This window comes from Mesorhizobium sp. M4B.F.Ca.ET.203.01.1.1 (assembly GCF_004791025.1).
GTDB classification, from domain to species: domain Bacteria; phylum Pseudomonadota; class Alphaproteobacteria; order Rhizobiales; family Rhizobiaceae; genus Mesorhizobium; species Mesorhizobium abyssinicae.
Window position 1 is genome coordinate 56,932 of sequence record NZ_SRUO01000016.1, and the last position, 57,671, is coordinate 114,602.

General features: G+C 64.4%; 43 protein-coding genes and 1 tRNA gene (2 of these 44 only partly in view). 14 read left to right on the forward strand and 30 right to left on the reverse strand.

Translation table 11 applies throughout. The features are described 5' to 3' along the window. The 7 genes from EN846_RS26755 to EN846_RS26785 form a co-directional block, all read right to left on the reverse strand. Window positions 1-124 carry the 5' portion of an ABC transporter ATP-binding protein gene (locus EN846_RS26755; protein ID WP_127392468.1) on the reverse strand. It extends 1,400 nt beyond the left edge of the window, so only the first 124 of its 1,524 coding nucleotides appear in the window; the start codon lies at window positions 122-124; the stop codon falls past the left edge of the window. 2 nt (window positions 125-126) lie between these two features. Further along, complete coding sequence (locus EN846_RS26760; protein ID WP_189379655.1) at window positions 127-1,221, reverse strand: BMP family ABC transporter substrate-binding protein; 1,095 nt, start codon at window positions 1,219-1,221, stop codon at window positions 127-129. A gap of 26 nt (window positions 1,222-1,247) precedes the next feature. Next, window positions 1,248-2,627 carry an amidohydrolase gene (locus EN846_RS26765; RefSeq protein ID WP_127392470.1) on the reverse strand — a complete coding sequence of 460 codons (1,380 nt, stop codon included), beginning with the start codon at window positions 2,625-2,627 and terminating at the stop codon, window positions 1,248-1,250. A 1-nt stretch (window position 2,628) separates the two neighbouring features. Beyond that, window positions 2,629-3,288, reverse strand: coding sequence for a glutathione S-transferase family protein (locus EN846_RS26770; RefSeq protein ID WP_127392471.1), 660 nt, complete (start codon window positions 3,286-3,288; stop codon window positions 2,629-2,631). Beyond that, window positions 3,285-4,130: an aromatic ring-hydroxylating dioxygenase subunit alpha gene (locus tag EN846_RS26775; RefSeq protein ID WP_127285431.1), complete on the reverse strand. Its 846-nt coding sequence runs from the start codon at window positions 4,128-4,130 to the stop codon at window positions 3,285-3,287. The genes EN846_RS26770 and EN846_RS26775 overlap by 4 nt, the downstream gene beginning before the upstream one ends. Beyond that, on the reverse strand, window positions 4,127-4,777 hold the full coding sequence (locus tag EN846_RS26780; protein ID WP_127392472.1) for a Rieske 2Fe-2S domain-containing protein: 651 nt from the start codon (window positions 4,775-4,777) through the stop codon (window positions 4,127-4,129). The genes EN846_RS26775 and EN846_RS26780 overlap by 4 nt, the downstream gene beginning before the upstream one ends. A 149-nt stretch (window positions 4,778-4,926) precedes the next feature. Beyond that, window positions 4,927-5,160 (reverse strand): acylphosphatase, encoded by a 234-nt coding sequence (locus EN846_RS26785; protein ID WP_245509035.1) that lies wholly within the window; start codon window positions 5,158-5,160, stop codon window positions 4,927-4,929. A gap of 364 nt (window positions 5,161-5,524) precedes the next feature. Between EN846_RS26785 and EN846_RS26790 the strand changes: the two genes are divergently transcribed. Then, window positions 5,525-5,749: a hypothetical protein gene (locus EN846_RS26790; protein WP_127285434.1), complete on the forward strand. Its 225-nt coding sequence runs from the start codon at window positions 5,525-5,527 to the stop codon at window positions 5,747-5,749. Window positions 5,750-6,069: 320 nt separating this feature from the next. Here the strand turns inward: EN846_RS26790 and EN846_RS26795 are convergent, their stop codons facing one another. The 5 genes from EN846_RS26795 to EN846_RS26815 all read right to left on the reverse strand — a co-directional run bounded on the left by EN846_RS26795 (window position 6,070) and on the right by EN846_RS26815 (window position 16,437). Then, window positions 6,070-7,080 (reverse strand): GlxA family transcriptional regulator, encoded by a 1,011-nt coding sequence (locus EN846_RS26795; protein WP_127392473.1) that lies wholly within the window; start codon window positions 7,078-7,080, stop codon window positions 6,070-6,072. A 199-nt stretch (window positions 7,081-7,279) separates the two neighbouring features. Then, window positions 7,280-9,340 carry a response regulator gene (locus tag EN846_RS26800; RefSeq protein WP_128346480.1) on the reverse strand — a complete coding sequence of 687 codons (2,061 nt, stop codon included), beginning with the start codon at window positions 9,338-9,340 and terminating at the stop codon, window positions 7,280-7,282. Between the two features lie 10 nt (window positions 9,341-9,350). Next, window positions 9,351-15,065: a HAMP domain-containing protein gene (locus EN846_RS26805; protein ID WP_127309773.1), complete on the reverse strand. Its 5,715-nt coding sequence runs from the start codon at window positions 15,063-15,065 to the stop codon at window positions 9,351-9,353. Between the two features lie 489 nt (window positions 15,066-15,554). Beyond that, window positions 15,555-15,631: transfer RNA gene (locus EN846_RS26810), tRNA-His, on the reverse strand. A 347-nt stretch (window positions 15,632-15,978) separates the two neighbouring features. Continuing rightward, window positions 15,979-16,437 carry a phasin gene (locus EN846_RS26815; RefSeq protein ID WP_127286863.1) on the reverse strand — a complete coding sequence of 153 codons (459 nt, stop codon included), beginning with the start codon at window positions 16,435-16,437 and terminating at the stop codon, window positions 15,979-15,981. A gap of 247 nt (window positions 16,438-16,684) precedes the next feature. Between EN846_RS26815 and EN846_RS26820 the strand changes: the two genes are divergently transcribed. After that, window positions 16,685-20,497 carry a PAS domain S-box protein gene (locus EN846_RS26820; RefSeq protein ID WP_135859198.1) on the forward strand — a complete coding sequence of 1,271 codons (3,813 nt, stop codon included), beginning with the start codon at window positions 16,685-16,687 and terminating at the stop codon, window positions 20,495-20,497. A gap of 248 nt (window positions 20,498-20,745) precedes the next feature. Here the strand turns inward: EN846_RS26820 and EN846_RS26825 are convergent, their stop codons facing one another. Then, the gene (locus tag EN846_RS26825; protein ID WP_127284453.1) at window positions 20,746-22,704 is read right to left on the reverse strand and encodes an acetoacetate--CoA ligase; all 1,959 of its coding nucleotides are present in this window, start codon (window positions 22,702-22,704) and stop codon (window positions 20,746-20,748) included. Window positions 22,705-22,967: 263 nt separating this feature from the next. On the opposite strand from EN846_RS26825, the gene EN846_RS26830 reads away from it, so the two are divergent. Beyond that, window positions 22,968-24,842, forward strand: a complete 1,875-nt coding sequence (locus EN846_RS26830) for an AsmA family protein (protein ID WP_127284454.1) — start codon at window positions 22,968-22,970, stop codon at window positions 24,840-24,842. Window positions 24,843-24,866: 24 nt separating this feature from the next. Here the strand turns inward: EN846_RS26830 and EN846_RS26835 are convergent, their stop codons facing one another. From EN846_RS26835 to EN846_RS26865, 7 genes are all read right to left on the reverse strand, one after another. Next, a complete protein-coding gene (locus EN846_RS26835) occupies window positions 24,867-25,685 on the reverse strand; it encodes an ABC transporter permease subunit (protein WP_127284455.1) in 819 nt (272 codons plus the stop codon). Then, a complete protein-coding gene (locus EN846_RS26840) occupies window positions 25,682-26,653 on the reverse strand; it encodes an ABC transporter permease subunit (protein WP_127309771.1) in 972 nt (323 codons plus the stop codon). The genes EN846_RS26835 and EN846_RS26840 overlap by 4 nt, the downstream gene beginning before the upstream one ends. An 8-nt stretch (window positions 26,654-26,661) precedes the next feature. After that, a complete protein-coding gene (locus EN846_RS26845) occupies window positions 26,662-27,801 on the reverse strand; it encodes an ABC transporter ATP-binding protein (RefSeq protein WP_127392521.1) in 1,140 nt (379 codons plus the stop codon). Window positions 27,802-27,879: 78 nt separating this feature from the next. Then, window positions 27,880-28,977, reverse strand: coding sequence for a polyamine ABC transporter substrate-binding protein (locus EN846_RS26850; protein WP_127392522.1), 1,098 nt, complete (start codon window positions 28,975-28,977; stop codon window positions 27,880-27,882). A gap of 360 nt (window positions 28,978-29,337) precedes the next feature. Further along, window positions 29,338-30,300 (reverse strand): DMT family transporter, encoded by a 963-nt coding sequence (locus EN846_RS26855; RefSeq protein WP_128346428.1) that lies wholly within the window; start codon window positions 30,298-30,300, stop codon window positions 29,338-29,340. A 173-nt stretch (window positions 30,301-30,473) separates the two neighbouring features. Then, the gene (locus EN846_RS26860) at window positions 30,474-31,376 is read right to left on the reverse strand and encodes a DUF2167 domain-containing protein (protein ID WP_127392904.1); all 903 of its coding nucleotides are present in this window, start codon (window positions 31,374-31,376) and stop codon (window positions 30,474-30,476) included. 151 nt (window positions 31,377-31,527) lie between these two features. Beyond that, window positions 31,528-32,973 (reverse strand): helix-turn-helix domain-containing protein, encoded by a 1,446-nt coding sequence (locus EN846_RS26865; protein ID WP_127309632.1) that lies wholly within the window; start codon window positions 32,971-32,973, stop codon window positions 31,528-31,530. Window positions 32,974-33,220: 247 nt separating this feature from the next. On the opposite strand from EN846_RS26865, the gene aceA reads away from it, so the two are divergent. The 3 genes from aceA (at window position 33,221) to EN846_RS26880 (ending at window position 35,555) form a co-directional block, all read left to right on the forward strand. Beyond that, window positions 33,221-34,510 (forward strand): isocitrate lyase, encoded by a 1,290-nt coding sequence (gene aceA / locus EN846_RS26870; protein ID WP_127309631.1) that lies wholly within the window; start codon window positions 33,221-33,223, stop codon window positions 34,508-34,510. A 61-nt stretch (window positions 34,511-34,571) separates the two neighbouring features. Continuing rightward, the gene (locus EN846_RS26875; protein ID WP_127287374.1) at window positions 34,572-34,814 is read left to right on the forward strand and encodes a hypothetical protein; all 243 of its coding nucleotides are present in this window, start codon (window positions 34,572-34,574) and stop codon (window positions 34,812-34,814) included. A 279-nt stretch (window positions 34,815-35,093) separates the two neighbouring features. Continuing rightward, window positions 35,094-35,555 (forward strand): response regulator, encoded by a 462-nt coding sequence (locus EN846_RS26880; RefSeq protein WP_127285062.1) that lies wholly within the window; start codon window positions 35,094-35,096, stop codon window positions 35,553-35,555. 39 nt (window positions 35,556-35,594) lie between these two features. Here the strand turns inward: EN846_RS26880 and EN846_RS26885 are convergent, their stop codons facing one another. Then, window positions 35,595-36,308: an HAD family hydrolase gene (locus EN846_RS26885; protein WP_127285061.1), complete on the reverse strand. Its 714-nt coding sequence runs from the start codon at window positions 36,306-36,308 to the stop codon at window positions 35,595-35,597. A 163-nt stretch (window positions 36,309-36,471) separates the two neighbouring features. Here EN846_RS26885 and EN846_RS26890 point away from each other — a divergent pair, with 163 nt between their 5' ends. The 4 genes from EN846_RS26890 to EN846_RS26905 all read left to right on the forward strand — a co-directional run bounded on the left by EN846_RS26890 (window position 36,472) and on the right by EN846_RS26905 (window position 40,808). Then, window positions 36,472-37,905, forward strand: coding sequence for a glutamine synthetase family protein (locus EN846_RS26890; RefSeq protein WP_127285060.1), 1,434 nt, complete (start codon window positions 36,472-36,474; stop codon window positions 37,903-37,905). Between the two features lie 29 nt (window positions 37,906-37,934). Then, the gene (locus tag EN846_RS26895) at window positions 37,935-38,303 is read left to right on the forward strand and encodes a four helix bundle protein (protein ID WP_127392905.1); all 369 of its coding nucleotides are present in this window, start codon (window positions 37,935-37,937) and stop codon (window positions 38,301-38,303) included. 68 nt (window positions 38,304-38,371) lie between these two features. Continuing rightward, complete coding sequence (locus EN846_RS26900) at window positions 38,372-39,658, forward strand: FAD-binding oxidoreductase (protein WP_127392749.1); 1,287 nt, start codon at window positions 38,372-38,374, stop codon at window positions 39,656-39,658. A gap of 283 nt (window positions 39,659-39,941) precedes the next feature. Then, window positions 39,942-40,808, forward strand: coding sequence for an SH3 domain-containing protein (locus tag EN846_RS26905; RefSeq protein WP_127392748.1), 867 nt, complete (start codon window positions 39,942-39,944; stop codon window positions 40,806-40,808). Here the strand turns inward: EN846_RS26905 and EN846_RS26910 are convergent. Beyond that, the gene (locus EN846_RS26910) at window positions 40,792-42,096 is read right to left on the reverse strand and encodes a Mur ligase family protein (RefSeq protein ID WP_245493446.1); all 1,305 of its coding nucleotides are present in this window, start codon (window positions 42,094-42,096) and stop codon (window positions 40,792-40,794) included. The genes EN846_RS26905 and EN846_RS26910 overlap by 17 nt on opposite strands. An 83-nt stretch (window positions 42,097-42,179) precedes the next feature. After that, a complete protein-coding gene (locus EN846_RS26915; RefSeq protein ID WP_127392747.1) occupies window positions 42,180-42,941 on the reverse strand; it encodes an SDR family oxidoreductase in 762 nt (253 codons plus the stop codon). Window positions 42,942-43,195: 254 nt separating this feature from the next. Between EN846_RS26915 and zwf the strand changes: the two genes are divergently transcribed. The 3 genes from zwf to edd all read left to right on the forward strand — a co-directional run bounded on the left by zwf (window position 43,196) and on the right by edd (window position 47,250). Further along, the gene (gene zwf, locus EN846_RS26920; protein WP_127285055.1) at window positions 43,196-44,665 is read left to right on the forward strand and encodes a glucose-6-phosphate dehydrogenase; all 1,470 of its coding nucleotides are present in this window, start codon (window positions 43,196-43,198) and stop codon (window positions 44,663-44,665) included. After that, window positions 44,647-45,360, forward strand: coding sequence for a 6-phosphogluconolactonase (gene pgl, locus EN846_RS26925; RefSeq protein WP_127285054.1), 714 nt, complete (start codon window positions 44,647-44,649; stop codon window positions 45,358-45,360). The genes zwf and pgl overlap by 19 nt, the downstream gene beginning before the upstream one ends. 66 nt (window positions 45,361-45,426) lie before the next feature. Then, complete coding sequence (gene edd / locus EN846_RS26930; protein ID WP_127285053.1) at window positions 45,427-47,250, forward strand: phosphogluconate dehydratase; 1,824 nt, start codon at window positions 45,427-45,429, stop codon at window positions 47,248-47,250. A 73-nt stretch (window positions 47,251-47,323) separates the two neighbouring features. Here edd and EN846_RS26935 read toward each other — a convergent pair whose 3' ends face one another. From EN846_RS26935 to EN846_RS26950, 4 genes are all read right to left on the reverse strand, one after another. Then, on the reverse strand, window positions 47,324-48,988 hold the full coding sequence (locus EN846_RS26935; RefSeq protein WP_128347089.1) for a VWA domain-containing protein: 1,665 nt from the start codon (window positions 48,986-48,988) through the stop codon (window positions 47,324-47,326). Between the two features lie 114 nt (window positions 48,989-49,102). Next, complete coding sequence (locus tag EN846_RS26940) at window positions 49,103-50,101, reverse strand: GlxA family transcriptional regulator (protein ID WP_126056467.1); 999 nt, start codon at window positions 50,099-50,101, stop codon at window positions 49,103-49,105. Between the two features lie 16 nt (window positions 50,102-50,117). Beyond that, window positions 50,118-51,017, reverse strand: a complete 900-nt coding sequence (gene folD / locus EN846_RS26945) for a bifunctional methylenetetrahydrofolate dehydrogenase/methenyltetrahydrofolate cyclohydrolase FolD (RefSeq protein WP_128346721.1) — start codon at window positions 51,015-51,017, stop codon at window positions 50,118-50,120. A 209-nt stretch (window positions 51,018-51,226) separates the two neighbouring features. Then, the gene (locus EN846_RS26950) at window positions 51,227-53,593 is read right to left on the reverse strand and encodes a GumC family protein (protein ID WP_127311379.1); all 2,367 of its coding nucleotides are present in this window, start codon (window positions 53,591-53,593) and stop codon (window positions 51,227-51,229) included. Between the two features lie 203 nt (window positions 53,594-53,796). Between EN846_RS26950 and EN846_RS26955 the strand changes: the two genes are divergently transcribed. Next, entirely contained in the window at window positions 53,797-55,092 is a 1,296-nt protein-coding gene (locus EN846_RS26955) for a lipopolysaccharide biosynthesis protein (protein WP_127393559.1), read from the forward strand. 12 nt (window positions 55,093-55,104) lie between these two features. Here EN846_RS26955 and EN846_RS26960 read toward each other — a convergent pair whose 3' ends face one another. The 3 genes in view from EN846_RS26960 to EN846_RS26970 are tightly spaced (each overlapping or abutting the next) and all read right to left on the reverse strand, a layout consistent with a single transcriptional unit that may run on beyond the window. Further along, window positions 55,105-56,028 (reverse strand): DUF6492 family protein, encoded by a 924-nt coding sequence (locus tag EN846_RS26960; RefSeq protein ID WP_127311380.1) that lies wholly within the window; start codon window positions 56,026-56,028, stop codon window positions 55,105-55,107. After that, window positions 56,025-56,807 carry a WecB/TagA/CpsF family glycosyltransferase gene (locus EN846_RS26965; RefSeq protein ID WP_128346720.1) on the reverse strand — a complete coding sequence of 261 codons (783 nt, stop codon included), beginning with the start codon at window positions 56,805-56,807 and terminating at the stop codon, window positions 56,025-56,027. Before EN846_RS26965 ends, EN846_RS26960 begins: the two co-directional genes overlap by 4 nt. Continuing rightward, on the reverse strand, window positions 56,804-57,671 hold the 3' portion of the coding sequence (locus EN846_RS26970; RefSeq protein WP_127392856.1) for a glycosyltransferase family 4 protein. The gene runs 305 nt beyond the window's last position; only the last 868 of its 1,173 coding nucleotides appear in the window; its start codon lies off the right edge, out of view; it ends in the stop codon at window positions 56,804-56,806. Before EN846_RS26970 ends, EN846_RS26965 begins: the two co-directional genes overlap by 4 nt.

The following is a 57,671-nucleotide window of genomic DNA, read 5'->3' on the forward strand; positions in this document are numbered from 1 at the left end:
CTCCGTTTTCGCCAAGGATCGCGTGGATCGAGCGCGGAGCCACGTCCAGATCGATGTCTCGATTGGCATGGATCTGGCCGTAGCTCTTGGAGATGCCGCGCAGCGACAGGAGCGGGACGGTCATGGTCACTTGGGCAGCGGCGTGGTGACACCCTTGACGTGCCAGTCCATGGCCACGATCTCGGCCTCGGTCATCGTCTTGCCGGCGGGGACGCCCTCGCTGCCATCGGCCTTGGCGATCGGACCGGCAAAGGGCGAGAAGCTGCCGGCGGCGATCTTGGCTTCGACCTCCTTGATCCTGGTCATCATGTCGGCCGGGATGCCCGGGTTCCAGTCGACGACCTCGACAACCTTGTCGCCGACACCCAGGAAAGCGTTGGCGCCCTTGAAGTTGCCGGCGATGTGGGCGTCGACGGAGGCCTTGAAGAAGGGCGACCAGTCGGTCGCAACACAGCCGAGATAGGTTTTTGGCGCGTATTTCTTCATCGACGAGTTGAGATTGAAGGCGGGGACGCCGGCCTCCTCGCAGGCCGAAATGACCGAGGGCGTGTCCTGCGCGTTGGAGAAGATCACGTCGCATTTCTGCGCCAGCAGCGCCTTGGCGGCCTCCTGCTCCTTGGCCGGATCGAACCAGGAGTTCACCCATACGACCGAAACCTCGACATCGGGCTTCACCGCCTGCGCTCCGAGCGTGAACGCGTTGATCGAAGTGATCAGCTCGGGAATGGCGAAGGCGGAAACCGAGCCGAGCTTGCCGGTCTTCGAAAGCGCGGCCGCCGCCATGCCCATCAGGTAGGTGCCCTGGGAATATTGGGCCGCGAAGGGCGAGAAGTTCGGCGCCACCTGGAAACCGGAGGCATGCAGAACGGTGACGTCCGGATTGCGGCGCGCGATCTGCAGGGCGCCGTTCTGGTAGCCGAAGGAGCCGGCGATCAGGAACTTGTTCCCGTCGGCGACCGCCTTGTTCATGATCCGGTCGGCGTCGGGTCCTTCCTGTATGTTCTCGATGATGGTCACCTTCACCTTGTCGCCATAGGCCGCCTTCACCGGCTCGAGCCCGTCGGCAAGTGCCCGGCCCCAGCCGACATCGCCGACCGGCGACGGGACCACCAGCACGATGCCCAGAGGTTCGTCGGCTGCAAGCGCGCGGCCGCCCAGCGTTGCGGCCAGCCCGGTGGCGGCCGCGCCCTTCATCAATGTTCTGCGGGTAAGATTTGTCAGCATGTCGGTTCCCCTTGTTTTGGTTGCTAGAATTCCACCGTGGCGAGCGCCGCCTCGGCTTGCGCGAAGAGCCGGGCCTCGTCGAGCCCCGGGAATTCGCCCTTGGCCCAGACGATGCGGCCGTTGATCATGGTCATGTCGGTGGGCGCGCCGATGCCGACCTTGGCCAGCAGGCTCAGCGGATCGTGCCTGGTGCCGACATAGTCCATGCGCCGCGTGTCGATGGCGAAAAGGTCGGCGGCCATGCCGGGCGCCAGCCTGCCGATGTCGCGGCGCCCGAGCAGCGCCGCGCCCCCGGTCGTCGCATAGCCAAGAAAATCGGCCGGCGGCGGAACCGGATGGCCGCGTGTCGATGCCGCCAGGCATTGCAGCATGTAGGCGGAATGGATGCAGTGCATCAGGTTGGAATTGTCGTTCGATGCGGCACCGTCGCAGCCCAGCCCCACATTGAGCCCGAAGGCCGACATCGCCGGGATGTCGGTAATCTCGGCGCCGACGAGATAGACCGGCTCCGGGCAGTGCGCGACGCCGGTGCCGCTCGCGGCCATCTTGCGCAGCTCGTCGTGGGTCAGTTCCCAGCAATGGGCATAGAAGGCATCCGGCCCGCAGAAGCCGATCTCGGCGCAATAGTCCACCGTGCGCATGCCGTGACGGGCTTCGATGACCGGGCTTTCGCCCTCGCCGACATGGGTATGCATGCGCACCCCGCGGTCGCGCGCCAGCGCCACCGATTCCACGAAGGTCTCGCGATAACAGTTGACCGGCTGGCAGGGCGCGACGACGAGCTGGCGCATGCTGAAAGGACCGGCGTCATGATAGGCGTCGATCAGCCGGGCACAGTCGGCGATGAACTCGTCCGTCGTTTCCAGCATGGCGTCGGGGATGGTCGAGCCTTGCGATTTCGGCAGCGTGTTGCCGCCGCGTCCGGCATGGAAGCGCATGCCGAGGAGTTCGGCGGCCTCGAACTGCCGGTCGATCAGCCGTTTGCCGGCATGCCGCGGAAAACAATACTGATGGTCGAATGCCGTCGTGCAGCCGTGCTTTATCAACTCGGCCATCGCGGTCACCGATGCGTGGTAGAAGCATTCCTCGGTCAGCCGCGAGAAAACGGGGTAGATGCGGTCGAGCCATTCAATGACCGACAGCTTCGTCCAGTCCAGATCGGCGCGGTTGCGGACGAAACACTGGAAGAAGTGGTGATGGGTGTTCACGAGGCCGGGATAGACGAACCAGCCGGCGGCGTCGCGCGCGACGGTCCGGGCGGGCAGCTCCGCCTTGTCGAGGCCCTCGCCGATGGCCCGTATCGCCGGGCCATCGGTCAGGACATCGACATTGCGCCGGACGTCAGGGCCGTTGCCCTCGTCGACGATGACCGCAGCGCAGTTCTTCAGCAAATAGCCCGCCACGTCAGGCCTCGCCGACTTCTGGGACGGGCTCGGGTTTCAACTCGTGCAGCCGGTGGATGCCCGGCATCTCGATGAAGCCATCGATGGCGCGGATCGCCCGCGACCAGAGCCGGATCGCGGGATAGGGATCGAGCGAAACGCCGCCGTCCGGCGCGAGCGCGACATAAGGAAAGCAGGCGACGTCGGCGATCGTCGGCCGGTCCGACGCAAGGAAGCGCTGGCCGCGGATCTGCTGTTCGACAAGGCCAGCCTCCAGCTCCCGCAGGGCCGCTGTCCCCTGCCCTTGGAGGACAGCGATATTGCCCGGACGCAGCAGCATCTCGTGCAGGCGCGCGGCTCCCAGGCTGGCGGTCAGCCGGTGCGAGAAGGAAAGCCATTGCTGGACGCGTGCCGCCTGCCCGGCTGTATCGTTGCCCAGCCATTGCGGTGCCGCCTTGGCGGCGAGATAGACCAGCATGGCCGAGGATTCGGTCAGGACGAGATCGCCATCTTCCAGGATCGGGATCGAACCCGCCGGGTTCAGAGCCATGAGCTCAGGACCGCGATGCTCGACACCGGGATGGAAGTCGACAGGGCGGATGTCGAGCGTCACCCCGGTCAGCGCAGCCATGAGGCGCACCTTGTAGCAACTCGGCGAAAGCACGTAGTCGTAGAGCTTCATTGCGCCACCAGTTGCGCGCCGTAGGTGTAGCCATGGCGTTTCAGCCAGCGCCGGTAGGCAACCGAGGTGAGGTCCGCTCGCGTCGGGATCTCCATGCCGGGATCCAGCGGCAACAGCCCCGGAATCTGGTTTTCGAGGATCGACCGGTCCTGGACGAAGATCGTCTGCTGGAAATGGATCAGGTCCGTCATCGGCGTTTCGTCGTCGAACAGCGCCATCCATGGCCAGACGTCGCACAGGTCCTCGGCAAGCGGCTGCACGAAAAGCGTGATGACGTCCCATTCACCCGGGCGCGGCGGGCATGTCTTGTAGAGGATCGAGCAGGTCGGCGCGGGCACGCGATACATGTATTCGGTGGTTATGCCGCCTTCCGCCGACTTGGCGGCCTGCGGCTGATAGAACTTCACCTGGGTCGCCCAAACCTCGTCTTCGTCCTCCCGGATCTCGACCTTGTAGTTCTGCACCTCGGTGTGCGGTTCGGCCCCCAATATGTCGGTGTGCACGAAAGGAAAATGCGCGATGTCGAGGAAGTTCTCGACCGCGCGCAGCGGCGAGCAGCGCACACGCACCACCCCGACATCGACGAGCCGGCGGCCGGGCTGATCGGCCTCGGGGATCGCAAACAGCGGCTTTTGCGGGTCGCCGAGCGACGACCAGACATGGCCATAGCGGATGCAGGCCGGCAGGGCACGTCCGTTGGCGCCGGTGACCTTCGCGTTCCCATCTTCGCCGCGCCCCACCTCGATCGGCTCGCCCATGAGGGCCGTCTTGCGCCCGTGCGCATCAAGCTGGCCGGCAATGCCGACCGGATACCATTCGTCGATCATCGCGTTGCGGGTCATCGGGCGATCCCACCGTGCGCAATATCTTCGGCCGCCCGCCGCAGCGCCTCGGCGGCTCTCGATGCGGCGATACGCTCGGCCTGACTGCTGCCCTCGGCCACCAGAACATGCACCAGCGTGCGCGCTTGCCCTTGCGGAGCAAGCAGCAGGCGGATGGTCGGGGCATTCCCGGTGTAGTCGAGCAGGTCTCCGTCGGCCTTGGTGCCCGCGACCGCCTCCAGCGCCGCGATGTCCGCTTCCACCATCATCGAGCGCAGCGGAGCAAGGCCCTCGAACCGGGGCGGCCCGGCGGCGGGCTCGCCAACGGAAATCCATATGATGCCGCCGCCATCCTCGACGGGCTGCGTCGCGACACGGATCGTGTCCGGCGGCGTCAGTGCCGGATGGGCCGGAATGCGCAGGCAGTTTCCCGCCTGGGCATAGCCCCAGCCGTGGTAGATGCAGGACAGGGTCTCACCGCGCACGAAGCCATGGGAAAGCCGCATGCCGCGATGCGGGCATCTGTCGGCGAAGGCCGCCGCACGGCCAGAACGGCTTCGCCAAAGGGCAACCGGCCCGGCTGGGGATTGCGCCGGCATTACGGTTCCCGCCGGCAGGTCCGCGGAGAGGGCAACAGGCATCCATGAGCCGGTCGGATAGGGCGGCATGCATCAACTTTCAAACGACACCAGCATCTTCCCGAGCGCGGCTTCGCGGTCAAGGACATGCTAATAAGCCCGGTTACGTTTGCACAACATTTCCTCACTGGCAATAATGCCTAAAAAAGGTGCACGCCGCTTCGCAAGCGGCTGCAAACCTAGCCCGATTCGCTCTCGATCCGCGCCCGGCGGATGGCCTCGACCCAGACATCGATTGGTCCAAGGGAGCACCCCATCTCCATCATGTCGATGAGTTCGGCCGGACCGGCAATGTCGAGTTCGATCCGGCCGGGACCGGCAGCGCATATTGCCTGCGCGAGCCCGAGCTTGGCGGCATGACGCTCGATCCACGGAACAAAGGATGCCGCCTCGACATCGCCGAGGATCGTCATGCGCTCCCGCGAAGAACGTGGATTTTGCTCGCCCATCGAGACCTTCATGCTTCGTCCGCGACCGTCGCGGCGGGACAGGATACGACTGTTTCGACTGCTGCACAAAAGATACCGGAAGAAGGTGCCGAGAGAACGGGTTCGCAGAAGCGTTGCCAGGCAATTTGCGGCTGCAGGGGGCTTCCAGGCGGGAAAGCTAGTGCTCCTGCCGGGCGCCCATCAAACGACCTGACGATCCTAGCCAACGGTACCACTGGCTTGTCGGTTAAACCCGCCCCGCATTGTGACAAGCTGTCGCGCGCCGTGTCGGAACCAATCCAATCGGCACTGGTTTCGATCTTGAAGGGACCGCAACGCGAGCGGAAAGATGGTTGAAATTTACAGCTTGGAAATGGACAAGGCGAGGCAGCGTGCCGGCCGAGCGGAACTGGCCTTGGAACGGGCGGAAGAACTGCTGGATGGTGACGGCAACGTCGCCGTCAATTTGGCCCTGTGCTGCAGGATCAGAGGCGCGCAGCGGCGCGTGAGCGAGGCCAAGGCACGGCTGAGGAAGATTGAGTCCGCCAGAACGGAAAGACTTCGCACCGGTTGACCCTATCCTCCCTGGATTAGCAAATGTAACTGCGTGCGCGGCGGCGGGCGTGGTAGAGTGGGATGTGCTGGAGTTCTCCTGGGAGGAGTCGTCCTTGAGTATCGCATCCAAGCTCGCCGCAATGTCGGCGGGGCTGCTCGCCAGGCGTGTAGCCGCCGCTCAACCCACTGCTGCCGTCAAACCCATCCGGTCGTCGCTCGCCGACGTTCCCCTCCGGCGCCAGCCTCTTCCGTTCAAGCCACGACCGCCGATCCGACCTTGCAGCAACATGTGACCTGAAGCCGTCACTCGCCGCACTGCTGCGCCTGATGGCATTGAGTCTATCTATCGACAAGGCTCGTGCCGCCGGCAACTGCCGATCTCAATTTGCTCGGCGGCATTCCAAATGTCTCCCGGAAAACCCTGGAGAAATGCGACGCGTTCTCGAAGCCGACTTCGATGGCGATGTCGAGCATCGGCACGCTGGTCTCGAGGAGAAGCTGCTTTGCCCGCTCGAGGCGCACCTTCTTGTAGACGAGCGCCGGGGAGGTTTTCGTCTTCTCCATGAACAAGCGTTCCAGCTGCCTTCGCGACAATCCAACCGATGCCGCGATCTCGGATATCGAGATTGTATTCTCGATATGGTTTTCCATCGCAATCAGCGCCGCCTGAAGCCGCGGATCGTTGCATTCGATCGAGAGCGGCCGGCGCGGCTGGATGTGCAAGGCCGGGCGCGCCTTGTCGATCTGCAGGACCTCGAGCGCGTTTCTCTCGGCGCGTTCGCTGATGTGACGCCTCACGATCGATGCGGCCATGTCCGCCGCGCTGCTGCCGCCGGCGCACGATCCCCTGGTCCGATCGAGGTTGAAGATGCGGTCCGACCTGACTTCGTGATCCGGGAAACGCTGGCGGAATGCCTGGTAGTGCAGCCAGCTGACGCAGGTCCGGTGGAACTTCATCAGGCCGGCGTCCGCAAGCACGAAGGTCCCCGTGCAGACGCCGATCAACGGCACTTTGCTGGCGGCTGCCTTCTTGAGATAGCGGACCGTCTCATCGTCGACCGGGAACTCGGTGTTCAACAGCCCGCCGACGACGACGATATAGTCGAACAGATTGGGGTCCACGAGATCCGATGTCGGCGCGACCTGCACGCCGCAGCTGGAGGTGATCAGGTGCCGAGTGCTGGCCAGAACCTGCCAATCGGCAAAGATGCGGCCCGACCGGTCCGCCTCGTCACTGGCCAGACGCAGCGTATCGACGAACAGGGCGAAGGCTGAAAGGGTGAACGAACGCGCGAGCACAAAGCCGATTTTCAGTCGGCTCACCTCGGCAATTCCGTTCGCGGATTTCATCGATCGTTTCCTTCGCTTCGGCCAGTTGCGGCTTCGAGCCTCGTCGCCAGCGTTGCTATCCTACCTGCAAAACTGTGGCCATGATGCTGGCGGAAAAGTCGCACTGATGCTCCATGAACGACATGACGACCTCAGGCTGAAGCGAGCGGACCCCAACCGGTGTGGTGCACGCACCATAGCTGTGGACGCTGGCTTGCTATCAGCTGATCGCGTAGGCAGCGTTGACGCGCAGGATGTTCTCTATGAGGTCCTTTTCGCGAAAGGGCTTGTTGACCAATGGAACATCCGGAGGACGGTTTGCGATGGCGTCGGCGTCGGCGTATCCCGTTATCATCACCGCTGGCCAATTCGAGCGCAGGTTGCGCGCAAAGCGAATTACCTCGACGCCCGACACGAGAGGCATGGCGAAATCCGTGACAATGACGTCGAAGTCGTGGGGTGTCCGTTCGATAATCGCCAGTGCTTCGGCACCACCTGCAGCACAGGTGACTGCGAAGCCGCGTTGCCGAAGGGACTCTGCTGTCAGTTGCCGCAGGCTGCTGCTGTCGTCGATCAAAAGCAGGGACGGAAGCGCCTTTTCAGCCTCGCCCATCACCGGCTCCGCGTCGAACTCGGCCGCATTATCTGCCGGCAACTCTGCCGAACGAGGCAACCAAAGCTCCATTGATGTCCCGCGGCCGACGGCGCTGATAATGCGGAGTGCACCACCGGATTGCTTCATGAAGCCGTCGACGGTGCTGAGGCCCAAGCCGGTCCCCTTGCCGAGCGGTTTTGTGGTGAAAAAGGGTTCGACGACCCTTGCCAGAACATCCGGGGGGATGCCTGCGCCGGTGTCCTTGACGGTGAGGACGACGTAGTCTCCCGTTGTCAAATCTTCCGATGCTGCTGTGATCGTCCGGTTCTGTGCGTGCACTGTAATTGTTCCCCCGGAGGCCATGGCATCGCGCGCATTGAAAACCAGGTTCATCAAAGCCAGCTCCAGTTGGCCGACGTCGACATGAGCGGGCCAAACAGAGTTGTCGACCATCCATTCAAACCGGATCAAGCCTCCCAGTACCGGTGCCACCAGCCCGTTCATCGTGTCCCCCAGCGCCGCAAGACGGACCGCGGCAGGCTTCAGGTTCTGTCGCCGAGAAAAGGCGAGCATGCGCGTGACAAGCTCAGCGCCTTGTTTGGCGGAGCGGCGGGTCAATTCAACGATCTGCTTCCCCTGATTGTCGAGCGTGGCATGCCGCTCGAGCAGACCTAGCCCGCTTAGAATCGCAGCGAGCAGGTTGTTGAAGTCGTGGGCCAGCCCTCCGGTGAGTTTTCCGATCGCGTCCAGGCGCTGAGTTTTGAGGAGCTGATTTTCGAGCTCACGGCGTTCTGTTATGTCGAGCAAGGTGCCAAGGATTTCGGGACGGCGCCCGTCGGCACCTTTCGACACGACGCCCTGGTCCAGAAAGATGCGATATTTGCCGTCGGCGCACTGCCAGCGGAACTCGCATGTGTAGGAGCCTGTTGCTTTTGCCGCCAGCAATGCTTCCCGCACTTTGGGCAAATCGTCCGGGTGCACCCGGCTCAGGCCAAAACGTGGATCGGATGTCAGTCGCTCGGGAGGAAATCCCGTCAGACGTTCGACACCTTTGGTGACAAAACGAGCTGCAAAAGGCGGCTCGGCGGCCCTCGCGTGAAAGCAGACGGGCAATGATCCAAGAATGGCTTCCTGTCGCTCCTCCGCGGTGCGGAGCGATCGCTCGGCTTCAAGCTTCTGTTTTTCGGCCTGCAGGGCCTTCGCCAGCAGCGCCTGCTCGGCAATGGCATTTCGCTGGATTTCGAGCGTCTTCTCGTGAAGCTCGACAAATACGGCCACTTTGGATCGCAGCATGACCGGGTCGAATGGCTTGAACACATAGTCTACCGCGCCGGCGTCGTAACCGCGCAGCATATGAGCGTCTTCCTTGTTGATGGCCGTGAGGAAGATGAGAGGCGTTCGCTTGGACTGCTCGCGTTGGCGGATCAGCGCGGCTGTTTCATAACCGTCGAGACCCGGCATCAGAACGTCCAGCAGGATGACGGCGAAATCCTCCTTCAACAGGCAGCGCAGCGCCTCTTCACCGGATTGCACCGTGACGACCTCCGCCAGCGGAGAGAGGAGTTCGTCAATCGCCAACAGATTTCGTTCGTCATCGTCGACGGCGAGGATGCGTGCTTTGGCAGGGCTGTCGGTCGGCTGCACGATTTCCATTTTTTTCGAACGGATAGGCGACAGCTTTTGCATCGGGCACCTGTCAGTTCACGGACATGAGCAGATTTTGCGAGGTCTCGACCCTCGCTCTGGAACGACCGATCCAGACCCGGAGCAACGCCATGAGAAGGTCGAGATCGACGGGCTTTGCTATATAGTCGGACGCGCCGGCTTCCAGGCACTTCTGCCGATCGCCTTTCATTGCCTTTGCCGTCACCGATATCAGTGGAATGTGAGCTATGGCGGGCGTATTGCGGATTCTCCTCATCGTCTCGTAGCCGTCCATCTCGGGCATCATGATATCGATCAAGGCTGCGTCGACGTCGGAGTTCTCCTCCAGCAACGCTATCCCGTCGCGGCCCCGCTCGGCGTGGAGAACTTCGATGTCGTAGGTCTCGAGAACGCTCGTCAGCGAGTAGATGTTTCGGATATCGTCATCGACGATCAGCACTTTTGCGCCAGCGATGTTTGACCTGTTCTCAGCTTGCCCGGGCCCTGCCCCATTGTCCTCGCGCAATCCTCCTGGGAGTGTTGCCGATATGTGGAGAGCCAACTGAGCAAAATTCTCGGCCCGCGGGACATCGATCCAGGCCGGATTGAGCGCCAGCACCTGTTCGATGGCGTCGGAGTGAGGGGCAAAGAACAGAAGCGGCGGCAGCCCGTCTGAAAGCTGGTTGGTAAGCTCATCGAGCGCCTGGGCGTTGTCCTTGGCAGACCTTCCAAGACCGAGAACCACGGCATCGTACGCGGCCAGGTCAATGTCATCTGCAGTCGCCGCGCGACCGATTGCAGTGACCGAGGTGACCCCATCCCGGATGGTTTCGACCAGCGAAAGGCGACGCTCCGGATCGGCGTCTGCGACAAGCACCCGGCGCTGGACACGAAGCTTTCTCGAATGAATATCCTGAAACACCTTCATCAGTTCGTCGGACGACACGGGCTTGGTGGAAATGCTCGATGCGCCCTTGGTGGCCAGGCCTTCGATGTCGTCCGCGCCAGAGATCACATGGATAGGAATGCCGGTGGTCTTCGGATCATGGCGCAGCAGGTCAAAGAGCACCCATCCATCGATGTCCGCCAGCCCGAGATCCAGCGTGATCGCGTCCGGAACCAGCTTGCGGGCCAAGGCCAAGGTTCCGGACCCGGCAGTCGACAGGACACCTTTCAGCCCGGCCGATCGTGCCAGGCCCAGCAGCAGGCCGCCGAAGGTCGGATCATCCTCAACGATCAAAACCACCCTGTCTTCCGCCGAAATGGCGTCGCGGTCGTCCATCAATTCCGCAGACGGCAGACCGGTGGGCGCTGCGGTCGTGGCAATCGCTTCGGTGGCCGGAAGCAATTCCGGCTGCGTCGCGGCCGTAGTCCTTGGACCGTCGATCGGAATGACGAGCGTGAAGGTCGATCCTTTGCCCGGAGTGCTTTCAACCCTGAGTTCACCGCCAAGCAGACGGGCGATCTCACGGCTGATCGAGAGCCCCAGACCGGTTCCTCCGTACTTGCGGCTGGTCGTACCGTCCGCCTGCTGGAAAGCCTCGAAAATCAGTTTCTGCTTGTCTTCCGGAATGCCGATGCCGGTGTCGGTCACCGCAATGGCCAGGGCCCTGGCGGACTGTCTGGCGCCGTTGCGGCGTGCAGTTTTCTCGAGCCGGAAATTCAGGCTGACTTGACCTCCGGACGTGAACTTGAAGGCATTTGACAGCAGGTTGAGGACGATCTGCTGCAGGCGTTTTTCGTCGGTACGCACGGTCTCGGGAAGAGCCGGGTCGACCTTTATGGCAAAGCCAAGTCCCTTGTCGGCGGCGAGCTGGCGGAACGTGCGTTCCATATGCTGGCGCAGATGCGCGACCGGCATGTCATTGATGTCGATCGAGACCGTACCCGACTCGATCTTCGACAAATCGAGGATATCGTTGATGAGACTGAGAAGGTCCGTGCCGGCCGAATTTATGGTGCGCGCAAACTCCACCTGCTTGTCGTTGAGGTTGCCTTGCTGGTTGGTGGCGAGCAGGTTGGAAAGGATCAGCAGCGAATTGAGCGGCGTTCTGAGCTCATGGCTCATGTTGGCAAGGAACTCGGACTTGTACTTTGAAGTGAGCGCAAGCTGCTCAGCCTTCTCCTCAAGCGCCCGCCGTGCCATCTCGATCTCGAGATTCTTGTTTTCGACCTGCTTCTTCTCGTTCTCCAGAAGCTGAGCCTTTTCCTGAAGCTCCTCGTTCGTGGCGTGCAGTTCCTCCTGCTTTTTAGTCAGTTCGGTCTGGCGGGCCTGCAATTCGGACGTCAGCAGCTGCGATTGCTTGAGCAGGCCCTCGGTCCGCATCGTCGCCGCTATGGTGTTGAGAACGATGCCGACGGACTCCATCAGCTGATTGAGAAACGATTGGTGCGTGTCGCGGAACTCGCCGAATGATGCGAGTTCGATGACGGCCTTGACCTCGTCTTCGAACAGAGCCGGCAGAATGATGACGTTGGCCGGCGAGGAGCTGCCCAGTCCGGAGGTGACCCGCAGAAAGTCCGGCGGCACATTGTCGAGCATGATCGCACGCTTGTCTGCGGCACTTTGGCCGACGAGCCCTTCCCGAAGATCGAGCCGTTGCTTGATGGCTGCCTTGCTCTCGGCGCCGTACGACGCCGCCAGCTCCAGATAGGACTCATCTTCGTCGCGGTTGGTCACATAGAACACGCCGTATTGAGCGTTCACCAGCGGGGCGAGTTCGGACATGATCAATCGCGAAACCGTGGCGAGGTCGCGCTCGCCCTGGAGCATCCGGGAGAAGCGAGCCAGATTGGTCTTCAGCCAGTCCTGCTCTGCGTTCTTCAGCGTCTGATCCTTGAGGTTGCGGATCATCTCATTGATGTTGTCCTTGAGCGCCGCGACTTCGCCCGAGGCCTCGACACTGATCGAGCGGGTCAGATCGCCCTTTGTCACGGCGGTCGAGACTTCTGCGATGGCGCGCACCTGGGTGGTCAGATTGGCGGCCAGCTGATTGACATTGTCCGTCAGGTCGCGCCAGAGACCGGCTGCACCAGGCACCCGCGCCTGCCCTCCGAGCTTGCCCTCGATGCCCACTTCGCGCGCGACGTTGGTCACCTGGTCGGCGAAGGTGGCGAGGGTCTCGATCATGCCGTTGATGGTGTCCGCGAGGGAGGCGATTTCGCCCTTCGCATCGACCGTCAGCTTGCGCTTTAGATTGCCCTGAGCCACTGCCGTCACGACGTCGGCGATGCCACGCACCTGGTTTGTCAGATTGGTCGCCATCAGGTTGACGTTGTCGGTCAGATCCTTCCAGGTGCCTGCTACGCCTCGCACCTCGGCCTGGCCGCCGAGCTTGCCTTCCGTGCCGACCTCGCGCGCGACGCGCGTCACCTCGCCTGCGAAAGAGTTCAATTGGTCGACCATGGTGTTGATGGTCGACTTGAGCTCGAGGATTTCGCCCTTCACGTCGACGGTGATCTTCTTGGAGAGGTCGCCTCGCGCGACCGCCGTCGTCACCTCGGCGATGTTGCGCACCTGGCCGGTAAGGTTCTCGGCCATCGAGTTCACATTGTCGGTGAGATCCTTCCACGTTCCGGCGACCCCTCGCACCTGAGCCTGACCACCGAGCTTTCCTTCGGTGCCGACTTCGCGCGCCACGCGCGTCACCTCGCCTGCGAAGGAATTCAGCTGGTCGACCATGGTGTTGATGGTCGACTTGAGTTCGAGGATTTCACCCTTCACGTCGACGGTGATCTTCTTGGAAAGGTCGCCCAGCGCCACGGCCGTCGTCACGTCGGCGATGTTGCGCACCTGGCCGGTCAGATTGGCAGCCATGGCGTTCACATTGTCGGTCAAGTCTTTCCAGGTGCCGGCCACGCCTCGAACCTGCGCCTGGCCGCCGAGCTTGCCGTCCGAACCGACCTCGCGCGCCACGCGCGTCACTTCCGAGGCGAACGAGTTCAGCTGATCAACCATGGTGTTGATCACGTCCTTGATCTGCAGAATTTCTCCCAATGCATCGACGGTGATCTTCTGCGTCAGGTCGCCGGTGGCGATTGCGGTTGCCACCTTGGAAACGTCGCGCAATTGCACGGTCAGATTTCCGGCCATGGCGTTGACGTTGTCTGTCAGGTCTTTCCACGTGCCGCCGACGCCTTCCACGTGGGCCTGGCCGCCAAGCTTGCCTTCCGATCCCACCTCGCGAGCCACGCGTGTCACCTCGGACGCAAAGGAATTCAGCTGGTCGACCATCGTATTGACGGTATCCTTGAGCTCGAGGATTTCGCCCTTGACGTCGACGGTGATCTTTTTGGAAAGGTCGCCTCGGGCGACGGCCGTGGTCACCTCTGCGATGTTTCGAACCTGGCCCGTCAGGTTGGCCGCCATCAGGTTGACGTTGTCAGTCAGGTCCTTCCAGGTGCCGGCGACGCCTTTCACCTCGGCCTGGCCGCCGAGCTTGCCTTCCGTGCCGACCTCGCGCGCCACGCGCGTCACTTCCGACGCGAACGAATTCAGCTGATCGACCATCGTGTTGATGGTGTCCTTGAGTTCGAGAATCTCGCCCTGCACGGCGACAGTGATCTTTTTCGACAGATCGCCAGAGGCAACCGCAGTCGTGACTTCCGCGATATTGCGCACCTGACCGGTCAAGTTCTCGGCCATCGAGTTGACATTGTCGGTCAGATCTTTCCACGTGCCGGCAACGCCGCGCACTTGGGCCTGGCCGCCGAGCTTGCCCTCAGTGCCGACTTCACGCGCGACACGCGTGACCTCCGAAGCAAAGGAGTTCAACTGATCGACCATCGTGTTGATGGTGTTCTTGAGCTCGAGGATTTCGCCCTTCACGTCGACGGTGATCTTCTTCGAGAGATCCCCCAGAGCCACTGCCGTGGTCACTTCGGCGATGTTGCGGACCTGGCCGGTCAGGTTTTCCGCCATGGAGTTGACGTTGTCCGTCAGGTCCTTCCAGGTGCCGCCGACGCCTTCGACACGGGCCTGGCCTCCGAGCTTGCCTTCGGTGCCGACCTCGCGCGCCACGCGCGTCACTTCCGATGCGAAGGAATTAAGCTGATCGACCATCGTGTTGATGGTGTTCTTGAGCTCGAGGATCTCGCCCTTCACGTCGACGGTGATCTTCTTCGACAAGTCGCCTGAAGCAACCGCGGTGGTCACTTCGGCGATGTTGCGCACCTGACCCGTGAGGTTGGTGGCCATGGCGTTGACGTTGTCGGTCAGATCCTTCCACGTGCCGGCAACGCCCTTCACCCGCGCCTGTCCGCCAAGCTTTCCCTCCGTGCCAACCTCTCGCGCGACGCGGGTCACCTCGGAGGCAAAGGAAGCCAGCTGTCCCACCATTGTGTTGACGATCTTGCCTATGCGCAGGAACTCGCCGCGCAGCGGTCGGCCATCGATTTCGACCATCATCGTTTGGGACAGATCGCCTTTTGCCACCGCGCCAATGACGCGAGCCACTTCCGCGGTCGGTTGGACCATGTCTTCGATGAGGTCGTTGACCGACCTGACACTCGATTCCCAGCTACCGGTGGCATTGCGGACGTGGCCCCGCTCGCCGATCCTTCCGTCCTTGCCGACGACCCTGCTCAGTCGCTCAAATTCCTTCGTGACCTGATCGTTCAGTTCAACGATCTGGTTGAAGGCATCGGCGATATCGGAATCGATACCTTCATAGACGTTGTCGATCCGGACGGAAAAGTCGCCTCGCCTGAAGGCTTTTAACGAATTGAGAATTTGACGACGGTCGAGTTGCGCTCTTGATGCCTGCACGCTCACAGTGCCACTCCCAGCCCAGCGGTTTTGTGAAGGAACTTATGCCGATGAAATCCCCACCCCTTGCGGCGACGTACAATCCACCGCAAGGCTAAAAACGTGGAATAAGACAATTGGTTCCGAGGAGAATTTCGCGCAGATGCCGCGGCGTTCGACAGGTCGGCGCAGATGGTTCGACAGATGCCTGCTTGGGCCGAACAGTCGCTGATCGAATGAGGGAAGGCAGAGCGGTCAGCTCAGTCTGGACGGTTCGGGCGAAGCGCAAGCCATCCCCCTGGCGCGTCTTCGCCGCCGATCTCCGCACGGATTTCTGAGCGGCCTTTCGCCAGAACGGATGATCTGCACCAGGTGTGAACGTGTCTTCGATAGGGGAGAGCGGAGGCTTAGGAGGGCCAGAAGGATTCTTCCTTCGAATGCCATAAGTCGGCGTGGCCAGGTTCTCGCTTGGCCTAAGAAATTATCAGCAATAACAGATACTTAAGCCGATGGTACCGTTGGCTGGGATCGAACCAGCGACCTCCGGATCCACAATCCGGCGCTCTAACCAGCTGAGCTACAACGGCACGTCTGCCTGAGCGGGATCGAGGTGAAGCTCTGCTCCCCGGATCCGCTCTGTCGTTCGGCGATGCGTCCAATACGGGCTATCGGAGTCTAATTCAAGGCCTTTGATGAGGCAAAGGCCGGTTCTTCAAACCGACGCTGGGTATCGCCAGGCAAAAGAAAAGGCCGGCGGGAGGAGGTGCCGGCCTTTTCCTGTTACGAGCCAGCGGGAGGAGGTGCTGGCTGGTCACCCCGGGGAGCAGAGGGAGGAGGTTCCGCCCACCGGGTATTCGCTTGGACAACTCTATCGCACATCTATTTGTCTGACGAAATGCGACGTTTTGATGCATCGATGAGTCGTGCGTCTTTATCAGGCGGCCTTGATGTCCTTCAGGGCCTTCTCGAAAGCGGTCTTGATCGGCTTGGCGACGTCCTCGGCAGCCTTGGACGCGACGGCCTGGAATTCCTTGGCCTGCTCGACGGCCAGCTCGGCACGCTTGCGCAGGAAGGAGGTCTGCAGCTCGACGACTTCCGACAGCGACTTGGCGCCGATCAGGGCTTCGAGATGCGAGAAGCCGGCGTCGGCATTGGCGCGCAGCGCGGCAATGGTCTTGAGCGACAGGTCGCCGGAAACGGTCTTGGCGGTCTCGAAGGTCGACTCCAGAACCTTCTGGGTCTCCTCGGCGCCGGTCTTCAGCTTGGTGTAGGCTTCCTTCGACTGCTCGACGCCCTTCTCGGCGAAAGCGCGGATCTGGTCGGTGGCCTTGGAAGCGTCAAAGCTCGGGAATTCGATGTTTTCGATCGTCTCTGAAGTTTTGGTCTTGGACATTTTCCATCCTTTTCGCGGGTAGCGGCTTTGACAGAAAGCCGTCTCGTTCATGTATAATGGCAATATAGAGGTTTTTTTGTGCGATGCAACATCTTTGTTGCAGTGCACCATAAAAATCTTCCCCGCCGTTAACCAAGCGCCCAGAGATTTCGACCGCTGCACCCCTTGGCTTGTGGACCTTCGCCGCGTCCGCTTTTATTAACAAAGCGTTAACTGAAATTGCCCGCTGGAGGGATTCGCCAAGCGCATGCCGCCTGAAAATTACTCCTTCCTCGACGTTGCCGTGCTCGATGCGGTCCGCCAGCGCTTCGCCGCCGGCGACGCGATCGCCATATTGTCGGCCGACCTCGAACAGGTGATCTGGGCCAACGGGCCTGGCGCCGCGGTGTTCGGCCATGACGACATCGAAGGCATCATCGGCGCCTCGGCGCGGCTGCCGCTGATCGCCAGGCGCCAGATCATGGCGACCAGCGGTTTTCCGCAGATCGGCAGCGACCGGGCCATTACGCTCCGGCTGGCGACGGGCTTGAGCAGTCGCGCCGTCGGCTTCCTGGCCAGCGCGGTGACGATGCCGGATGGCGAGAAGGCGATCATGCTGGCGCTGCCCGCGGCGCAGACCGGCTCGCGCGGCGCCGCAGAGATCGCCAGCCGCGCCATTGGCGGCTTCACCGAGGACGGCCATTTCATCGCCTTCATCGACGCCGCCGGCAAGGTGGAGGCCGCATCCGACGGCTTTGCGGCGCTTGGCATCCTGCCCGAGACGCTCGCAGCACTTGTCGCCGACGTGGCCGATGACAGCGACCGCATCGTCAAGCGCCTGGTTCCGGGCGGCGCCAACTCCTATCCTGCCGGCCTGGCACGGCTGACCGACACGCGCCACCTCCTGGTGGTCATTGACGAAGCGCAGCTCGACGACGAGTTGCCGGGTGAGCCGCAGACCGACGGTCCGGCAGCCGAAGCATTGCCGGTCGAAGTGCCTTCCGTCGCCCCGGAGGCAAGCCAGGAACCTGCGCCCGCGAAGCCGGACGCGACGGCCGCGCCCGAGGTGGCCAAGGACGTTGCCATCGCTCACGGCGACAAGGCCGCCGACCCGGCCGCACAACGCCCGAAAGCGGTGGCCGGCGAAACGCAGCCGCAGCACGATCATTGGTATTTCAATGCCGGCGGCGACGAGGCACGGCATCGGGAGCCCGCATCCGGCAAGGCCGAGGCTCCAGCCGAAACGCCTAAACAGGATGGCGCCGCTGCCGCGCCAGCGGCGGAGCCGGCCGCCGACCGGACGATCGATCGTTCGGCGCCGCCGCTGCGCTTCGTCTGGCGCACCGACGCCGACGGCAAATTCAGCGCGCTGTCGCCCGAATTCGCCGACATCGTCGGCAAGCCGGCCGCCGACGTCATCGGACGCCGCTTCAAGGACGTCGCCACCACCTTCGGCCTCGATGCCACTGGCGAGATCGCCGGCCTGCTCGAACGCCGCGACACCTGGTCCGGCCGCTCGGTGCTATGGCCGGTCGCCGGCACCGATCTCAAGATACCGGTCGATCTGGCGGCGCTGCCGGTCTACGGCCGCAGCCGCGCCTTCGAGGGTTTTCGCGGCTTCGGCGTTGCCCGCGCCGGCGACGCGGTCGTCGATCCGGAAGCCATCGGCATGGCGCTTGTTCCCAATGGCGGGGCGCCGGCGGCGAGCGAGCCGGCCGTCAAGGAACCCGTTGCGGAGGCGCCGAAGCCAGCCGACCCGTTCAAGGGCGAGGTGCCGGCGCTGACCATCGTGCCGAAGCCGGAGCGGCGTTTTGCAGACAAGGTGATCCGGCTGGCCGAGCACCGGCAGCCGGCCAACGACAAGGGTCTGTCGACGCTGGAGCGCAGCGCTTTCCGCGAGATCGGCGAGCGGCTGAAGAAGGACAGTTCCGGCCCATCCGAGCCACCGCCTGCCCCCCGGGAAGCGAACCCGCCCGCCGCAAGCTCGGTCGAGACCGCGCAGGCTGAGCAGCCTGTCGCGCATGAGGCTTCGGTTGATGCCGATGCGACAACGCCAGTCAATGCAGCCGACGAAACCCGGGACCAGGCGAACGCCGCGGATGACGAGCCGGTGAGCGCGGAAGCGCCGGCCGAATTGGCGGAACCGCCGGAAGATGACGCCGAGGACGAGAAGGATCTGGCGCGCCTCGACGGCGAGCCGGGCGAAGCCGCCGAAGAGCCTGCCGCCGGTCAGGTCACGCCGCCCCCCGTCTCGGGCTCGCTGCTCGACTATGCCGGCCGCGAAGACCAGACCGACCAGCTTGCCGGTGGCGCCCCGGCTGTCGAGCCTGAAGCGGCCAGGGCCGCCGAAGCTCCGCCGGCTTCGGCGCCGCAAGATGCCGACGACAGCATGACAGCAGACGACTTCCGCGACGCGCAAGACAGCGAGGAATGGGCGCGATCCGACGAGGATGCCACCGCCCACGTCGATGCCGATGCGAAGACGCCGGCGATCGAGCGGCCGCGCCTCCTTGCTCCGCCGCTCAAGCTCGACGGCTTCGTGCCGTCGGCTTTCTCGACCGGCGAGGAGACCAGGGCGCCGGATACGTCCATCCTCGGCAAGCTGCCGGTGCCGCTCATCATCCACTCCGGCGACGCGCTTCACTATGCCAATGACGAGTTCCTGCATCTGACCGGCTATGACACGCTCGACGAGCTGACCGACGCCGGCGGGCTCGGCGCCCTGTTTGCCGATCCCTATGCGCAGTCCGAGGATGGCACCGCAGACGAAAGCGATCGCGCCCTCAGGCTGAAGACGCGCGACGGGCAGGAATTCCCGATCGATGCCATCCTGCGCGCGGTGCCGTGGCGCGCCGGCAAGGCGCTGATGCTAGTGGTGCGCCGCTCCGGCGAAGAGGACGCAGCACCCGCGCATTTCAGTGCCGCCAATGACGAGCCCACCCAACAGCCGGACGTTTCGGAGCTGAAGAGCCGCATCGCCGAAATGCGCACCATCATCGACACCGCCACCGACGGCGTGGTGCTGATCGGCCGCGACGGCAACATCCGTTCGATCAGCCGCCCGGCGGAGGCGCTGTTCGGCTTCGACAGCGACGAGGTCGCCGGCAAGCCTTTCGCCTCGCTGTTCGCCATCGAGAGCCAGCGCGCGGCGCGCGATTATCTCAGCGGGCTTTCCGAACCCGGCGTGGCGAGCGTGCTGAATGACGGCCGCGAGGTGATCGGGCGGGAGTCGCAGGGACGCTTCATTCCGCTGTTCATGACCATCGGCCGGCTGCCCAGCGACAGCGGCTTCTGCGCCGTCGTGCGCGACATCACGCAATGGAAGCGGGCCGAAGAGGACTTGACCCAGGCGCGCGCCGTGGCCGAGCGCGCCTCCTCGCAAAAGACGGATTTCCTGGCCCGTATCAGCCACGAGATCCGCACGCCGCTGAATGCCATCATCGGCTTTTCGGAGCTGATGGTGGACGAGAAGTTCGGCCCCGTCGCCAATGACCGCTATCGCGACTATCTGCGCGACATCAACCGCTCGGGCAATCATGTGCTCGACCTGGTCAACGACCTGCTCGACATCTCGAAGATCGAGGCCGGCCAGCAAGAGATGGACTACGAGGCGGTGTCGCTCAACGACACGCTGGCCGAGACGGTGGCGATGATGCAGCCGCAGGCCAACCGCGAGCGCGTCATCATCCGCTCCAGCTTCGCCTCGCGGCTGCCGGAAGTGGTGGCCGACCTCAGGAGCGTGCGCCAGATCGCCCTCAACATCCTGTCGAACGCCATCCGCTACACGCAGGCCGGCGGCCAGGTGATCGTGTCCACCGCCTACGAGACCTCCGGCGACGTCGTCATGCGGGTGCGCGACACCGGCATCGGCATGAGCCAGGCCGAAATCGAGCAGGCGCTGAAGCCGTTCAAGCAGATCAATGCGTTGAAGCGCGGACGCGGCGACGGCACCGGCCTTGGGCTGCCGCTGACCAAGGCGATGGTGGAGGCGAACCGCGCGCGGTTCAGCATCACCTCGACACCCGGCGAAGGCACGCTGGTGGAAGTCGCCTTCCCCTCGACGCGGGTGCTGGCCGAATAACGCGCTGCCGGAAAAAGAAAAGGCGTCCACCGGACGCCTTAAGGATGGGATTGCTGTCACAACGGGGGCTTGAGCGAATCTGAACCTCAGGGGACGAGGAACGGGATTTCTCCCTCAAGTTACATGCGACTATCGGCGCCGGCCCTTAACAAATCCTTACCCGCCGGGCGGAAAATTTACGAATGTGTACCACTCATGAAATCTAGGTAAATTCGGCCGACATATTTTGTTTACCATTGCGGAGATGGTTAGTCGGCAAGCTGCGGCAGATTGCGGAACAGTTCCAGCGCCTCCGGATTGGCAAGCGCCTCCTTGTTCTTGATGGCGCGGCCATGCACCACGTCGCGCACCGCAAGCTCGGTAATCTTGCCAGATTTGGTGCGCGGAATGTCGGTGACGGCGACGATCCTGGCCGGCACATGGCGCGGGCTTGCGCCAGTGCGGATCTTGGCGCGGATGCGCTTTTCCAGATCCTCGTCGAGCTTCACGCCGGCGGCCAGCCGCACGAACAGCACGACGCGCACGTCATTGTCGAAATCCTGGCCGATGCACAGCGCCTCGAGGATCTCCGGCATCTGCTCGACCTGATTGTAGATCTCGGCCGTGCCGATCCTGACCCCACCCGGATTGAGCGTCGCGTCGGAGCGGCCATGGATGATCATGCCGCCATGCGCCGTCCATTCGGCGAAATCGCCATGGCACCAGACATTGTCGAAGCGCTCGAAATAGGCGGCCCGGTACTTCTTGTCCTCGGGGTCGTTCCAGAAGCCGATCGGCATTGCCGGAAAGGCTTTGGCGCAGACCAGCTCGCCCTTTTCCTGCCTGACCGGCCTGCCGTCGTCGTTCCAGACATCGACGGCAAGGCCGAGGCCGGCTCCCTGGATCTCGCCGGTCCATACCGGCTCGATCGGCACGCCGAGCACGAAGCAGGAGACGATGTCGGTGCCGCCGGAGATCGAGGCCAGATGCACGTCCTTCTTGATGCCGTCATAGACGAAGCGGAAATCCTCCGGCGACAGCGGCGAGCCGGTCGACGAGATGGTGCGCACCGTCGAAAGATCATGCGTTTTGATCGGCTCGAGGCCGGCCTTGCGCACCGAATCGATGAATTTCGCCGAGGTGCCGAAATAGGTCATCTTCTCGGCGTCGGCGAAATCGAACAGCGCATTGCCATCCGGGTAGAAGGGCGAACCGTCGTAGAGCAGCAAGGTCGCGCCCGAGGCGAGGCCGGAGACCAGCCAGTTCCACATCATCCAGCCGCAGGTGGTGAAGTAGAAGAAGCGGTCGCCGTCGAGCAGACCGGCATGAAGCCGCTCTTCCTTGACATGCTGGATCAGCGTGCCGCCGGCCGAATGGACGATGCATTTCGGAATGCCGGTGGTTCCGGAGGAAAACAGGATGTAGAGCGGGTGCGAGAACGGCAGTCCTTCGAACGCCACGGGCTTGACGGCGAAGGAAGACAAGGCCGCCTCCAGGGCATCCGCCTTGTCGATGGTCGCGGCGACGTCGGTCGAGGTGCCGAGGTAATCGACGATCAGCACCTTGCGCACGGTCGCAAGCTTGGCCGCCACCGCCTTGACCTTGTCGGCGACCTCGATCGCCTTGCCATTGTACCAGTAGCCGTCGGGCGCGATGAAGACCACCGGCTCGATCTGGCCGAAACGGTCGAGAACGCCCTGCTCGCCGAAATCCGGGGAGCAGGACGACCACACGGCGCCGATCGAGGCGGCGGCGAGCATGGCGGCGACGGTCTCCGGCATGTTGGGCATCATCGCGGCGATGCGGTCGCCCTTCTTCACCTTCAGCGACAGGAAGAGCTGCTGCAGGCGCGACGTCAGCGCATTGAGTTCGTTCCAGGACAGCCGCCGCTCCACCTTGTCCTCGCCGCGAAAGACGATCGCATCGCCGGAGCCGGTTTTCTTCAGCAGGTTCTCGGCGAAGTTCAGCCTGGCGTCGGGAAAGAAGGCGGCGCCCGGCATCCTGTCGCCGTCGACCAGCACGCGTTCCCCCTTGTCGCCGACGATGCCGCAGAAATCCCAGACAAGGTCCCAGAACGCCTCGCGATCGTCGATCGACCAGCGGTGAAGCTCGGCATAGGAGGAAAATGCGGTGCCCGTTTTCGCCGCCGCGGCCTTCATGAAGGCGGTCATGGGCGCCGCGTCGATCCGGTCCTGCGTCGGCGTCCACAAGGGGGTGTCGGCGGCCATGGTCGTTCCTCCCAAGAACGCGTCGCGTTTGCGGCAGTTAAGCTCAATGCCGCGACCGTCGTTGTCCCAAAACCGGCGCATAATTTCGGCGACGGTCGGTGGCAGGCTTATGCATACCGCAGCGCAGCAGAGCAAGATTTTGTTCGGCCAGCACCTCCAGAGTGTGCGCAAATGCCATCGCCGGGCCATAAAGACTTGAAATGCGTCGGCGCTGGGTTACACCCGTCGGGCGATTTGTCGGCAATGGAAGCATATAGGGCGATATGCCATCATCTTTGATCCGTCGCGGAGTATGGGCGGTCGGCGTTGCCGTGCTCGTCATCGCGCTGGTCGTCGCCGCGCTGCCGCTGATAGCCTCGACCCGCATCGTGCGCGACCGCATCGCCTGGGAGATGAGCGCCTGGAGCGGTTTCAGGGTCACCATCGACGGCTCGCCGCGCATCGAGGTGTGGCCGACCTTCCGCGCCATCCTGACCGACGTGACGCTTTCGCAATGGACCGAGACCGACGCGCCGCCGGTGATCGAGGCCGAACGGGTCGAGGTCGATCTTTCCGCCATGGCGGCCCTGCAAGGCGACGTCGTGTTCTCGACGGCCAGGCTGGTGCGGCCGACGATCAGGGTCCAGCGCACCGCCAAGGGCCTCTTCCTGCCAGCCATCCCGACCGGCGGCCGCATCACGCGCTCGATCGACACAGCGCGAGGCCTCGTCACCGCCAACCCGCAAAAACCCGATCTCGGCAAATTGCCCTCCGACCCGTTCGGCACCGTCGAATTCCGCGACGGCCGGGTGGTGGCCTCTATCGGCGGCAAGGAGCAGGAGATCCTCAGCAGCCTGTCCGGCCAGGCGAACTGGGCGGCGATGAACAGCAATGCGACACTGACGGCGACGGGGATCTGGCGCGGCGAAAGCGTCGCCGTCGACTTCGCATCGGCCAAGCCGCTGGTGTTTTTCGCCGGGGGCGCAGCCCCGATCACACTGTCCTTCAAGGCTGCGCCAGCAAGCTTCTCCTTCGATGGCATCGCTTCGATGTCGGACAACGCCTATTTCGACGGCCAGGCAAAGTTCGCGGCGCCCTCGCTGCGGCGCGTGCTTGAGTGGTCGCAGGCCGGCATCGCGCCCGGCGCGGCGATCGGAGCGGTCTCGGTCGCTAGCAAGGTGACGGCGGCGGCCGGCCGGGTGAAGTTCGAAAACACCACGGTGGCGCTCGACAACAATCCGGGAATGGGGGCGCTGGACTTCTCCTTCAGCGAAGCGCTCCCGGTTATCTCCGGCACGCTGGCCTTCGACACGCTCGACCTCAGGTCGTTCCTCTCCGCCTTCACCCCGATCACGCCGACCGGTGAAGCCGGCCCCGGCGAGATCGACACCAGCTTCGCCGACAAGATCAATCTCGACCTTCGCCTGTCGGCGGCGCACGCCACCGCCGGGCCGGTCCAGCTTGCCGACGTTGCCGCCACGGCGCAGGTCAAGAACGGGCTCGCCGTCTTCGACATTTCCGACGCCTCCGCCTTCGGCGGCAATATCCAAAGCAGCCTGCGCTTCGACCGCAAGCCCGAGGGCACGCAGGTCGAGATCCGGCTTCTGGCTTCCGACGTCGATGGCGGCGCGTTCGCCACCGCGGCGGGAATGACACGATTGGTGCCTGTCGGGACGGCAACCGTTTCGGTCATCCTCAAGGGGCCGGGCAGATCCTGGAATTCCATCTTCGAAAATGCCGACGGATCGGTCTCAGCGACCGTCGGACCGGGCGCCCTCACCAGGCTCAACCTGCCGGCCTTCCTCAAACATACCGAGCAGGGCGGTTTCTTCGCGCTTGACGACGTTGCCGACGGCACGCTGCCGATCGATGGCGCCGAGATCAAGGCCAGCATCTCCAAGGGCGTGGCGCGGCTCGACAAGGCCGAAGCCAATTCGGCGAAATCCAAGATCTGGCTGTCCGGCATCGCCTCCTATGCCGGACGCGGGCTGGCGCTGTCGGGCGGTGTCACCCCGAGCGGACAGCCGGCGCAGCAGCAGCCTAGCGGCCAGCCGACCAGTCAGCCTCCCCAGGCTCCCAACCAGTCGCTGTTCTTCGTCGGCGGCACCTGGAGCACGCCATTCATCTCGCCGATCAGCCGCGGCGTTTCCGGCGAGTAAGTTCGCGCCTGACCCCGACGCCCCCTACCCGCGCTGCGCAGCCTGCTCGTCGCGCTGACGCTGGACCTCGCGCCGCTTGTTGGCGACAGAGGCGATGATGACGCCGACGGCGACGACCGCGATCAGGATGGTGCAGGCGGCGTTGATTTCGGGCGTCACGCCGAGACGGACCTGGCTGTAAATCTTCATCGGCAGCGTGGTGGCGCCCGGCCCTGAGGTGAAGGAGGCAATGACCAGATCGTCGAGCGACAGCGTGAAGGCCAGCATCCAGCCGGAGATGATCGCCGGCAGGATGACCGGCAGTGTGATGTGGAAGAATGTCTTCACCGGCGGCGCGCCGAGATCCATCGCCGCCTCTTCAAGCGACCGGTCGAAGGAAACCAGGCGCGACTGCACGACGACGGCCACGAAGCACATGGTGAAGGTGATGTGGGCGAGCGTCACGGTCAGGAAGCCGCGGTCGAGGCCGACGGCGACGAAGAGCAGGAGCAGCGACAGGCCGGTGATGACTTCCGGCATGACCAGCGGCGCAAAGACCATGCCGGAAAACAGGATGCGCCCCCTGAAGCGCGTGTAGCGCGTCAAGGTGATGGCCGCCAGCGTGCCAAGCACGGTGGCCACGGTGGCCGAGATGACGCCGACGCGCGCCGTCACCCATGTGGCGTCCATCAGGCCCTGATTGTGGAACAGCGATACGTACCATTTGGTCGAGAAGCCGCCCCAGACGGTGACCAGCTTCGATTCGTTGAAGGAAAAGACGATGAGCAGCACGATCGGCAGATAGAGGAAGGCAAAGCCGAGCACGACCGAGGTGATGTTGAAGCGGCTCCAGGTGGCGTTCATCTGCCCTGCTCCTGCGCGCGCGCCTGGGCCTGCTGGAAGAGCATGATCGGCACGATCAGCAGCAGCAGCAGGATGACGGCGACGGCCGACGAAACCGGCCAGTCGCGATTGGCGAAGAACTCGTTCCACAAGGTCTTGCCGATCATCAGAGTCTGCGAACCGCCGAGCAGGTCGGGAATGACGAACTCGCCGACCGCCGGGATGAAGACCAGCAGGCAGCCGGCGATGACGCCGGGCAGCGACAGCGGGAAGGTGATCTTCCAGAAGGCGCTGGTCGGCGGGCAGCCGAGGTCCTTGGCGGCCTCGATCAGCGAATAGTCCATCTTCTCCAACGACGAATAGAGCGGCAGCACCATGAACGGCAGGTAGGAATAGACGATGCCGATGAAGATCGCCGTGTAGGTGTTGAGGATGATCAGCGGCTGGCTGATGACGCCGGTGGCGAGCAGCAGCTGATTGAGCAGGCCCTCCGGCTTGAGGATACCGATCCAGGCGTAGACGCGGATCAGGAACGAGGTCCAGAACGGCAGGATCACCAGCATCAGCAAGGTCGGCCGGATCGTCGCCGGCGCACGCGCCATGCCGTAGGCGATCGGATAGCCGACGATCAGCGTCAGCACCGTCGAGATCGCGGCGATGATCAGGCTGGTCACATAGGCGTTGAAGTAGAGCGCGTCCTCGGTCAGCCAGGTGTAGTTGTCGACGCCGAGCTGCTTCAGTTGGCCGAAGAAGCCGGAAATGCCGCCGCTGAAGTCGAGCACCGGCGTGTAGGGCGGCATCGCGATCGCCGTCGTCGATAGCGAGATCTTGAAGACGATGACGAACGGGATGAGGAAGAAAAACAGCAGCCAGAGATAGGGGACGATGATGACCAGGCGGTTGACGAAGGCCGAACCCAGTCTGGCCAGCGGGGATTTGGCGGCATCGGCTGCCGGTGAGGTTGTTTCAGCGGTGGCGGCGCTCGACATGATCGCCTCTACCGTGCCAGCACGACGCCGGCGTCGGGCCGGAAGGAGACCCAGGCGCGATCGTTCCAGGTCAGCGGATCCTCGCTGACGCGCGAGGCGTTCATGGCGCTCGCGCGCACCATCTGTCCGTCGTCGAGCCGGATGTGATAGACGGTCATGTCGCCGAGATAGGCGACGTCATAGACCTCGCCTTCAAGCGCGTTGACCGCATCGGCCGGCTTCTTCGATGAAACCTTGATCTTCTCCGGCCTGATGGCGAAGACGATGTCGGCGCCGGCGGCGGTATTGCCGCCATTCTCGACGACGATCTGGGCTCCGGTCGCCCCGGTGATGCGCGTCGTGTTCGCCGCCCGCTCGGCGACCTTGCCCTCGAACATGTTCACGTTGCCGACGAAATGCGCCACGAAGCGGGAGGTGGGGGCCTCATAGACTTCCGCCGGCGTCGCGACCTGCATCACCTCGCCCTTGTCCATGATGGCGATGCGGTCGGCCATGGTCATCGCCTCTTCCTGGTCGTGGGTGACGACGACGAAGGTGAGGCCGAGCTCCTGCTGCAGGTCCATCAGTTCGAATTGTGTTTCCTCGCGCAGCTTCTTGTCCAGCGCGCCAAGCGGCTCGTCCAGCAGCAGAACCTTGGGGCGCTTGGCGACCGAGCGGGCGAGCGCGACGCGCTGGCGCTGGCCGCCCGACAATTGGTGCGGCTTGCGCTTGGCGAACTGCTCGAGCTTGACCAGCTTCAGCATCTCGGCGACGCGCTTTTCGATGTCGGGCTTGGGCATGCCTTCCTGCTTGAGGCCAAAGGCGATGTTGTTCTCGACCGTCATGTGCGGGAACAGCGCATAGGACTGGAACATCATGTTGACCGGCCGCCGATAGGGCGGGATGCCGCGCAGGTCCTGGCCATCGAGCAGGATGCGCCCGGCGGTCGGCTCCTCGAAACCGGCAAGCATCCTCAAGAGCGTCGACTTTCCGCAGCCGGAGGCGCCGAGCAGCGCGAAGAACTCGCGCTCGAAGATGGTCAGCGACAGGTTGTTGACGGCGATGAAGTCACCGAACTTCTTGGTGACATTGTCGAACTGGATGTATGGCTTGGCGTTCGGGTCGTTCCATGGCGCGAAGTCCCTGCGGATGCTGCCAAGCGATTTCATGTTCCCCACTCCGTCCTTTTGTCTTGCCCCCAAAGAGCACGACCCCGGCGGCCTGCCGCCGGGGTCGTGCCGATTTGCCTACTGGCCGGTCACGATCTTGGTCCAGGTGCGCGTGATGACGCGCTGGGTCTTCGGATCGTAGGGCTGGACGGTGTAGAGCTTCTCCAGGGTCGCCGCGTCCGGATAGACCGCCGGGTCGTCCAGAAGCGCCTTGTCGACGAACTGCTGCGAGGCCTTGTTGCCGTTGGCATAGAGCACCGCATTCGACGACTTCGCGATCACCTCCGGCGTCATCATGTAGTTGAGGAACTCATGCGCTTCGGCGACATGCGGCGCGTCGGCGGGGATCGCCATCTGATCGAACCACATCTGGGCGCCTTCCTTCGGCACCGAGTAGCCGATCTCGACGCCCTGCTTGGCCTCGACGGCGCGGTTGCGCGCCTGGAAGACGTCGCCCGACCAGCCGACAGCCAGGCAGATGTCGCCATTGGCGAGCGCGTTGATGTACTCCGACGAATGGAACTTGCGGATATAGGGCCGCACCTTCAGCAACGCTTCCTCGGCCTTGGCGATCTCGTCGGGAGAGGTGCTGTTGGGGTCGAGGCCGAGATATTTCAGCGCGGCCGGGATGATGTCGGCCGGCGAATCCAGCACATAGACGCCGCAATCCTTCAGCTTGGCCAGATTGTCCGGATTGAAGAACACGTCCCAGCTGTCGATCTTGTCGGTGCCAAGCGCTGCCTGCACCTTCTTGATGTTGTAGCCGAGGCCCACCGTGCCCCACATGTAGTTGATGGAGTACTCGTTACCGGGGTCGTATTTGGCGGTTCTTTCCGAAACCGTGTCCCACATGTTGGAGAGGTTCGGCAGTTTCGATTTGTCGAGCTTCTGGAAAACGCCGGCCTGGATCTGGCGGGCAAGGAAATTGCCGCTCGGCACGACGACGTCATAGCCGCTGCCGCCAGCCAGCAGTTTGGTTTCCAGGATTTCGTTGGAATCGAAGGTGTCATAGACGACCTTGATGCCGGTCTTCTTGGTGAAGTCTTCGATGATCGTCGGGTCGATATAATCGGACCAGTTGAAGACGTTGACGACGCGGTCCTCGGCGTGACCGGCAGGCGTCAAAAGCGCCAGAAATACGGATGTCGCCGAAAGCCAGAGCGCTTTGCGGATCATGTTGTTCTCCTTTGGTGAGTGTTCCGTCGCCAATCCGTCGCGGTGTCCGCGCGGCTGGGCTTTTGCTTCAGATTATTGAGCTTTCCGGGGAGCGACAAGCGCGAACAGCCGGCATAGGGGCGGTGCGATGCGGAGCCGGAAAAAGCTTTGGGCCGTTGCCGTGGCCTGGGGGGTGTGCCGACGTCGTCAGAGGCTTTCGCCATGGCGCGGGCAGGGATACAACGATGTGGTCCGGTCCCGATCAGACCGGCATTGAGACTTGGCAAGATACGCCTGTCTTGTTGTTGCCGTGCTCTTAGCCTGCCCGCCCGGCAGCGACGTTGTCAATGGCTCATCGCGCGCTTTGGCGCCTGCGCTTCATCAATTCGGAGACGGCACGCCGGTGACGCCCGGCCGCTCGGGCCGCGCCTGGCGCTTGAACTCGAGAGCGATGTGGACGAGGAGCGCGGCGACGACGACCGCGCCGCCGACAATCGTGCGCGCCGATGGCACCTCGGAATGCACGAGCCAGACCCAGATCGGGCCGAGGATCGGCTCGAACGTGCCAAGCAGTGCCGCCATCGCCGCCGGAACGAGACGGGCGCCGGTGGCGAAGAAGGCAAGGCCGACGCCAAGATTGAGGACGCCGAACGCAAACAGGAAAGCCATGTCGCGACTGGACACGGCGAACTCCGACGCCTGGGATGCGGCAAAGGCACAGGCGAGCAGCGCAGCGAGGCAGTTGGCCGGCGTCATGCGCACATGGGCGAAGCGCCGGGTGATCACGGTGGCGATCGAGAACATGCAGGCGATGAGCAGCGCCAGGCCATCGCCGATGGGAGACACCGCGCCATCGAGCGATTCCGAGACCATGATGGCGACGCCGGTGATGACGGCGGCGATCGCCACCCAGGTCGCCGTCGCCACCCGCTCGCGAAACACCACCCAGGCAAGCAGTGCCGCCAGCAGCGGCACGCCGGCCTGCATCAAGAGGATGTTTGCGACCGTGGTGTAGGAAAGCGCCACGATGAACGAGGTCGACGCGGTGGCGAAGCATACCGCCACGGCAAGGCCCGGCAGGCCCATGTCGCGAAACAATCTCAGCGTGCCCCGCCAGCCGTCGCGCCAGGCCATGAAGCAGAGCAGAAACGCCACCGCCCAGAGAGAGCGCCAGAACACGATCGTCCAGTTGTCGGTGACGTCGATGAAACGGGCGATGGTGCCGCCAAAGCTCCACATCAGCGCCGACAGGAACACCAGCAGCATGCCGACGCGCTCCTCGCCGGGAGAGATGGCCGGGCGCGGCGGGACGGCTGGCGAAGCTGGCGATGCGGCGTCGGTCATGGTTGCGGCTGTCGGCGATTTCAGGGCGGCACGATGCGCGATGGGCGGCAGGAACGCGCCGCATTGGCGTAACGCACCGACGGCCGCGAGGCGTGATCCAGCCTCGCATTCCGTTTGGCGCACTGACGACCAGCAACTCGGCCATTCGGTCGGCAGAGACCGGTCATCGCACTTTAGGAGGAGGCGTCTCGGTTGCGCCGAATGAGCCGCCAAAGGCCCGCCAGCGGAACCAGCAGGATCACGCCGAACTTCTTCAGCGCGATCAGCGCCACCGCCAGCAGGCCGGCCTTGGCCGCCAGCTTGCCGGCAATGAGGCCACCGATGCCGACGGCGGCGACGGTGTCGAAGCCTGGCTTGAAATCGACATACTTCTTGCCGGGGCTGAAGGCGGCGATGCCGAGCACCTCGTCCAGGCTTTGCCTGATCTCCGGCAGTTGATCGACCGTGGCGATGTAGCTCATCACGAACACGCCCTCCCGGCCGAGAAAGCGCACATCGTAGTTCAGCGTGTGGACGGCATCGGTTCCGAACTGCAGCTCCTTGGCCCAGTGCAGGCGCTTGTTGACGGCATCGTAGACCGGCGGCGAGGCCCAGCCGATCAAGGTGACGGGCTGAAATCCATCCTTCACCCTTTGATCGTTGCTCGACCGAGTGTCTTCCTGCATGCCGCGCAGCAATTCAGCATAGTCGATGGACGCCGCGTCGCTGTCATCGACATAGCCGATCTTTTCCCAGCGCAGTTCTATGCCCCAATTGTTCTCGGAGATGGGGTCGTGGTTTGCCGGGAAAATCATGCCGACGGAGCCGGTGCCGACATCTGGCGGATTGCCCCAGGCCTCGGTCAGGACAGAGGCGGAATCCTTCTTGTCCAGGAAGTAGAACTTGCCCTTGAGGTCGAGGTGCACGCCTTCGGCGAGATCTATCGCTCCGGTCCTGGGCTCGATCTTGTCGAGGAATGCCTTACCGGCATCGTTGTATTGTTGGTACGATTTGAAGAATTCCGAGGATTTCTCCGCAAATGCGGATGAGGCTGAAAGGGCAAGCGTCAGCCCAAGCCAAAAAACTGTCCTGTTCATTCGCCGACCCCCCAGCCTTGCGCAATTCTTTTTTGATATCGCGACGCCAATGCTTAATCAATATTGCCGACGGCAATATTGCGGGGGGAAACCGCAATGGCTTGCTGTTGCAACGGAGGACGAGCCTCCGGGCCGACCAGCACAGTCGACGTCACTGGAAATCGAAAGCGCTCAGGCCGGTCACCATCTCGTCGAGGCCAAGCGGCCGCGTCACCGGCGGCTCGGCGCGCGCCAGGCAACCTATGCGTTCGCAGAGCCGGCAGGCGGGTCCCACCGGCGTGGCAACGGCGACGCCCTGCCCCGACTTGCCGCTCGCCGTCCCCGGAAGGGCTCCGCCATAGACGATCTCGTCACGAAAGCCGATATCGCAGCCGATGAGCAGCGCCGTGCGGCGCGGCCGCTCCGAGAAGGCGCCCTGTGGACCTTCCAGCGTGCGGGCAATGCAGAGGAATTCGGCGCCGTCCGGCATTTCCACCGCTTCCACCAGGATCTGCCCGGGCTGGGTGAAGGCGGCATGGACGGCGAGCTTCGGGCAGCCGCCGCCGAAGCGGCTCTGCGGAAAGCCCTGGCTGCCGGCCTTGCGGAAGCGGTTGCCGGCATTGTCGACCTCCAGCATGAAGAACGGCACGCCCGCCGCGCCCGGCCGCTGCAGCATGGTCAGGCGGTTGGCCGCCTGCTCGAAGGACACGCCGAAGCGCGAACGCAGCACGTCGATGTCGTAGCGGGAGCGCAGCGCGGCCGCGTGAAACGCCTGATAGGGCATCATCAGCGCGTGGGCGGCGTAACGGCCAAGCTCGAAGCGCGCCAGCCGGCGGGCCTCGTCAGTCGCCAGCTTCAGTGCCTGGATCTCGCCGGCGACCGCGACCGTCATGCGGATCAGCGAGGCTTCCATCGCCACCTCGCGCAACTGGTCGAAAGGCGACAGCCGTTCCGACAGGAACAGGCGCTGCGAATGGCGGTCGTAGCGGCGGCGCCAGTTCGGCATGGTGGCGACCGGCAGCACCTTGACGACGATGCCATATTCGCGCTTCAGCCAGGTCTTCAGCGCGCCGAACAGGTCGTCGCCAGGATCGAGCAGCGCCGTGAAGGCCTCGGCCTCCTCCTCCAGGGCGGTGAAATGGTTCGGCCGGCGCTCGAAAATTTCGTGCACCTCGTCGACCGGCAGGCGGGCGCCGGACAGGGCGGTGGCGCGGCCTTCGCGCGCCAGAAGCTCGTTGAGGTCGGAAAGCCGCTCCGCCTGTTCGCGATAGGCGCGAAACAGCTTCACCATCGCGGCGGAAGCATTGGGAGCGGCCTCGGCGAGCTCGATCAGCTCCTGGTCGCCCGGCAGTTCGCCCGACAGCAGCGGATCGCCGAACACTTCCCTGAGCGCCGATATCGAACCCTTCGCCTCGCCCTGCAATTCATGCGGATCGATCTTGTAGACCGATGCCAGCTTGAGGATCAGCTGCACCGTCAGCGGCCGCTGGTTGCGCTCGATGAGGTTGAGATAGGACGGCGAGATACCGAGCCCTTCGGCCATCGCCGTCTGGGTCAGGCCCTTGGCGTTGCGGATGCGGCGGATGCGCGGCCCGGCAAAAATCTTCTGGTCAGCCACCCCATCTATCCTTGACAGGAATTTACACGATTTGGCCGCAAGTGCCTTCTCGGCCCTTTTACAATCGTGACAAATTTACAAGGCTCACCAGTCAAACGCAACACTGATTTTCCCTTATTTTCCGGCCGATGTTGCGGTTTTCCTCGCGCTTTTCGCAGTGCGATGTAAATGATGTCACACATCGACGGCGCACAGCTCCCATGGGCGACGTTTCCAAAAACCGGCATCGAATGAACTGGAGTATGCAATGACCGATTTTTACAACCTTGTCCCATCCGCGCCCGAAGGCCGCTTCGACGGCATCGAGCGGCCCTATTCGCCGGAGGATGTGAAGCGGTTGCGCGGCTCGGTCCAGATCCGCCAGAGCCTGGCCGAGATGGGAGCCAACCGGCTGTGGAAGCTCATCCACGAGGAGGACTTCGTCAACGCGCTCGGCGCGATGTCCGGCAACCAGGCCATGCAGCAGGTCAGAGCCGGGCTGAAGGCGATCTACCTGTCGGGCTGGCAGGTCGCGGCCGACGCCAACACCGCGTCCGCCATGTATCCCGACCAGTCGCTCTACCCGGCCAACGCGGCGCCGGAACTGGTCAAGCGCATCAACCGCACGCTGCAGCGCGCCGACCAGATCGAGACCTCCGAAGGCAAGGGACTTTCGGTCGAGACCTGGTTCGCGCCGATCGTCGCCGACGCCGAGGCTGGCTTCGGCGGGCCGCTCAATGCCTTCGAAATCATGAAGGCATTCATCGAGGCGGGCGCCGCCGGCGTCCACTACGAGGACCAGCTGGCGTCGGAGAAGAAGTGCGGCCATCTCGGCGGCAAGGTGCTGATCCCGACGGCGGCGCATATCCGCAACCTCAATGCGGCCCGTCTCGCGGCCGACGTGATGGGCACGCCGACGCTGGTCGTGGCGCGCACCGACGCCGAGGCGGCGAAGCTTCTGACCTCGGACATCGACGAGCGCGACCGGCCCTTCGTCGACTATGAGGCCGGCCGCACGGTCGAAGGCTTCTACCAGGTCAGGAACGGCATCGAGCCGTGCATCGCGCGCGCCATCGCTTACGCGCCGCACGCGGACCTGATCTGGTGCGAGACCTCGAAGCCGGATCTGGCGCAGGCCAGGAAGTTCGCCGAGGGCGTGCGCAAGCATCATCCGGGCAAGCTGCTGGCCTACAACTGCTCGCCGTCGTTCAACTGGAAGAAGAACCTCGACGACGCGACGATCGCCAAGTTCCAGCGGGAACTCGGCGCCATGGGCTACAAGTTCCAGTTCATCACGCTGGCTGGTTTCCACCAGCTCAACTTCGGCATGTTCGAGCTGGCGCGTGGCTACAAGGCGCGGCAGATGGCAGCCTATTCGGAATTGCAGGAAGCCGAATTCGCGGCCGAGGTTCATGGCTACACCGCGACCAAGCACCAACGCGAGGTCGGCACCGGCTATTTCGATGCGGTGTCGATGGCGATCAGCGGCGGCCAGTCCTCGACAACGGCCATGCATGAATCGACCGAACACGCGCAGTTCAAGCCGGCGGCAGAGTGAGCCGGCGCAAGAGACGACCAACAGAGGAAACGCCCGAAGGGCAACTTAAAGGAGAAGACCAATGGCATCGATTAGCCGCGTCAAGGAAAGAGCCGAAGAGCAATCCTCGGCGATGAGCGTCGACCAGCAGGCAACCATCCGCATGCTGGCCAATGACCTGCACAGGCTCAACCAGTCGGTGATGAAGGCGGTCGAAGCGGGCGTCTCGGTGGAACTGGTGCGTTCGGCCAGACATCATGGCGGCGACGGCAATTGGGGCGATCTGCTGATCCCGGTGATCGTGACCCAGCAAAGCCACAGCTAGGCAATTCCACCGCGCATTCGCTCTGCGACCGCGCAAAGGCCGAACTTTGTCTCGCCCGCGCCGCAACGCGCGGGCGACTTTCGTTTTTGACGGCCGATCCACTACTCGTTTTTCACGGCCGATCCACTACTGCCAGGAATAGAACTTGCACTAAATTTTAGGTTTTCTTGCTATATTCCAGATGTTAGCCATTTCAGCTTGACACCGGCGGCAATCTCACGCCAATTGTTCCTCAGGTTTCAACCCTGCATTGAAACAGAGACGAGTGCCCGCCCGCCCATGAGCCCCACTGATCGAGAGACCAGGACTGCAGACCACCCCAATGCGGCGGCTCGCGGCACGGATGCCGGCCTGGCGACGGATTTCTCGCAGGTGCTGGTCATCGGACGATCCCCGATCAACCGCGTCGTCGTGGCGAAAATCGTCGAGAAATCAGGGCTGAAGCCGATTTCCGAATCGCCTGAAACGGCCGCGAAGGCGCTGCGGGGCCTCATTCCCGGCGCAGTCGTGCTCGATGGGGGCGCCGACAACAAGGACTGCGATGCGCTGATCTCCGGCATCGACGCGCTCAGGCGGATCTCGGGCAAGGCATTGCCTTCGGTGATCCTGCTTTCAACCAAGACTGGCACACCGGAGAGCCTCGGCCTATCCAGCGTGATCGATGCCGTGGTCGCCAAGCCGATCACTCCCGAAAGGCTGCAACCGGTGATCGACCGGCTGATCGGGCTCGTGCGCGGCTGACCAAAAATTCGGGTCGACCGGCCGCCAATCTCGACAGGCTCAGCCAGCCGTGACGATGCCTTCGATCAGCGCAGGCAATTGCCCGAGATCGGCGATCTGGCGAAAACGCGGCGCGGCCGTCGGCGCCTCGACATGCTCGAGCACCCAGGTCAACTCGTGCGGCACGTGGACGCCCCAGCCGCCGGCCTCGATGGCCGGCACGACGTCGGACTTCAGCGAGTTGCCGACCATCATGCTTTTCCCCGGCCCGTCGCCGTGGCGACTGAAGACACGGGCATAGGTGGCCGCGCTCTTGTCGCTGACGATCTCGACGGCGTCGAACAGATCGCCGAGGCCCGATTGCGCCAGCTTGCGCTCCTGGTCGAAAAGGTCGCCCTTGGTGATGAGCACGAGACGATAGGCGCCGGCCAGTTTCTCCACGGTCTCGCGCGCATGCGGCAGCGGTTCGATCGGATGACTGAGCATCTCGCGTCCGGCGGCAAGGATCTCGGCGACGACCGACCCCGGCACGCGGCCACCGCTGACCTCGATGGCGGTTTCGATCATCGACAGCGTGAAGCCCTTGATGCCGAAACCGTAGACGGCAAGGTTGCGCCGCTCGGCCTCGAGCAGCCTTGCCGAAACATGATCAGCCTCGCCATGCTCGGCAAGCAGCCCTGCGAAGCGCTTTTCCGTGAGGCGGAAGAACTGCTCGTTCTGCCACAGCGTGTCGTCGGCATCGAAGCCGATCGTCGTCAGTTCATGGCTGGTCATGGCTGTCCTGCGTTCGGCGCGTAAGGTAGTCGCATTTCGCGAGGCGTCGAACCTAAGCTCACCGCCGCGAATTTCAACAGCGGCGGCCGGTCGAGCGGCTCCCCTTCCCTTCCATCGCCGGCCACGGCTATACTTCGCCATCCGCAACCCAATCTGGTGACTGATGCCGCCTGCAAAAAAGGAAGTCCGTCCGTCGAGCCGCGGAGGACGCGCCCGTACGCCTGCCTTCGTGAAAAGCCAACGTGGCGTCAAGAACTGGAAGGAAGTCAGCGCCTGGCTCGAATGGCGCGGCATCGAAGACATCGAGTGCATCACGCCCGACCAGGCCGGCGTTGCCCGCGGCAAGATGATGCCGTCGAAGAAATTCACCTCCAACACTTCGCTGGCGCTGCCCTCGGCGGTGTTCATGACGACGATTTCCGGCGGCTATCCGGAGGACGGCAACGGCTTCCACTATCCAGAGGACGACGGCGACCTCAAGTTGATGCCGGACCTTTCGACGCTGACCGTGGTGCCGTGGGAAGAGGACCCGACGGCGGCTGTCATCTGCGACCTCGTCCACCAGGATGGGCGCTCGGTCGAGTTCACGCCGCGCAACGTCTTGAAGCGCGTGCTTGCCGCCTACGCCGATCGCGGGCTGAAGCCGGTGGTGGCGCCCGAGATCGAGTTCTACCTGGTGCGCAAGAACCCCGATCCGGACTATCCGCTGACGCCGCCCGTCGGGCGCTCGGGACGGCCGATCGGCGGCGGCGCCGGCTATTCGATCGCCGGCGTCAACGAGTTCGACGAATTGATCGACGACATCTACCACTTCTCCGAAGGACAGGGCCTGGAGATCGACACGCTGATCCACGAGGAAGGCGCCGGCCAGCTCGAGATCAATTTGCGCCACGGCGACCCGATCGAGCTCGCCGACCAGGTGTTCATGTTCAAGCGCACCATTCGCGAGGCAGCGCTCAAGCACGAGATCTACGCCACCTTCATGGCCAAGCCGATCCAGGGCCAGCCGGGCTCAGCGATGCACATCCATCAGTCGATCGTCGACAGGAAGACCGGCAGGAATGTCTTCTCGGCCGAGGACGGTTCGGAGACGGACGATTTCTTCCACTTCATCGGCGGCATGCAGAAGCATGTGCCGAACGCGCTGGTGATGTTCGCGCCCTATGTCAATTCCTACCGGCGGCTAACGCAGGCGGCCTCGGCGCCGGTCAACAACAAATGGGGCTACGACAACCGCACCACCGCCTTCCGCGTGCCACGCTCGGATCCGGCGGCTCGGCGCGTCGAAAACCGCATCCCGTCCTCCGACGCCAACCCCTATTTGGCGCTCGCCGCGTCGCTCGCCTGCGGGCTGATCGGCATGATCAACAAGGTCAAGGCCGAGCCCCCGGTGCTGACCACCGCGAACGCCGATGAGATCGACCTGCCGCGCAGCCTGCTCGAGGCCGTCGACCTGTTCGAGGCCGACGAGGACCTCGGCGCCATCCTCGGCAAGTCCTTCACCGCGACCTATGCGGCGATCAAGCGGGCCGAGTTCGAGACCTTCATGGAAGTGATCAGCCCGTGGGAGCGGGAGTATTTGTTGCTCAATGTTTAGGGGAGTAGGGGAGTAGGGGAGTAGGGCGAATGAATGAGAAAACGGGTTCCTACAAGGACCTGATTGTCTGGCAGCAAGCGATGGATCTCGCCGTGGCAGTGTATGGCGCAACGAAATCCTGGCCGAAGGAGGAACTTTATGGTTTGACCAGCCAGGTGCGCTGTGCAGCCAGCTCGATACCCGCGAATATAGCTGAGGGTTATGGCAGAGAGATCCGCGGTTCCTATCAGCAATTTCTCCGCATCGCCCAAGGGTCACTAAAGGAATTGGAGACACAGATCTTGATTGCCGAGCGTACCGGTATCGCGTCGAAACCGACGACGGTTTCATTGTTGGAGGGGACCGAAAGTGTCGGGAAGCTTCTTCGCCTTCTGATCCGCAAACTCTCAGCCGACTAGCTCCCCTATCCCCTATCCCCTATCCCCTACTCCCCTACTCCCCTACTCCCCTATTCCCCTACTCAATCATGCTCTACCAATCCCCAGTATCCCCCGGCCGGTCCTGGTACGAGGACACGGCCGGATCACGGCCCGAATACCCCGCTCTCGACGGCGACCGCCAATGCGATGTCGTCATCGTCGGCGGCGGCTTCACCGGCCTGTCAGCGGCGGCGCATCTGGCGAAGGCCGGCAGCAATGTCGTGCTCATCGAGGCGCATCGGTTCGGCGACGGCGCTTCGGGGCGCAATGGCGGCCAGCTCGGTACCGGCCAGCGCGCCTGGGCCGAGGAGATGGAGGCGGAATACGGCCTTTCTCGCGCCAAGGCGCTGTTCGACCTCGCCGAGGAGGCCAAGGCGCATCTGCTCGAATTTGCCGCCGTCAACAGGATCGAGATCGACTACATGCCTGGCCAGCTGTCGGTGGCGCACAAGCAGCGCTATGTCGACGACTACAAGGCGCATGCCGAGATCATGGCGAGCCGCTTCGGCTACCCGCACATTTCCTTCATGGACGCGAAGGAAGCCGCAGAGCGGCTGGGCTCGACGCGCTATTTCGGCGGCACGCGCGACACCGGCACCGGGCACATCCACCCGCTGAAGCTGGTGATCGGCACGGCGAAAGCAGCGGCCGGGGCCGGCGCGCAGCTGTTCGAGCGGACGCCGGCGACCGGCATCGTCTGCGGCGGCGGCAAGGTGAGGGTGACGACGCCGAAAGGCACGATCACGGCCGAGAAATGCCTGATCGGCGTCAACGCCTATGGCGGCACGCTCGAGCCGGTGAGCGCCGCGCACATCATGCCGATCGGCTCCTTCATCGGCGCGACGGTGCCGCTCGGATCGGCCTCGACCGTGCTGCCGGGCGGCGAGTCGGTCGACGATTCCCGCTTCGTCGTGCGCTACTTCCGCAAGTCGAAGGACGGCCGGCTTTTGTTCGGCGGGCGCGAGGTCTACGCGGTCAACGATCCGAAGGACATCCACATCCATATCCGCCGCCAGATCGCGGAACTCTATCCGGAGTTGAAGGATGTCGAGATCACGCATGGCTGGGGCGGCTATGTCGGCATCACCGTGCCGCGTAAGCCATTCGTGCGCGAAGTGATGCCCAATGTCATCTCGGTCGGCGGCTATTCCGGCCACGGCGTCATGCTGTCGAACTTCTTCGGCAAGCTCTATGCCGAGACCGTGCTCGGCAACCGCGACCGGCTGAAGCTGATCGAGGATCTGAAGGTCCCGCCTTTCCCCGGCGGCCGGCGTTTCCGCGCGCCCTTGCTGTTCCTGGCGCTCAGCTGGTTCGCCCTGCGCGACAGGATCTGACGCAGGGGAAGCACCGGCCGGAACGGAGCTTCCGGCCTATCTGCCTGATTCCATTCGGCAGTTCGTGCCAATTCGAGATGTTGCGGAATCCTTAACAAGGGTGCAGAATTCGTTGCAAGGGCGCACTGATGCCACAATCACCGGCAAAGGATGCGGGTTCTGGGCTGTAAGACGGGGACTTTCGCGGGCCCGCCCGCTTGTGTTTTTGGGACCGATGCCGATCACCGCCGGACCTCCGGCACCGATCGAAAGAACGTCGGCCCACCTATTGGAGGTGGTTAGAGTGAACGAGCCCTTCAGTTTCGGCGCGCCGGAACGGCGGCACTTTGCAATGCAGTTCGGCTATGACAGGCGGCCCACGTTCTGGCAGGGCGTGCGGTCCAATTCGCATCTGGTGATTGCCGCTGTCGGCACCGCGGCCCTCCTCGGCGTGGCGGGGATTGCGTTGTGGCTGGCGCTGCCGGCCAGCGACCGGCAAGCGATTGCCAGCCCGGCGCAAAGCGTCCCGACAATCCCGGTCAAGACAACCAAGATCGCGCCCGTCAGCGCGAACGCCACGGCGATCGCAGTGGCGCCGCAGGCGGCGCGCAAGGCCGACGCGGTGTCGGCCGTCGTCGCCGCCAAGGAAGCCAAGATACCGGCGCTGGCGTCCAACGACCCGCGCTGGACCGCACCGGACACCAAGGCCGCGTCCAACGACCCCGCGCCTGCTCCATCCGATCAGGCGGCAGGCCGACAGGCCGAAGAGACCGCCAAGCCAACCGACACCGCATTCGCCGAACCGGCGCCTCAATCAGACGCCACCGCCTTGCTGTCCAAGGTGGCCGCGCCCAGCGCGGCGCCGGCGAAGGACGATCCCGACGGCGCCAAGACCGCCGCCATTCCCGCGCCGGACCCGCAGGCGCCGGAAGCGCAGGCATCCGCAGGCGACGATGCCAAGCCAAAGCCTCAACAAGCCAGCGCGGCCAGTACCGGACGCATCCTGCGGGCCGTCACCATGCGGGCCGGCCCGAAACAGAAAGCGGCGGCCATGGTCACCGTGCCCGCGAAGACCTCGGTGCAGGTCATAAGCTGCAAGAAGTGGTGCCAGATCGTCTATAACGGCAAGCGCGGCTGGGTCTACAAGACCTACATCAAGACCGGCGCCTGAGAGCTTCATCGCCGCCGGTCAGCCTAAGCCACTGCCATAGCCGGGCCCGCCTGCGCTTTCTGACGTGGGCGCGATGTTGCTCGAAGGGCACTTCGAACAGGCCGCATCCCTGGCATCCAGACCTTTTTCCGCAAACCGGGACCCAGCATTTGACATCGTGGGTCCAGGCGAGCGCGACCCTCTCGAGGTGAAGGTTGGACGAGCTCTTGAGCAGGATCAGTTCGCCCGGTACTGCCGTTTTCCTGATGTGGTCGGAGACTTCCCTGGGCGTTCGCAATTCGACGAACCGGCCGCCATCGCGGTCGGCCTGGCCGGCGCCCGAGCGATGCGCGTTGTCGCCGACATAGATCACCTGGCCAGCGACCTCGCGCGCGGTGTTGTAGGCGTCACGGTACTTTCTTGTCGAACCCACATAATCCGAAATCTGGCCGAGAACGATGCGTTTTGAGGCGACCTTGGCCTTGGCCACCATGTCGATGGCGAGGTTGATCGAATGCCAGGGAGCCTTGGCGGTGTCGACCAGGAAGTGCGGACCGTCCTCGATAACGAGCACCTGGCAGCGATTGACCAAGGGCCGAAACGTCGCCACGCGCGCCGCGACTTTTTCGGGCGGCACGCCGAGCTCCAGCGCGGTGGCCACAGCCGCCGCCGTCGGCAGCCATAGATACTTGGCCGGAAACAGCGTCTTCAGGTCGAGCGTGCCGCCACGCCACCGGACCGTGAGGCTCAGCGTTTCAGGATAGGCGGCCTGCGTGTCGGTGACACGATAATCCGCATCTTCCGTCCGGCCGAAGGTGACGACGCGATGCCTGGTGCCCGAAGCCATGCCGAGCACATGCGGATCGTCGGCGTTGAGCACGGCAAGACCGCCCGGTGGCAGCGCATCGACCAGGGCGCGCTTTTCCAGGGCGACGTTCTCAAGGGTCCTGAAACTGGCCAAATGTTCGAGGCGGACCATGGTAACGACAGCCACATGCGGCTTGAGCAGTTCCGCCATCGGCCTGATGGTGTCGACGCCATAGGCGCCTGCCTCGAACACGACGTGGTCGACCTTGCCCGATTTCCACATACGCTTGTAGAGCGTGCTGGCCAGCGCATCGATGGCGTTGGCGAGAACCTGCGTGTAGACCGGGCCATGGCTGGCCAAAATATGGCCGAGCAACGCCGCCGCCGTCGACTTGCCGGAACTGCCGGTGACGCCGATGAAGGTCGCCTTGCTCTTTGAACGGGCGCGCCTGGCCCTGTAGATCTTGTGGCGGTGCCACAGGCTCCGGCGAATCTTGCGCAATCGGGCATTCATCGCATGGCCACCCTGCTTCCTCGAGAAGCCTTATGCAGTTCCCGGGCGGCTCGTCAATTCAGGCCCGCCGTTCAGATGCAGCGCCCGCCGTCGACCTCGAGCGCCACGCCGGTGATGAAAGCGGCTTCGTCGGAGGCGAGCCAAAGTGCTGCATTGGCGATGTCGAGCGGCGTCGAGAGGCGGCCGAGCGGGATCGAGGCGCGGAACCTCTCGCGGATTTCCGGCGTGTCGGCGCCCATGAACTTCTCCAGCATGCCGGTCTCGCCGGCGACCGGGCAGAGGCAGTTGACGCGGATGTTTTTTGGCGCCAGCTCGACCGCCATCGACTTGGTGGCGGTGATCGCCCAGCCTTTCGAGGCATTGTACCAGGTGAGGCCGGGCCTCGGCCTCAGGCCGGCGGTCGAAGCGGTGGTAAGGATGACGCCGCCGCCCTGCCGCTCCATGATCGGCACCACCGCGCGCGCCGCGTGGTAGATCGCCTTCATGTTGACGGCCGTGATCAGATCGAAGGTCGTCTCGTCGATGTCGAGCATGTCGCCGTTGCGGTGCGTATAGCCGGCATTGTTGACCATGATGTCGATGCGGCCGAAGGCGCTCTTGGCGGCATAGACCATCTCGTCGAATTCGGAGCGCTGCGACACGTCGGTCTGGGTCCAGATCGCTTTGTCGCCGATCTCGCCGGCCACGCGCTCGGCGCCCTTGGCATTGAGGTCGGCGACGACAATCCTGGCGCCCTCCTCGGCAAAGCGCCTGGCCATGCCCTCGCCAAAGCCAGATGCGGCGCCGGTGATGATGGCGACCTTGTTTTCCAGACGCGAGCCTTTTTCGCTCATTGAAGATCATCCCGAAGCAAGGCATTTCTCCTTTGGCTTTCGCCGCGATCCCGCTCTATGCTGCACCTGCGAAAGCTCCCCGGAACCACCGCTTGCCGAGAAGCCCCCGGGGCTACGTCAGTGTCAAGGGCACACATGAACCCAATCGACAACCAGCGACCGGTTCTCACCTGTGACACCATGGCACTGGAATATTTAAATCGATTAGAATATATCAGCCTCGTACCTGAGCGCGGCGTCAAAACGGACAGACCATGACCAGCCAGATCATCCCCGTCGATCCTTTCGACTTCATCATTTTCGGCGGCACCGGCGACCTGTCGGAACGCAAGCTCCTGCCTTCGCTCTATCATCGCCAGCGCGACCATCAGTTTTCCGAGCCGACCAGGATCATCGGCACGTCGCGTTCCAAGATGACCGACGCCGAGTTCCAGGCATTCGCCAAGCAGGCGATCTCGGACCACGTGAAGCCCGCCGACATCGATCCGAAGGAGCTGGAGACGTTCCTCGCCCGGCTCTCCTATGTCTCGGCCGACGCGACTACCGGCGCCGGCTTCGACAAGCTGAAGAAGGCGATCGGCGACAGCGACCGCATCCGCGCCTTCTACCTGGCCGTAGCGCCGGCGCTGTTCGGCGACATCTCGCACAAGCTCAAGGAACACAATCTGATCACGCCGAATTCGCGCATCGTGCTGGAGAAGCCGATCGGCCGCGACCTCGCCTCGGCGCGCGCGCTCAACGACCTTGTCGGCGACGACTTCCACGAAAGCCAGATCTTCCGCATCGACCACTATCTCGGCAAGGAGACGGTGCAGAACCTGATGGCGCTGCGCTTCGCCAACGCGCTCTACGAGCCGTTGTGGAACTCGGCCAATGTCGACCACGTGCAGATCACGGTCGCCGAGACCGTCGGCCTCGAGGACCGCGTCACCTATTACGACAAGGCCGGCGCGCTGCGCGACATGGTGCAGAACCACATGCTGCAGCTTCTGTGCCTCGTCGCCATGGAGGCGCCGTCCTCGATGGACGCGGACGCCGTGCGCGACGAGAAGCTGAAGGTGCTCAGGGCGCTGAAGCGCATCAACGGCAACGAGGCGCCGAAGCACACGGTGCGCGGCCAGTATCGCGCCGGGGCATCCGCCGGAGGGCCGGTGAAAGGCTATGTCGAGGAACTCGGCAAGGACAGCAACACCGAGACCTTCGTCGCCATCAAGGCCGAGATCGCCAACTGGCGCTGGGCCGGCGTCCCGTTCTACCTCAGGACCGGCAAAAGGCTGGCGACCCGCGTCTCGGAAATCGTCATCGAGTTCAAGCCGATCCCGCACTCGATCTTCGGCGACAGCGCCGGGCCGATCTTCGCCAACCAGTTGGTGATCCGGCTGCAGCCGGATGAGGGCGTCAAGCAGTTCATCATGATCAAGGATCCGGGCCCGGGCGGCATGCGGCTGCGCCAGATCCCGCTCGACATGAGCTTCGCGCAATCCTTCGACGGGCGCGCGCCGGATGCCTATGAGCGGCTGATCATGGACGTGGTGCGCGGCAACCAGACGCTGTTCATGCGCCGCGACGAAGTCGAGGCGGCCTGGAAATGGATCGATCCGATCCAGAACGCCTGGGAAAATGCCAGGCAGGAGGCGCAAGGCTATACGGCCGGCACATGGGGGCCGTCGGCCTCGATCGCGCTGATCGAACGCGATGGGCGGACATGGCACGAGAGCAATTGAGCGGCGCCTACAACTGGAATGGCTTCGCCGATCGCGAGCAGCTGGCGGTAGCACTTGCCGGCCATGTCGCGGCGCGGCTGACCAAGGCGATCAGCGAGCGCGGCACGGCGCTGCTTGCCGTTTCCGGCGGCACGACGCCGGCGAAGTTCTTCGCGGCGCTGTCGAAGACCCCGATCGCCTGGGACAAGGTCACGGTGACGCTGGTCGACGAGCGTTTCGTGCCGGCCTCCTCGCCGCGCTCGAATGCCGGGCTGGTGGCCGCAAATCTGTTGCAGAACGCCGCGGCTGCCGCCCGCTTCGTGCCGCTCTATCATGAAGCGGCAAGCATCGAGGATGCGGCGCTGTCCGACAACGAGGCGCTGACATCGCTGCCCTGGCCGCTCGACGCGGTCGTGCTCGGGATGGGCGGTGACGGCCACACCGCCTCGTTCTTTCCCGACGCCGACGACCTGCCACGACTGCTCGATCCGTCCTCGCAAAGGATCGTGCTGCCGGTGCACGCGGCAAGCGCCGGCGAGCCCCGGCTGACGCTGTCGATGGCAAGGATCATCGCCGCCGGCTTCATCGCCCTGCACATCGAGGGCGCGGAAAAACGCAGTGCCTTCGAAGATGCGATGGCGCCGGGAAAGCGAAAGCCCATCCGCGCCGTGATCGATGCGGCACCCAGAACCGTCGAGGTTTTCTGGGCGCCCTGATTTTGACCATACCGAGGGTCCCGGTTGCCGGAAAGTTCAGGGACCCCGCCTGAAAGGACCGTTGCCATGACCGCCAGACGCGACATCGAAGCCATCACCGAGCGCATCCGCCAACGCTCGAAGGCCGGCCGCGAGGCCTATCTCGGCCGCATCGCAGAAGCCTCCGGCCGCAGCGCCAACCGGGCCGTGCTGTCGTGCGGCAACCTCGCCCACGGCTTTGCCGTCTGCAGCCCTTCCGAGAAGGTCGCGCTCGGCGGCGACCGGGTGCCCAACCTCGGCATCATCACCTCCTACAATGACATGCTGTCGGCGCATCAGCCCTTCGAGACCTATCCGGCACTGATCAAGGAAGCGGCGCGCGAGGCGGGCGGCATCGCGCAGGTGGCCGGCGGCGTGCCGGCGATGTGCGACGGTGTCACGCAGGGCCAGCCCGGCATGGAGCTGTCGCTGTTCTCGCGCGACGTGATCGCCATGGCGGCGGCGATCGGGCTGTCGCACAACATGTTCGACGCCGCCGTCTTCCTCGGCGTCTGCGACAAGATCGTGCCGGGGCTGGTGATCGCCGCGCTCACCTTCGGCCATCTGCCGGCGGTGTTCGTGCCGGCCGGGCCGATGACCACCGGCCTGCCGAATGACGAGAAGGCCAAGGTCCGCCAGCTCTACGCCGAGGGCAAGGCGGGACGGGCCGAGTTGCTCGAGGCGGAGTCCAAATCCTACCACGGGCCGGGCACCTGCACCTTCTATGGCACCGCCAACTCCAACCAGATGCTGATGGAGATCATGGGCCTGCACACGCCGGGCGCCTCCTTCGTCAATCCGGGCACGCCGCTGCGCGACGCGCTGACCAGGGAAGCGGCAAGGCGCGCGCTGTCGATCACCGCGCTCGGCAACGACTACACGCCGGTCGGCCGCATGATCGACGAGCGCTCGATCGTCAACGGCGTCGTCGGCCTGCATGCGACCGGCGGCTCGACCAACCACACGATCCACTTGATCGCGATGGCCGCCGCCGCCGGGATCGCGCTGACCTGGCAGGACATTTCGGACCTGTCGGAAGCGGTGCCGCTGCTGGCCCGCGTCTATCCAAACGGGCTTGCCGACGTGAACCATTTCCACGCCGCCGGCGGGCTCGGCTTCCTGATCCGCGAACTGCTCGACGAGGGCATATTGCACGAGGACGTGCAGACGGTGTGGGGCGAAGGGTTGCGCCCCTATGCGGTCGAGGCCAGGCTCGGCGCCGATGGCGGCGTGGTGCGTGAGGCCTCGCCGCTGGAAAGCGGCGACGAGAAGGTGCTGGCGCCTTTCAAGAAGGCGTTCCAGCCGACCGGCGGCCTGAAGGTGCTTGGCGGCAATCTCGGCCATGCCGTCATCAAGACCTCCGCCGTGAAGCCGGAGCGACGCGTCATCGAGGCGCCCGCAAAAGTGTTCGACAGCCAGCAAGGGCTGAACGAGGCCTTCAAGGCCGGCACGCTGACCGGCGATTTCATCGCCGTCATCCGCTTCCAGGGGCCGAAAGCCAACGGCATGCCGGAACTGCACAAGCTGACCACCGTGCTCGGCATCCTGCAGGATCGCGGCCAGCGCGTGGCGCTGGTGACCGATGGGCGCATGTCGGGCGCGTCCGGCAAGGTGCCTGCGGCGATCCATGTCACGCCGGAAGCGGTCGAGGACGGCCCGATCGCCAGGATCCATGACGGCGACATCATCCGGCTCGACGCCGATGCCGGCACGCTGGAAGTGCTGGTGCCGGGCGCGGAATTCGCGCTGCGGCGCACGGCGGATGCCGATCTCATCGGCAACGAGTTCGGCTTCGGCCGCGAGCTGTTCGCCGGGTTCCGGCAACTCGTCGGCCGCGCCGATCACGGCGCCGCGGCGTTCGGGAACGCCTGAGTCGGCAATTCCATCCAAGAAAAAGGGGCGGCTCATCGGCCGCCCCTTTTTCTCCAGAAGACGGAAGCGCTACCTACTGGACGGTAACCTCGGCGCGTTCGCCGGCCTTCACCGTCACCGGCGTCTCCTTGTCCTGGCCCTGGTCGGAGGCGTGGCGCACGACGACATAGTCGCCCGCCGGAATGGTCTGCTGCCAGCTGTCACCATAGCTTAGCCCAAGCGACTTGCGCTTGCCCTCGATGTCCTTCTTCGACGAAAGCACTTCGATCGAATAGGCGCCGGGCGCCGACATCGCCAGCACGCCGGCGTCGAGCGTCACCTTGACGTCCTGGTTGTCGCCGGCCTTGATGCTGAAGGGCTGCTCGACCACGGCGATATCGAAGGTGGTGATCGCGACATAGTCATCCGGCGGCAGCCAGAACTTGCTGTCCGGTCCGTAGGAGTGCTCGACGCTTTCCCGCGTGCCGTCGATCTTTTTCTTGGCCTTGACGATCTCGAAGCCCATGCCCGAATTATCCGCCTTGTCGCCGCCCGCCGTGTAGTAGGCATTGAGCACGGCATGGCCGACGCCGACGACGATATCCTTTTCGACGGTCTGCCCGGCGGCCAGCTGAACGGTCTCGGTCACCGTGCCGGCGCCGATCTGCACTGTCACCTTCTGCTCGCCCGCCGGCACTGTGGCTTTGGCGTCGCCATAATGGGTGGTGCTGCCGCCCGGATAGGCGAAGTCGACGCGGGCCTCGCCGCTGATCTCGGCGCCCTGGCTGGCGTGCGGATGAATGACCAGCGTGCCGGCATTCAGCGTGAACAGCGGCTTGTAGACCTGGCCGGCCTCGACCTTGAGCTTCTGCTCGACCTTGGCCTCGTCGGCGCGACCGACGACGATGTAGTCGCCCGGCTCGAGACTGGTCTTGAGCTCGCCATACTCGGTCATGACCTGATCGCCGCGCGTGCCGTCAGCGTTGGCCTTGTAGATCTCCCAGGCATTGCTGTTGTCGCTGACATCCGGGCCGCCTTCGGCCAGGACGACGCTCGGCATGAAATTGAATTCCGGCTTGGCGGGCTCAGGCGCCGGCGCGGGGGCCGGAGCAGGTTCGGGGGCAGGTGCCGGGGCCGGCGCCGCCACGGTCTCGACCAGCGCTTCCTGCAGCGCCTTTTCATCCGAGGCCTGGATATACTTGCCGCCGGTGTTCTCGGCGAGGCAGGCGATCTGCTTGCCCTCGTCGGCGGTCAGGCCGAAGCCGACGACATCGGCGGTGAAGTCGACGCCGGAAGCCTCCAGTTCCTTGCCCAGCGCGCAAGGGTCGCCGCCGCAGGTCTCGAGCCCGTCGGTGATGAGGACGACGGTTGCCTTGTCCTCGGTGTATTTCAGCGCCTCGGCCGCCTGCTTGACGGCTGCGGTCAGCGGCGTCTTGCCGAGGAATTTCATGCTGTCGGCGGCGGCCGAAATGGCGCTCGCCGAACCCGCCTGCGGCGGCACGATCAGCTCGATGTCCTCGCAGCTGCCCTTCTGGCGATGACCGTAGGCCATGAAGCCGATCTCGTCGTCGCCCGGCACCGACTGCAGCACGGTGCGCAGCGATTCGCGCGCGATCTCGAGCTTCGGCTTGCCGTCGATCTGCGCCCACATCGAGCCCGACGCATCGAGAATGATGATGACCTTGTTGGCGGCAAAGCCGAACGTGGTCGTCGACAAAAGGAGAATCGCCGTGGCGACGCTCCGTGCCAATCGCATCATGAAACTCTCCTAGGAAACCCCTCTGGTCCGCGGCGCGAAGGTATTTGACCCGGCCTGTGGAGACAAGCCCGCACGCGGCCTTGCGCACAGGCACCACGGACGGCGGCTCATCGCTCAGTAGGTGGTGCGGCGCTCTTCCGACGGCGGGCGGCCGAACTGCAGCCGGTAGCTCTGCGCGAAATAGGAGTGCGAGGTGAAGCCGGTGGCGATCGCCACGTCGAGGATCGGCATGTTGGTCTGGCGCAGCAGTTCGCGCGCCCGCTCCAGCCTGAGCCGCATGTAGTAACGCCCCGGCGTAACGCTCAAATGGCGCAGGAACAGGCGCTCGACCTGGCGCACCGACAGGCCCGCCGACTTGGCGAGCTGGACCGCCGACAGCGGCTCGTCGAGGTGATCGGCCATCAGCTCGACAATGCGCCTGAGCTTCTCCGACTTGCCGGTGAGGTCGCGCTCCGGCCCGACGCGCTGGCGGTCGCCGGCCGAACGGATGCGCTCGTGCTGGAACTGGTTGGCGACGCCGTTGGCGAGGTTGGAGCCGAAATCGGTGCGCACGATCTCAAGCATCAGGTCGATCGAGGTGGTGCCGCCGGCGCAGGTGTAACGCTTGCGGTCGATCTCGAAGACATTGCCGGTGCAGTTGATGTCCGGGAAACGCTCCATGAAGCCGGCGCGGTTCTCCCAATGGATGGTGCAGCGATAGCCGTCGAGCTGGCCGGCCTCGGCGAGCAGATAGGAGCCGACCGAGAGCGCACCGAGCGCGTTGCCGCGCCTGCCCCAGCTGCGCAGCGCCGCCAGCACCTTGCTCTTGCCCGGGAATTCGATGGAGAGGCCGACCGACACGAACAGGATGTCGACCGGCGGCATATCGGCGACGGAATAATCGATCTTCAGCGGCAGGCCGTTGGAGGCCATGACGGCGTCGCCATCCGCCGAGATCGTCGTCCAGCCATAGACATCGCGGCCAAGCAAGCGGTTGGCCGAGCGAAAGCAGTCGATCGCCGCGGCCAGCGAGAACATCGAGAACTTGTCGACCAGCAGGAACCCGAACTGACGACCACCCTGAACGGAATCGTTCGCGACCGGCCGTTCGATGGGAATGGAATGGTTCGGCAAGTAGGCTGCTTCCCGGTCAGAAGGACGGCCGCTTCAACCCGGCCGCAAGGTAGGCGGAAGCTACAGTGTTCGCCATCAGCATGGCAATGGTCATCGGCCCGACGCCGCCGGGCACCGGGGTGATGGCGCCGGCCGCCTTGGCGGCTTCGGCATAGGCGACGTCGCCGACGAGGCGGCTCTTGCCCTCGCCCTTCTCGGGCGCCGGGATGCGGTTGATGCCGACGTCGATGACCGTGGCGCCGGGCTTGACCCAGTCGCCCTTGACCATTTCCGGACGGCCGACGGCGGCGACCAGGATGTCGGCGGTGCGGGCAAGCGCCGGCAGGTCCTTGGTGCGGCTGTGGGCGATGGTGACGGTGCAGTTGGCGGCAAGCAGGAGGTTGGCCATCGGCTTGCCGACGATGTTGGAGCGGCCGACGACGACGGCGTTGAGACCGGACAGGTCCTTGCCGCGCACGCGCTCGATCAGCAGCATCGAGCCGGCCGGGGTGCAGGGCACGAAGGCCGTCTCCAGCTCGCCGGTGCCGAGCTTGCCGACATTGATGAAGTGGAAGCCGTCGACATCCTTCTCCGGCGCGATGGTCTGGATGACCTTGCCGGAATCGATGTGGCCGGGCAGCGGCAGCTGCACCAGGATGCCGTGGATCGACGGGTCGGCGTTGAGGTCACCGATGATCTTGAGCAATTCGGCCTCCGAGGTCTCGGCCGGCAGCGTGTGCTGCAGCGAGTGGAAGCCGCATTCCTTGGCGGTGCGCGATTTCGAGGCGACATAGACCTGGCTCGCCGGATCCTCGCCGACGATCACCACGGCGAGGCCGGGCTTGGTCGCGCCCTTGCCCGCCAGTTCCGCGGTCAGTGCCTTGACCTTGCCAACCACGTCTTCGGCGACGCTCTTCCCGTCAATCACTTCGGCCATGAACCACCTTCAACTCATCCATCAAAGCACGTCGCATCCTTGGGATTCATGCGACCGCCTTGTCTCATTGTTTCACAGACCCGAAACCCGCGCGGTTCGGGCGACATGTCGAGCGGCATTTTCACGAAAATTCCGGCGGGCAATCCCGTCAAAACGCCGTCGCATGCCGTAAACTCGAAACCGGCCGCTTTTATCGGATGGGGCGGGATTTAGAAATAGCGGCGGTTCGAACGGCTTTCGGTGAGCTCGCGCACCGCTTCGCGGAATTCGCGCAGGCTTTCGCGGATCTCGTCGATCTGGCCTTGCTGCTCGTCGGTGTTCGGCGCCTGCGGCGCCAGTTGATCCCGAGGATTGGTCCCCTGCCCGCCAGACGAAGTTGCCGCCGGCGGATAGGCATGGCTGGCCGGCGGTGTCTGTTCGGGCCGTGCCGGCCGATAGCCGGGCTCATTGTCATAGGCCTGCGTGCGCGGAGAGGAATAGGTGGCCGGCCGCCGAGGCGGCTCGTCCTGCTGGAATTGACGCGGCTGATAGGCCGCGGGCCGTTCCGTGACCTTGCCGGGATCGACGTGCTTTTGCCTTTTGCCGGGCATCATCCCGCGCACTGCCGAAAGCAAGGCGCCAACCGGCCCCGAACGTTCAGCCCCGGTGGTCGCGGCGGGCGATGGTGGAGGCGGCAATGGAGCGCGCGGCTGCGACCGTGGCAGCGGAACAGGAGGTGGCGCCCGATAGACCTTGTCTTCGACCGCCGGCTTGTGGTCGTCGTTTGCGCGGCGACGCGAGCGCGAGGTCGCGGTTTCGCGCAGGCTCTCATAGGCGCCGCGCATGCCGCCGAGCCCGACACCCGCAGCAAAACCAAGCAGCAGGCCGGCAAGCGCCAGCATGGCGCGCGACGGCCCCTTGGCCTCCAGCGGTGCGAAGGCCTTGGAGATGACGTTGATGTTGGCGGTGTTGATGTCCTTCTGCTCACCGGTCTCCTTGGCGCGCAGCAGGAAAGCCTCGTAGACCGAGCGCTTGGCGGCGGCCTCGCGTTCCAGCTCGCGCAGCGAGACCAGGGCGTTGTTGACGTCGCCGCTCTGCACCTTGGCCTGCGCCAGGCGGGAGGCAAGATCCTGCTCCAGCTGGACCGAGCGCTTCAGGTCGACCTGCAGCGAAGAGGCGATGCGCTGCAATTCGCCGGCGATGCGGTCGCGCGCGCCGGCGAGCTGGGCGCTGAGCGCCTGCAGTTCGGGATGGCGCGGCCCGAGCCGTACCGCGGCGCGGTCGGCTTCCTGCTTCAGCGCCGCATATTGCGCGCGCAGCTCGCCCATGGTGTTGGAGTTGATCTCCTCCGGCAAGGTGCCGTTGAGGACCGAATTGACGCTGAGCGAACGCGCTGAAGCCGCCCGCGCGTTGAGTTCCAGCGTGCGGGCGCGGGCGACGGAAAGCTGCTCGTTGAGCTTCAGCATCTGGTCGTCGCTGATCAGATGGCCCTGCGCGTCGACGAGGTCGTGCGTGGCGCGGTAATCCTCGACCTTGCGCTCGGCAGCCTCGACGCCCTTGCGCAATTCGTCGAGCCGCGCGGTCAGCTCGTCGGTGGCGCGGCCGGCGGTGTCGGACTGGATCTGGCCGAAGGTCTGCAGGAAGACGTCGGTCATCGTGTTGGCGATGAGGGCCGACTTCTCGCCATTCTGGGTGGTGGCGCCGACCGAGATGACGAAGGTCTTGCCGCCACGCTCGACCGACAGGCTTTCCGCCAGATTGCCGACGGCGAGCGCACGGCGGCGGCCCTCGTCGGCGGCTCCGGCATCATGGCGCGACAGGATCGAACGGATCATCGACATCACGCCGAGACCGCCGGAGCCTTGCCCGTTGAACTCGGGATCGTTGGTGAGGTTGAGCTTGTCGACGACCTTGTTGAGGACCGTGCCGGAGGTAAGCACGCGGACCTGGTTCTCGACGATCGCCAGCGTCGCGTCGGACGCGACAACGTTCTGGGTGAGATCGCGATCGGTGAGCTTGAGGTCGCGGGGATCGACGATGAGCTCGGCGGTGGCCTCGTATTTCTTCGGCGTCGACAGAGCGATGGCGACGCCGAGCGCCGCGCCGAGGATCGTCGTCGAAAGGATCAGCGCCTTCGAGCGGGCAATGCCGCGCACGACCTGCATCGGGTCGATCAGCGGCTTCCACTGCTGGTCGTCGGCATCCTCGAGTGCGGGCCGGCGCGCGTTCGAAGCCTGTCGCGGATCGAGCGCGGCCTGAGGCGCGCGACCATGCGAAAGTTCCTCCGGCTCCTCGCGCGCATGCGTCTGTGCGTAACTAGTTCGCGCGGTCCAGTCATCCCCGATGCGCGGCTCGTGAGATATCGGTTGGTGGTCGGCCTGAAGGCCGCCCGGCTCCGTGTCGGCGGACGGTGCCGAGCGGGTCTCGCGCTGCGCGCGTGCAAGCCGGTGGCGCTCCGCCGCATCCTCGCGCCACGACTGGTTCGCGCGGTCGCCGATCGCCACCAGCGAGGCGTCGTCCTCGCCGCGCATGGCCTCACCGAGCGCCAGCAGCGAGCGCTCGCGCCTCCAATCCTCACGGTTGTCCCTGTCGACCATTGTCTTGGAGCTTTACTCTTCGGCGGCTTGGGAGAGGCGGTCGGCCAATCGTTAAGTCACGCTAAACAGGCATAGAAAACAAAAGGTTAATTTTCGGTCCCGGAGAGGAGAGTTTTCGCGCTTTGATTGCATGGTTTTCGAGCGCAATCGAAGCCGCTCCAGAACGGCACGTTAAGCTTTCCGGCCTATGGTCCGGCGCACCTATGACCCAAGCCAGCGACATAGAGCAGAGGCGGAGCCTCGCCCGGATCGGCGCCTTCGTGGCCGCGCGCCGGAAGCTGGTTTTCGACTATTTCTCGGCGATCAGCGGCGCGGGCGGGCGGCTGGTGTTCTCGCTCGCCTATTTCATCGCGCTCGCGAACACGCTGTCGATCGCCGAATTCGGCATGTTCGCCACCGCTTCGGCGGCGGGCGTCATGCTGTCGCGCATCCTCGCCTTCGGCTTTATCTCGGCGCTCTACCGCACCGCCACGATCCGCCCCAATCTGATCGGCGCCTTCACCGCCGGCTTCCTGCTGCTCGGCGCCGTCTCGCTGCCGGTGCTGGCGGCGGCATCCTACGTCGTCTACCTGATCTTCTTCGCCGGCGCCGTGCCGCTGCCGGTGTTCGCCGCCGTCGTCTTCGCCGAGGCGCTGCTGTGGCGGCCGGTCGAGGTGGCGCTGATCGTCAACAACGGGCTCGGCAAGTTCGGCCGGGCCGCCGTGCTGGCGATCCTGGCGACGGCGCTAAGGGCGCTCGGCGCGGTGCTGTTCATGCTGGCGGCGCAGCACAGCGTCGGTGTCTGGTCCTGGTATTATATCGGCGCCAACGCGGCTTCGCTCGTCATCGCCTTCGGCTTCTTCTATCCGCGACAGCGGCTGCGGCTGCGCATCGAGCTTTATCTCAGGCGGCTCGCCGATTCCGTCTATGTCGCCGGTGCCGAGGTGCTGTTCTACCTGCAGATGGAGTTCGACAAGCTGCTGGTGCTGTCGATCGGCGGCGCTCATCTCGCCGGCATCTACGCCATCATCATGCGCCTCGTCGACCTGACGGCGATCCCGATCCGCACCTTCTCGATGATGCTGGTGCAGCGGATGATGCGGGCACCGGAGCTCTTGTCGCGGCTGGCCGTCAAGAGCGGCATCGAGGGCGGCGTGTTCCTGGTCTCGACGCTGGCGCTCGCCGCGCTCGGCATCGTGCTGCATTTCTTCCCCAACGCGCTGGGCAGGAATGTCGCGGAGGCGGCGCCGCTGGTGGCGCTGGCCATTTGCGTGCCCGGCCTGCGCAATCTGGCGGAATACCAGGCCGAGTTGCTGTTCGCGCGCGGCCAGACCGCCGTCCGGGCGCTCAATCTCGGCCTGCTTGCCGGGCTGAAGGCGGTGCTCCTGATCTATGTGCTGACGACGATCGCCGACACGTCCAATCTGGTGCTGTCGCTCAACGTCGTCTTCCTGCTGCTCTATCTCGCCTCGGCGTTTCTCACTTACTCGGCGATGCGCAGGCCGGCCAAGGCCATCTAATTCCTGCCTAGGCTAGTCGAGATCGATCAGACGGCGGATGCGGCCGATGTCGGTGCCGATGAAGGACTGCATGCCGATCGCCACCTGTTCGGGTGCCATGGCGGCGACGAAACGGCGGAAGTCATCGTCCGACAGCGCCTCGCCGGTCCAGTGGACATGGCAGAATTCTTCCGAACCGTGGAAATGGCCGGCGCCCTCCAGCACCTCGTCGACATAGCGGCCGTAGATCATGCATTCGGAGAACCGGCGCGCCGAGCCGAGAACCGCGACCCAGTCGCGGCCATGCAGCTTCTCGATCCGGTCGCACATCGCCGTCACGGTTTCGCGGCGCCAGGCGATCAGCGTCGAGATGTAGTCGTGGGCAGAGACTTTCGAGGCGTCGATGCCGAGCGTCGCGCCGGCATTGCGCGACCAGATGCGATGTTCGTCATGGCCATCGTTCGCCAGGACGCCGTCGCGCCGGAACAGCCGCACCTTGCCGTCGCGCCAGAAGGCGTTCGCGTCGAACGGCCGGAGGAAGGCGACGTCGGAATCGCAGAAGATCAGTACGTCCTCCGCCGCGTGCGCGGCGATGGCGATGCGGCGGAGCTGCTGCACATGCCAGCCGCGCAGCGGCTGGGTCTTCAGGCTGAGCCAGACGCGGCGGCGAAACAGGCTGAGCGGGTCGTCGAGGACATGCAGCCAGCGCGGCAGCAGATCGCGCTCGTCGACGACGATGCGGCGGGCGTTCTCCAATTGGCGAAACAACGCCACGTCGCGATGCTCGACCAGTATGTAGTGGCGCGCGACACCGGAAAGCTGCCGGTCCATCGTCTCGCACAGCAGCCGGCAGCGTTCGAAATCCGGCGCGTAGCTCGCGGTCACCACCGCGGCCGTCGGCGCCTGCGGAAGCCGCTGGACTTCGGTCGCTGCGCCCGGGACGAAGCGGCTGTTCAAGGACGCCCTCCGGCGCCCGAGAGTTTCTGCCTGGCGACCCGCCACAGGAACAGCGGATTGCCGACGACGTAGCGGCGCCAGAGACGACCTGGCTCGATCAGCAGCCGGAACAGCCATTCGAGCCTGAGGCGGCGCATCCACAGCGGCGCGCGCGGCACCGTGCCGCTCAGGAAATCGAGCAGCGCGCCGACGGCGATCGGCAGCGTGCAGTGGCGGGCGTCGATGTGGCGCGCGATCCACAATTCCTGGCGCGGCACGCCCATGGCGACGAGCAGCACGTCCGGCCGCAAGGCAGCGATCCTGTCGACGATCGTCGGCTCCTCGGCGGCGGAGAAATAGCCGTCATGGATGACCACGAACCTGTGCTGCACGGCGAGCGCGGCAAGCTTGACCGATGCCGCCTCGGCGTTGACGCGGGTAGCGCCGAGCAGGCCGACGGTCAGCGGCCGCGACGAGGCCTGCAGGAAGGCAGGCACGAAGTCGGTGCCGTTGAGGTTGTCCGGAAACGGCGCGCCGTAGAGCAACTTGGCCGCCATGTCGACGCCGATGCCGTCAGGCAGGATGAGGAAATCGTCCAGCGCCTCGGCGAAGACCGGATCGGTGCAGGCGATGTTGGCATTGTGAGCGTTGAGGAAACTGACTTTGGTGAAGCGCCGCTCGGCGACCAGCCGCGTCAGCAGCGCGATCGCGTCGTCCCAGCGGATGGCGAGCACGGGAATGCCGAGGATGGTCTTCAACGTGTCGGACCCGAACGCCTTGCGGGTGGCGTGCATGTTCATGCGAACGCCTCCTGCCGGACCGAACCGAGCTTCTCCAGGCCGAGCCTGATCGCGGCATCGAGCGCCTTGACCTGCCGGCGATGGAAGGCGCTGCCATCGACATCCCTGCCCTTCGCGGCGGCGGCCTCGAGCGCGGCGGCAAAGGCGATCGGATCGTCGGTGACGACGCAATTGTCCGGGCGATGGCCGATGCCGCGCAGCGAGCGGCTGGTGGCGACGGACGGCAGGCCGAGCTCGAAAGTCTCGATGGTCTTGAGCTGCACGCCGCTGCCGGCGGTGCTGATCAGCGGAATGACGGCGGCGGCGCGCACGAAGTCCTGCGCGTCGGGCACGCGGCCGACGAATTCGACGCCGGGATGGGTGGACGTGATGCCCGAGGGCATGCCGCCGGCGATCCTGATGCGGAAATCGGGCCTCAGATGCGGTACGACCTTTTGCAGGAACCAGTCGAGCCCGATGCGGTTCGGCTGCCAGGTCCAGGTGCCGATCAGGGCAGCGTCACAGTCGATGCGCCGCGAACCGGCCGGCGCCGGCGCAAGGGTGCGGGTCACCAGCGGCAGCACGGCCGAGCGATCGGCGGAGGCGACGCCCAATGCCGCACGGTCTTCCTCGGCCAGGGTGAAGACGAAGCGCGCCTGGCGGCAGAGCCGCTCTTCCATGACCCTAAGCAGCCTCGCCTCGCGGCGAAACAGGAGCCGCTGGAGCAGGCTTCGCGCACTGGCGGCGTTCTCCTCGGCCGAGCGGTGCTCGACATTGTGGGCGACGAATATCGACGGCCGGTCGCCGAAGAGCGTCTCGAAGGCGCCGGCGAACTGCACCGAGTTCAGCACATAGCCGTCGACCGGGCCGGCGCGCCCGATCGCG

Excerpts from the sequence above, each read along its gene's own strand:
- EN846_RS26770 (WP_127392471.1), bottom strand. The coding sequence starts at position 3,288 with ATGAAGCTCTACGACTACGTGCTTTCGCCGAGTTGCTACAAGGTGCGC.
- EN846_RS26775 (WP_127285431.1), bottom strand. The coding sequence starts at position 4,130 with ATGACCCGCAACGCGATGATCGACGAATGGTATCCGGTCGGCATTGCC.
- EN846_RS26780 (WP_127392472.1), bottom strand. The coding sequence starts at position 4,777 with ATGCCGCCCTATCCGACCGGCTCATGGATGCCTGTTGCCCTCTCCGCG.
- EN846_RS26785 (WP_245509035.1), bottom strand. The coding sequence starts at position 5,160 with ATGACGATCCTCGGCGATGTCGAGGCGGCATCCTTTGTTCCGTGGATC.
- EN846_RS26790 (WP_127285434.1), top strand. The coding sequence starts at position 5,525 with ATGGTTGAAATTTACAGCTTGGAAATGGACAAGGCGAGGCAGCGTGCC.
- EN846_RS26795 (WP_127392473.1), bottom strand. The coding sequence starts at position 7,080 with ATGAAATCCGCGAACGGAATTGCCGAGGTGAGCCGACTGAAAATCGGC.
- EN846_RS26800 (WP_128346480.1), bottom strand. The coding sequence starts at position 9,340 with ATGCAAAAGCTGTCGCCTATCCGTTCGAAAAAAATGGAAATCGTGCAG.
- EN846_RS26815 (WP_127286863.1), bottom strand. The coding sequence starts at position 16,437 with ATGTCCAAGACCAAAACTTCAGAGACGATCGAAAACATCGAATTCCCG.
- EN846_RS26820 (WP_135859198.1), top strand. The coding sequence starts at position 16,685 with ATGCCGCCTGAAAATTACTCCTTCCTCGACGTTGCCGTGCTCGATGCG.
- EN846_RS26825 (WP_127284453.1), bottom strand. The coding sequence starts at position 22,704 with ATGGCCGCCGACACCCCCTTGTGGACGCCGACGCAGGACCGGATCGAC.
- EN846_RS26830 (WP_127284454.1), top strand. The coding sequence starts at position 22,968 with ATGCCATCATCTTTGATCCGTCGCGGAGTATGGGCGGTCGGCGTTGCC.
- EN846_RS26835 (WP_127284455.1), bottom strand. The coding sequence starts at position 25,685 with ATGAACGCCACCTGGAGCCGCTTCAACATCACCTCGGTCGTGCTCGGC.
- EN846_RS26840 (WP_127309771.1), bottom strand. The coding sequence starts at position 26,653 with ATGTCGAGCGCCGCCACCGCTGAAACAACCTCACCGGCAGCCGATGCC.
- EN846_RS26845 (WP_127392521.1), bottom strand. The coding sequence starts at position 27,801 with ATGAAATCGCTTGGCAGCATCCGCAGGGACTTCGCGCCATGGAACGAC.
- EN846_RS26850 (WP_127392522.1), bottom strand. The coding sequence starts at position 28,977 with ATGATCCGCAAAGCGCTCTGGCTTTCGGCGACATCCGTATTTCTGGCG.
- EN846_RS26855 (WP_128346428.1), bottom strand. The coding sequence starts at position 30,300 with ATGACCGACGCCGCATCGCCAGCTTCGCCAGCCGTCCCGCCGCGCCCG.
- EN846_RS26860 (WP_127392904.1), bottom strand. The coding sequence starts at position 31,376 with ATGAACAGGACAGTTTTTTGGCTTGGGCTGACGCTTGCCCTTTCAGCC.
- aceA (WP_127309631.1), top strand. The coding sequence starts at position 33,221 with ATGACCGATTTTTACAACCTTGTCCCATCCGCGCCCGAAGGCCGCTTC.
- EN846_RS26875 (WP_127287374.1), top strand. The coding sequence starts at position 34,572 with ATGGCATCGATTAGCCGCGTCAAGGAAAGAGCCGAAGAGCAATCCTCG.
- EN846_RS26880 (WP_127285062.1), top strand. The coding sequence starts at position 35,094 with ATGAGCCCCACTGATCGAGAGACCAGGACTGCAGACCACCCCAATGCG.
- EN846_RS26885 (WP_127285061.1), bottom strand. The coding sequence starts at position 36,308 with ATGACCAGCCATGAACTGACGACGATCGGCTTCGATGCCGACGACACG.
- EN846_RS26890 (WP_127285060.1), top strand. The coding sequence starts at position 36,472 with ATGCCGCCTGCAAAAAAGGAAGTCCGTCCGTCGAGCCGCGGAGGACGC.
- EN846_RS26895 (WP_127392905.1), top strand. The coding sequence starts at position 37,935 with ATGAATGAGAAAACGGGTTCCTACAAGGACCTGATTGTCTGGCAGCAA.
- EN846_RS26900 (WP_127392749.1), top strand. The coding sequence starts at position 38,372 with ATGCTCTACCAATCCCCAGTATCCCCCGGCCGGTCCTGGTACGAGGAC.
- EN846_RS26915 (WP_127392747.1), bottom strand. The coding sequence starts at position 42,941 with ATGAGCGAAAAAGGCTCGCGTCTGGAAAACAAGGTCGCCATCATCACC.
- zwf (WP_127285055.1), top strand. The coding sequence starts at position 43,196 with ATGACCAGCCAGATCATCCCCGTCGATCCTTTCGACTTCATCATTTTC.
- pgl (WP_127285054.1), top strand. The coding sequence starts at position 44,647 with ATGGCACGAGAGCAATTGAGCGGCGCCTACAACTGGAATGGCTTCGCC.
- edd (WP_127285053.1), top strand. The coding sequence starts at position 45,427 with ATGACCGCCAGACGCGACATCGAAGCCATCACCGAGCGCATCCGCCAA.
- EN846_RS26935 (WP_128347089.1), bottom strand. The coding sequence starts at position 48,988 with ATGATGCGATTGGCACGGAGCGTCGCCACGGCGATTCTCCTTTTGTCG.
- folD (WP_128346721.1), bottom strand. The coding sequence starts at position 51,017 with ATGGCCGAAGTGATTGACGGGAAGAGCGTCGCCGAAGACGTGGTTGGC.
- EN846_RS26950 (WP_127311379.1), bottom strand. The coding sequence starts at position 53,593 with ATGGTCGACAGGGACAACCGTGAGGATTGGAGGCGCGAGCGCTCGCTG.
- EN846_RS26955 (WP_127393559.1), top strand. The coding sequence starts at position 53,797 with ATGACCCAAGCCAGCGACATAGAGCAGAGGCGGAGCCTCGCCCGGATC.
- EN846_RS26965 (WP_128346720.1), bottom strand. The coding sequence starts at position 56,807 with ATGAACATGCACGCCACCCGCAAGGCGTTCGGGTCCGACACGTTGAAG.